Annotated in this window: 25 protein-coding genes and 1 tRNA gene; 16 read left to right on the top strand and 10 right to left on the bottom strand. The window is 37.9% G+C overall.

Annotated features, from left to right (window positions below; translation table 11 throughout):
* From IKK64_01900 to IKK64_01880, 5 genes are all read left to right on the top strand, one after another.
* Nucleotides 1–228: T9SS type A sorting domain-containing protein (locus IKK64_01900; protein ID MBR4118814.1), on the top strand; the 228-nt coding region annotated here is incomplete at its 5' end.
* Nucleotides 229–520: 292 nt separating this feature from the next.
* Nucleotides 521–3,277, top strand: coding sequence for a T9SS type A sorting domain-containing protein (locus tag IKK64_01895; GenBank protein ID MBR4118813.1), 2,757 nt, complete (start codon nt 521–523; stop codon nt 3,275–3,277).
* A gap of 251 nt (nt 3,278–3,528) precedes the next feature.
* The gene (locus IKK64_01890) at nt 3,529–8,037 is read left to right on the top strand and encodes a discoidin domain-containing protein (protein ID MBR4118812.1); all 4,509 of its coding nucleotides are present in this window, start codon (nt 3,529–3,531) and stop codon (nt 8,035–8,037) included.
* 178 nt (nt 8,038–8,215) lie between these two features.
* Nucleotides 8,216–9,508 carry a UDP-N-acetylmuramoyl-tripeptide--D-alanyl-D-alanine ligase gene (locus IKK64_01885; GenBank protein MBR4118811.1) on the top strand — a complete coding sequence of 431 codons (1,293 nt, stop codon included), beginning with the start codon at nt 8,216–8,218 and terminating at the stop codon, nt 9,506–9,508.
* Nucleotides 9,505–10,935 carry an HD domain-containing protein gene (locus tag IKK64_01880; GenBank protein MBR4118810.1) on the top strand — a complete coding sequence of 477 codons (1,431 nt, stop codon included), beginning with the start codon at nt 9,505–9,507 and terminating at the stop codon, nt 10,933–10,935. The genes IKK64_01885 and IKK64_01880 overlap by 4 nt, the downstream gene beginning before the upstream one ends.
* Before the next feature lie 84 nt (nt 10,936–11,019).
* On the opposite strand, the gene IKK64_01875 is transcribed toward IKK64_01880, so the two are convergent.
* The 3 genes from IKK64_01875 to IKK64_01865 form a co-directional block, all read right to left on the bottom strand.
* Nucleotides 11,020–12,588 carry a T9SS type A sorting domain-containing protein gene (locus IKK64_01875; protein MBR4118809.1) on the bottom strand — a complete coding sequence of 523 codons (1,569 nt, stop codon included), beginning with the start codon at nt 12,586–12,588 and terminating at the stop codon, nt 11,020–11,022.
* A gap of 156 nt (nt 12,589–12,744) precedes the next feature.
* Nucleotides 12,745–12,821, bottom strand: a tRNA-Asp gene (locus IKK64_01870).
* A gap of 238 nt (nt 12,822–13,059) precedes the next feature.
* Nucleotides 13,060–13,521 (bottom strand): PepSY-like domain-containing protein, encoded by a 462-nt coding sequence (locus IKK64_01865; protein MBR4118808.1) that lies wholly within the window; start codon nt 13,519–13,521, stop codon nt 13,060–13,062.
* A 102-nt stretch (nt 13,522–13,623) separates the two neighbouring features.
* Here IKK64_01865 and IKK64_01860 point away from each other — a divergent pair, with 102 nt between their 5' ends.
* From IKK64_01860 to pflA, 4 genes are all read left to right on the top strand, one after another.
* Entirely contained in the window at nt 13,624–18,402 is a 4,779-nt protein-coding gene (locus tag IKK64_01860; protein MBR4118807.1) for a translocation/assembly module TamB domain-containing protein, read from the top strand.
* Nucleotides 18,399–20,717 carry a BamA/TamA family outer membrane protein gene (locus IKK64_01855; GenBank protein MBR4118806.1) on the top strand — a complete coding sequence of 773 codons (2,319 nt, stop codon included), beginning with the start codon at nt 18,399–18,401 and terminating at the stop codon, nt 20,715–20,717. The genes IKK64_01860 and IKK64_01855 overlap by 4 nt, the downstream gene beginning before the upstream one ends.
* A gap of 115 nt (nt 20,718–20,832) precedes the next feature.
* Nucleotides 20,833–23,073, top strand: coding sequence for a formate C-acetyltransferase (gene pflB, locus IKK64_01850; GenBank protein ID MBR4118805.1), 2,241 nt, complete (start codon nt 20,833–20,835; stop codon nt 23,071–23,073).
* A 6-nt stretch (nt 23,074–23,079) separates the two neighbouring features.
* The gene (pflA, locus tag IKK64_01845) at nt 23,080–23,805 is read left to right on the top strand and encodes a pyruvate formate lyase-activating protein (protein ID MBR4118804.1); all 726 of its coding nucleotides are present in this window, start codon (nt 23,080–23,082) and stop codon (nt 23,803–23,805) included.
* Here the strand turns inward: pflA and IKK64_01840 are convergent, their stop codons facing one another.
* The 3 genes from IKK64_01840 to IKK64_01830 all read right to left on the bottom strand — a co-directional run bounded on the left by IKK64_01840 (nt 23,806) and on the right by IKK64_01830 (nt 27,176).
* Complete coding sequence (locus tag IKK64_01840) at nt 23,806–25,296, bottom strand: potassium/proton antiporter (GenBank protein MBR4118803.1); 1,491 nt, start codon at nt 25,294–25,296, stop codon at nt 23,806–23,808.
* 115 nt (nt 25,297–25,411) lie between these two features.
* Nucleotides 25,412–26,305: a cation transporter gene (locus IKK64_01835; GenBank protein ID MBR4118802.1), complete on the bottom strand. Its 894-nt coding sequence runs from the start codon at nt 26,303–26,305 to the stop codon at nt 25,412–25,414.
* Nucleotides 26,306–26,327: 22 nt separating this feature from the next.
* Nucleotides 26,328–27,176 (bottom strand): hypothetical protein, encoded by an 849-nt coding sequence (locus tag IKK64_01830; GenBank protein MBR4118801.1) that lies wholly within the window; start codon nt 27,174–27,176, stop codon nt 26,328–26,330.
* 372 nt (nt 27,177–27,548) lie between these two features.
* On the opposite strand from IKK64_01830, the gene IKK64_01825 reads away from it, so the two are divergent.
* From IKK64_01825 to IKK64_01810, 4 genes are all read left to right on the top strand, one after another.
* Entirely contained in the window at nt 27,549–28,031 is a 483-nt protein-coding gene (locus IKK64_01825) for a PASTA domain-containing protein (GenBank protein ID MBR4118800.1), read from the top strand.
* Between the two features lie 13 nt (nt 28,032–28,044).
* The gene (locus tag IKK64_01820; protein ID MBR4118799.1) at nt 28,045–29,097 is read left to right on the top strand and encodes an RluA family pseudouridine synthase; all 1,053 of its coding nucleotides are present in this window, start codon (nt 28,045–28,047) and stop codon (nt 29,095–29,097) included.
* A 102-nt stretch (nt 29,098–29,199) separates the two neighbouring features.
* Nucleotides 29,200–30,186, top strand: a complete 987-nt coding sequence (locus IKK64_01815) for a D-alanine--D-alanine ligase (GenBank protein MBR4118798.1) — start codon at nt 29,200–29,202, stop codon at nt 30,184–30,186.
* Nucleotides 30,187–30,194: 8 nt separating this feature from the next.
* Complete coding sequence (locus IKK64_01810; GenBank protein MBR4118797.1) at nt 30,195–31,331, top strand: 1-acyl-sn-glycerol-3-phosphate acyltransferase; 1,137 nt, start codon at nt 30,195–30,197, stop codon at nt 31,329–31,331.
* Nucleotides 31,332–31,392: 61 nt separating this feature from the next.
* Here IKK64_01810 and IKK64_01805 read toward each other — a convergent pair whose 3' ends face one another.
* From IKK64_01805 to IKK64_01790, 4 genes are all read right to left on the bottom strand, one after another.
* Nucleotides 31,393–32,004, bottom strand: coding sequence for a threonylcarbamoyl-AMP synthase (locus IKK64_01805; protein MBR4118796.1), 612 nt, complete (start codon nt 32,002–32,004; stop codon nt 31,393–31,395).
* Nucleotides 32,005–32,079: 75 nt separating this feature from the next.
* The gene (locus IKK64_01800) at nt 32,080–33,294 is read right to left on the bottom strand and encodes a bifunctional 3,4-dihydroxy-2-butanone-4-phosphate synthase/GTP cyclohydrolase II (GenBank protein MBR4118795.1); all 1,215 of its coding nucleotides are present in this window, start codon (nt 33,292–33,294) and stop codon (nt 32,080–32,082) included.
* A gap of 2 nt (nt 33,295–33,296) precedes the next feature.
* The gene (locus tag IKK64_01795) at nt 33,297–35,204 is read right to left on the bottom strand and encodes an LptF/LptG family permease (protein ID MBR4118794.1); all 1,908 of its coding nucleotides are present in this window, start codon (nt 35,202–35,204) and stop codon (nt 33,297–33,299) included.
* 243 nt (nt 35,205–35,447) lie between these two features.
* Complete coding sequence (locus IKK64_01790) at nt 35,448–35,831, bottom strand: hypothetical protein (GenBank protein MBR4118793.1); 384 nt, start codon at nt 35,829–35,831, stop codon at nt 35,448–35,450.
* A gap of 451 nt (nt 35,832–36,282) precedes the next feature.
* On the opposite strand from IKK64_01790, the gene IKK64_01785 reads away from it, so the two are divergent.
* From IKK64_01785 to IKK64_01775, 3 genes are all read left to right on the top strand, one after another.
* On the top strand, nt 36,283–39,555 hold the full coding sequence (locus IKK64_01785) for a SusC/RagA family TonB-linked outer membrane protein (GenBank protein MBR4118792.1): 3,273 nt from the start codon (nt 36,283–36,285) through the stop codon (nt 39,553–39,555).
* Between the two features lie 30 nt (nt 39,556–39,585).
* Nucleotides 39,586–41,370, top strand: a complete 1,785-nt coding sequence (locus IKK64_01780) for a SusD/RagB family nutrient-binding outer membrane lipoprotein (GenBank protein MBR4118791.1) — start codon at nt 39,586–39,588, stop codon at nt 41,368–41,370.
* A gap of 23 nt (nt 41,371–41,393) precedes the next feature.
* The coding region (locus tag IKK64_01775) for an Ig-like domain-containing protein (protein MBR4118790.1) at nt 41,394–42,818 on the top strand (1,425 nt) is incomplete at its 3' end.

Raw genomic sequence — 42,818 nt, 5'->3', positions numbered from 1 at the left:
GGAATTTGGAATTCAGTTGAGAGTGCAGAGATAGCAGAGAATACAATCTATGCAGTAGCAGGAGGTGTGCAAGTTGAGGTAGCCGAAGCAACAAACGTAGAGGTTTACTCAATAGCAGGAACATTGGTAGCCGAGAAAGTAATTTCAGGTACATCAACAATTGCTCTTGCAAAAGGCGTTTACATTGTAAAAGCAGCAGATAAAGTAACTAAAGTTGTTGTAAAATAATTTAGAAATTAGTTATTAATCATAACCCAACAGGGGTTGCACTGAAAAAGTGTAACCCCTGTTTTTTATCTTTCCAATTAGAACAGATAGTCAATAAATCAATGAATTTCAAAATTGGAACTTCTCTCTCCTTTGTCTAATGATTTAAATCTTCAATGTGTGTCTAAGATTTCCTGATAAAAATTAAGTGTGAAAAATATAAAAAAAAGAACAATGAGGAGGTTTTTTTAATAAAAATAGTTATATTTGCCCCGTTATTGGAATTAATTTATTAACCTAAAATAATTAAAGTATGAAGAAAATTTTACTTTTCACTTTGGTATTATCACTATTAATACCATTTGGTTTGAAGGCACAAGTTGCTGCAGACCAATTACCTACAGGTTATTGTACCATAAATACGAAAAAACCTAACTGGGCAGATGCATGGACACACGCTATTAAAGATTTTAATATCAGCGTTAATGGAGAACAAGTGGCATCGCATGGAGCACCCTCTTCAAAGTTCAATAACCTTACAAGTTCTGTTGTGTTTAATGCTGCACAAGGAGATGAGGTTACTATAACTTTTACAAATGGAGGATGGTCTTACAACGTATGGGCAGGTTTTGACTGGGATAGAGACGGAAACTTTGATGAAGTTATTGCTGCTTATCCCGAAGATACAGGTCGTGGACAACAAGTATTTACAGAGGATCAAGGAACAATAACAGTAACTGTTCCTGATAATGCCGAGGTTGGTAAATCAGTAGTACGTATATTGTCTGATGGAGCATGTGATGAGTCTTTATGGGATCCTATTACAGCACCATTGTGTGGAACTCACGGAGCAGGAGCAATTGGATATGCTGGAGTATATTACGATGTTGCAATCAATGTTGAGGAGGGTGTATTTACAGGAAATGTATTCACTGTTTCAGCAACAAGTGCCGATGCAACAATGGGAACAGCAGAGGCTTCATCAACAGAGGTAAACGAGGGTAGAACAGTAACCTTGACAGCAACACCTGAATATGGTTATGGCTTTGTAAACTGGACAGTTGCTGGCGTTGAGGTTTCAACCGAGAACCCTTACAAACCAACAATTACAGCAAACACTGACTTTGTTGCTAATTTTGAGGCGTTGCCTATGTGTACTGTAACAGTAACATCTTCTGATGCAACAAAAGGAAGTGTGGAGACATCGGCTACAAGTGTACCACAAGGAGAGTATGTAACAATTACAGCAACAGCACAACCGGGTAATATATTTATAAACTGGACAGTAAATGGTTCTCCTGTTTCAACAGAAAATCCATTTAATGTACCTATAAATGCAGATACTGAGTTTGTTGCAAACTTTGAGGAGTCGGCAATAATAATAGGAAAAGAGTATCGTATTAAAGATGTTGCTACAAACCAATACATAACTGCATTTAATACAGATGCCCACACAGGTGGTACTAATGGTGGTGTTGGAACATCTGCCTTTGCCGAAAATGATAATCAAATTATGATTTTTGAGGAGAGCGGAGCAAACTACAAGATAAAAACAAAAAGTGGTTACTATATCTATGCTCAAGCATGGAATGTTGACGCATTATCTTCTCAATCAACAGAGTTCAAATTTATTGATAATGGCTCAGGCTATTATATGCAAGCCTACAACACAAATAAAGGTAATGCTTGGTACCATGTCAAGAATGAGAGTGTAGGTGGAACATATTATCTATTTGCAGATGCTGCTGTTGGTGCTGCGGCAACTTGGGTATTAGAGCCATTGACTCAGATATATACAATATCTCTTAGTGTAACACCTGCTGACGGAGGAGAGGCAACAGCATCATTGTATTCAGTAGAGGAGGGAAGCACTACAACTCTAACAGCAACCCCTGCTGAGGGTTATGAGTTTGTAAACTGGACACTTGGTGGTGTTGAGGTATCAACAGATGCAGTATATACAACAACAGCGGTAACTGAGAATCGTGAGTATGTTGCAAACTTCAAGTTTAAACCAGTAGAGCCTCGTGAGGTAAGAGTTGCATCAAGCAACAATGCAAAAGGTTATGCAACAATAATTTCTCCGGCACCTTCAGGAACAGAGCCTTCAGTAACAACAGGTGAGATGGTAACCGTTAAAGCCTTTGCAAACGGATCAGATAACTTCTTTGTAAATTGGACAATCAATGAAGTGATAGTAGGAACAGAAGAGACATATACATATATTGGTGAAGAGGCCGCAACAATTCAAGCAAACTTTGTGTCAAAATATTTGATAACAATCAATGATGTTTCAGGAGGAAAAATAAATGTAACATCAGGATCTTCTAAAATCTCTTCAGGTGACAGAGTTCAAGAGGGAGAATACATAACAGTTACAGTAAAAGAGGATACCTATAAAGAGTTGAAAAAATTAATAGTAAACGGAGTAGATGTATATGCTCAATATAAATCAACAAAATCATATACAACAGCAGTAAATTCAGCAATGACAATTACTGCCGAGTATGGAACTCCAACATGTACCCTTACTTGGGAACATACAGGAGATGGATATATTGAAGTTTGGACAACAGATACATACGAAACAGAAAGTGCTGATTGGGCAGAACCAGCAGGAGATCAATACTCAATGTTTGATGAGGCTCCATTTGACAGTAATATAGCAATCTTCGTATTCCCAGGAGGAGAACCATTATCATCTGAAAATTCAAATAAATTGTTATCTTTGACAGTCAATGACGAAGAAATTGATTTGAGTGAAGAAGGTGATCTAATGATGTTTGGTGATGTCTTTATAGAGTCAATAAAAGGTCCTCAACACATAGTAGCAGAGTTCACAGGAGAATGGAATTCAGTTGAGAGTGCAGAGATAGCAGAGAATACAATCTATGCAGTAGCAGGAGGTGTACAAGTTGAGGTAGCCGAAGCAACAAACGTAGAGGTTTACTCAATAGCAGGAACATTGGTAGCCGAGAAAGTAATTTCAGGTACATCAACAATTGCTCTTGCAAAAGGCGTTTACATTGTAAAAGCAGAAGATAAAGTAACTAAGGTTGTTGTTAGATAGTCAGCAGTTAATTCATTGCTATGCGATAATTAAATTAGTTACTAACCATAGCCCAACAGGGGTTGCACTGAAAAAGTGTAACCCCTGTTTTTTTACTCAAAATAGTCTGATTAGCCCATTTGGTGCAATTGAACATTAATATCATATAACAAACTGTTAAAACCTTTAATAATTCAATAAAATTGTCTATTTTTGCAAAGCGAATGTTTTATGCATAAACTATTAACCTTATATTAGTCAATTAAATAATTATGAGAAAGATTTTGCTATTTGTAGTTGCATTATTGTTTGTGGCAACAAATATTAATGCAGAGAAGTTGACAGGTACGCTTTCGTCAAATATGAATGCGTATAGCACATGGACAGATGAATATCCTTCATCAAATGCAAATGACGGGAATTATTCAACTAAGTTTTGGTCAGATGCAGCACAAAAAGTTGGAGACTATGTAACAATGTCTTTGAACGCATCTGCAAGTATCGGAGAGATTAAATTATATTTTGCCGATGGTGATAAACCGGCTGCGGCAGAAGTGGAAATCTCTACCGACAATTCAGACTGGCAAAGTGTTGCAACTTTTGTTACTTCTGATATAGTGGATAATCTATATACCTGCAATGCCAATGCTCTTGTAGCACAATATGTAAGATTGAGATTTACACAAGCATCAAGCAATTGGTTTCAATTATGTGAGTTTGAGGTGTATGAGTCGCCAGTAGAACTTGCTCCACGTACAATCAGTGTATCTGTTGCTGATGAAACAATGGGAACTGCATATATAGGAGAAGAGGGAACATTATCAGTATCAGACCAAACAGGTGCTGTTCAAATTACTGCTGTACCAGCAGAAGGATACAAATTTGTAAATTGGACAATAGGTACAGATGAGGTTGCTACAACTGCAACTTTTGTTGATGTAACAGAAGGAGATAAAGCATACGTTGCAAACTTTGCCGCAAAAGAGGTGTATCAGGTAAGTGTATCTGTTAATGATGCAACAATGGGTACAGCATCGGCAACTAAAACAGGAGATGTTTATGAAGGGGAATCTGTTACATTTACAGCAACACCTAAAGAGGGATATGTATTATTTAATTGGACATCTGGAGAAGAGATTGTAAGTAATGACCTATCGTTTACAACAACAATCAGCGAAAGTGTAGAGTATAAGGCTAATTTTATGCTACAACCTACAAAATTGGTGCTTCAAGATGTATTTGCCAGTTTCCCTCCAAGTTCTTATTATCCTCTTTCAAATCTTATAGATGGAAATCTTAACACAGAGATGTATGTATCGGCAGGTTCAGGGGCAACAGTAACTGTTGAAATTGCAGAGGAATCTATTGTGGGAGATATAGTATTGTATTTCTATGGCTATGCATCATTTCAACCAAGCAAAGCCAAAATACAGGTTTCAAGCGACAATGAAACATATATCGATGTTGATGGATGTAGTTTTACAAGAGCAGATATACAAGAAGGTGTAATTACCTTGAAAGCAAATGGAGTTCCAGCAAAATATGTAAGAATCTATTTTGAGGAGACTTCATACGTTGATATGTATGAGATTGAGGTATATGAGGCTCCTATTCAAATTGCACCACGTGCAATCAGTGTATCTGTTGCAGATGAGACAATGGGAACTGCATATATTGGCACAGAAGGAACAACCTCTGTTGAAAATCAAACAGGAGTAGTTAAATTGGTTGCTGTGGCAAATAAAGGATATGAGTTTGTAAACTGGACAGTAGGAACTGAAGTTGTTTCAACAAATGCAACATTTGTTGACAGAACAGAAGGTGATAAAGATTATGTGGCTAATTTCGTAGCATTGCCATTATTCAACATAAGCGTATCAGTAAATGATCCTCTTATGGGAAGTGTTACCGCAACTGAAACAGGTGAAGTGTTTGAAAATACCAATGTAACACTTACTGCAACCCCAACAGATGGATATGAGTTTGTAAATTGGACAGTAGGCGATAGCATAGTAAGTAAAAATAATCCATACGTTATTACAGTAGAGGCATCTGCCGAATATAAAGCAAACTTCAGGATAGTACCAACCAAAATAAATATTGTAAATGCAGAGTCATCAATGGAACATTATAATTCTTTTACAACAGATAATATGTTTGATGGAAATTATAATACTTATTTTGATACATCAGAAGGTCAAAGTACCTATGAAGAGGTAACAGTAACAGTTACTCTTGAAGAGGAGTCTGTTGTAGGAGAGGTTAAAATAAACTTTATACAAAATTATATTCCTAATGCTGCAAAATTACAAGTATCAACAGATGGCGAAACATGGAATGATGTTGAGGGAGCAGAATTTACTTCTGAAGATGTGGAGAATTGTGGAACTATCCCTAATGGTAGCATAATTAACCGCATAACAGTTGACCTAAAAGGTGCAACCGCAAAATATGTGAGAATGTATGCTACTGACAAGGCTGGCACCTATTTGACTATATGTGAGTTTGAGGTATATGAGGCTATTGTTAATGTAGCACCACGTGCAATCAGTGTATCTGTTAATGATGAAACAAAGGGTACAGCATATATTGCTATTGAGGGAGTAACAGAGGTTACTAATCAAACAGCGGCAGTTAAGTTGGTGGCAGTACCCAGTGCTATCGGTTACAAATTTGTAAATTGGACAGTTAATGGCGAAGAGGTGTCAACATCTGCTTCATTTATTGACCGTACTGAGGGAGATAAAGCATACGTTGCAAACTTTATTGATAAACCTCAATTTGCAGTGTCAGCAACATCTGCTAACGAAAGCAAAGGAACTGTTACAGTATCTCAAGAAGGTGATGTATATGAAGGAGAAGAGGTGACATTTACAGCAACCCCAACTGCTGGATATAAATTTGTTGCATGGAAATCTGGCGAAGAGGTTGTAAGCGAGAGTGCATCATATACAGTTACTGTAAGTGAGCCAATATCACTTGTGGCAACATTTGAAAGAGATCCTATGCTTAACCGCTCAGAATGGACAGTTACAGCATCATCGCAAGAGGCATCAGGCGAAGGAGCAGGAAACGGAGTTGCTTCATGTATTATTGATGGAAACAATTCAACACATTGGCACTCACAATGGAGTGGTTCAGAGCCCGGATACCCCCACTGGTTTATGATTGATATGAAAGAGGTAAAATCATTTGATGAGTTTGAATATATTTCAAGAGGAAATGGTACTTCTGATGATGGCTCAAACAATGGTAACATTCTTAACTATGTGTTGTATGTTAGCGATACTGAGATAGATCCTAACAACCTTGATGCTGCAACAAAAGTTACAGAAGGAAGATTTACTTATGATGGAACTTCTAACTCTCATAAGGTTGCAGTAACACCAGCAGAAGGACGCTATGTAATGCTATATGCAACAGGTCAATCGGCAAATGGTAGAAAAAATGCATCTTGTGTTGAATTCTATCTATACTCAAGTTCATACGCAGTAACAGTATCATCTTCAGATCCTGAAATAGGTACTGCATATATTGGAGAAGAGGGTGTAACTACAGTAGGATGTTCAGTAGAGGGAACAGATGTAGTGACAATCACTGCTCAACCAGTAGCAGGTTATCGTTTTGTAAACTGGACATTAGACGGAGAGGTTGTATCAACAGACGCAGTATATACAACAACTGAGGTTACAGAGAGTCGTGAGTATGTGGCAACATTTGAGTTTGCAACTCTTGAACCTCGTACAGTAAAAGTTGCATCAAACGACAAAACAAAAGGATATGCAGTATTTGTATCTCCAGTGCCTGAGGGAACAGCAACAGATGTAACAACAGGCGAGATAGTAACAGTAGAGGCAATAGCACAATCAAGTGACGACTTCTTTGTAAACTGGACAATCAACGGAGTGGCAGTTGGAACAGAACCAACATACGAGTATCTTGGTGCAGAGGCTGCAACAATCCAAGCAAACTTCATCTCTAAATACACTGTAACAATTGATCAAGTTACAGGCGGAACAATCTCTGTTAAATCAGGAGAAACATTTGTGGCATCAGGCGATAGAGTATTGGAAGGAAACTATATCACAATAGATGTAGAAGCAAATCCTCGCAGCGAACTTAAAAAACTATTTGTAAATGGTGAAGATGTATTTAATCAATATAAATACAATCCTAATTACAGCATACAAGTAAATGGCCCAATTACAATTACCGCAGAATATGGCGAGCCAATCTGTTACTTCACATATGAGTGTACAGGAAACGGTTGGATTGAAGCATGGGAAACAGATACATACGATGATGCAGCATTCGAAGAAGGAACATTAGAGTTGCCACTATCTCCTGTAGGAGTACAATATGCTTATGGCGATGCAATTCCATTTGAAGGAACAGTAGCAATATTCCCAGTTGCAGGAGACGGAGATTCATTGGTATCAATAAAAATCAATGATGAGGCTCAGGATATGAGTGAAGAGAGTGATGTAGTGTTATTCGGCGATATCTTTGTTGATCCTGTAGATGCTCCAATCCATGTAGTAGCTGTCTTCACAGGAACATCAACAGGAGTTGAGAGTGCAGAGATAACCGAGACTTCAATCTATGCAGTAGCAAATGGAGTAAAGGTTGAGGTAGCAGAAGCAACATCAGTATCAATTTACTCAATGGCAGGAACATTGGTAGCAGAACAACAAGTGTCAGAGTCAGCGGTAATTGCACTTGAAAAAGGAATTTACATTGTAAAAGCATCTGAGAAAGTTGTTAAAGTTGTTGTAAAATAAGTTGTCAGTTGTTAGACTGATAAAATTAAATAACCTTTCAAAGGAGGAGAGAAGTTTGGATCTCTCCTCTTTTTTTGTTACTCCAATAACTTTAATATTGCTTGATAACTAAAAACTAACAACTAACAACTAACAACTGATATTTTTTTTGTAAATTCGCATATTAAATCGCAATAAAGTGAATATACAAGAGTTACATAAAATATTTGTATCAAACCCTGTAATTAGCACTGATACAAGAAAGATAGAACAGGGCTCGATATTCTTTGCTTTAAAAGGAGCAAATTTTGATGCAAACAAATTTGTGGTAGAGGCACTTGATAAAGGTGCGGCATACGCAGTTGCCGATGACCGGGAACTTGCAAAACTAAACGATAACAGGATAATATTGGTTGAGAATGTTTTGCTAACACTTCAAGCATTGGCGAGGTATCATCGCGATACTATGAATATTCCGGTATTGGCTATAACAGGAACAAACGGAAAGACCACTACCAAAGAACTTATAACTGTGGCGTTATCTCCCATTCATAATGTACTCTCAACAATAGGCAACCTAAACAATAGTATTGGTGTGCCATTAACTCTATTGCGTTTAAGAAAAGAACATACCATAGCGGTAATAGAGATGGGAGCAAGTCACCCGGGAGATATTGAGGAGTTGGTAAATGTGGCAAATCCAACATACGGTATAATAACTAATGTGGGTAGAGCGCATCTTCAAGGCTTTGGCTCATACGAAGGGGTAATATCAACCAAGTGCGAACTATATGATTATATAAAAGCAAAGCAAGGAAAACTATTTGTCCGTAACGAGGATGAAGTGTTGATGCAACGCTCCGAAGGGATTGGCAGGGTTTTATACGGAGCATCACCCTTGTTGGAAATTAACGGAACTATAAAATCTGTATCGCCATTCTTAAAAGCCGAAATAGTTTGCGGTGGCGAGGTTTACGATATAGATACAAATCTTATAGGTAAATACAATTTAGATAATGTTGTGGCAGCATCAACTATTGCATCACACTTTGGTGTGCCAATGAGTGAGATAGTTAAGGCAATATCAGCGTATATCCCTTCAAATAGTCGCTCACAATTTATAAAAGGCGAACGCAATAACATAATACTTGATGCCTATAATGCTAATCCATCGAGTATGAAGGTTGCTATTGAGAATTTTGCCGAGGTGGATGCGACTGATAAAATGCTAATTCTTGGCGATATGTTGGAGCTTGGCGAGGAGAGCAGGCGTGAACACACAGGAATAGTATCATTGTTAGAACAATTAAACTTTACAAATGTAATATTGGTAGGTAAGGAGTTTGGTGCTGTTAAATCGCAATATACAAAGTTTGCAGCTACTCCCGAAATGTTAGAGTTTTTAAAAGAGAGTGATATTAAATCAAAAACCATATTGGTAAAAGGTTCTCGTGGAATTGCTCTTGAACAAGCAGTTGACTATTTGAGATAATGGAGTTTACAGAAAAGATAAAGAAGAGAATAGATACCCCTATATTCAGACAACTTTCTGAGGTTGCCGATGAGGTGGGTGTGCCTTGCTATGTGGTTGGCGGATATGTGAGAGATATAATACTTGAGCGTCCTTCAAAAGATATTGATGTTGTTGTTGTAGGTAGTGGTATAGTGGTTGCAGAACACTATGCAAAGAGACTCGGAAAGGGTGCTCATCTTTCCGTATTTCGTAACTTTGGAACAGCGCAAGTAAAGTATCGCGGAATGGAGGTAGAGTTTGTAGGAGCAAGAAAAGAATCTTACTCGCACAACTCTCGCAAACCTATTGTTGAAGACGGAACTCTTGAAGATGATCAAAATCGTAGAGATTTTACAATAAACGATATTGCAGCAAGTCTGAATGGTGCAAACTTTGGCGAAGTTTTAGATCCTTTTGGAGGTTTTGATGATATACGTAACAAAACTATTAGAACTCCTTTAGATCCCGATATAACATTCAGTGATGATCCCTTGCGAATGATGCGTGCTATACGCTTTGCAACGCAACTGCAATTTGATATTGCCCCAGATACATTCAGAGCAATAGTCCGTAATTGTGAAAGAATATCTATTATCTCAGGTGAACGTATTATAGATGAGATAAATAAAATAATGAAATCGCCCCAGCCATCAATAGGATTTAAGCTATTAGATGAGTCGGGATTGTTGCAGTTGATACTCCCCGAACTCTCAGCTCTTAAAGGTGTTGATAACGTGGAGGGTAAAGGCCATAAAGATAACTTCTATCATACACTTACTGTACTTGATAATGTGGCACTCCGTAGTGATAATATCTGGTTGCGTTGGGCTGCTCTTATGCACGACATCGGAAAACCTGTTGTAAAACGTTACGACAAGAAAACCGGCTGGACTTTCCATAATCACAACTATATGGGGGCCAAAATGATACAACGTATTTTCCGTAAATTAAAACTTCCGTTGGGAGAGGAGATGAAGTATGTTCGTAAGTTGGTTGATTTGCATATGCGACCAATAGTTCTGGCTGAGGAGATTGTAACTGACTCTGCAATTCGCCGACTCCTTTTTGATGCGGGTGTGGATATAGAGGATTTGATGCTCTTGTGCGAGGCTGACATAACCTCTCGCAATCGCGAAAAGGTGGCTCGTTTCAAAGAGAACTTTGGCGTGGTACGTCAAAAACTAAAGGAGATTGAGGAGAAGGATAGGATACGAGAGTTTCAGCCTCCTGTGAGTGGCGAAGAGATAATGGCTCTCTTTGGATTACCTCCCTCACGCCCGGTAGGAGATATAAAAGAGGCAATTAAAGAGGCAATACTCGATGGTGTTATTCCTAACGAATATGAGCCTGCATATAACTATATGCTAAAGGTTGCTGCCGATATGGGTTTAAAACCTGTAAAATAGGAGAGTTATTAGTTAACAAACATTCGTTTGTTGAGCTTGCTCTCGCTCAACAATACACAAATAAATCTGGCGAATTGTGTTTGCTCAATTGCACAAAACTTTGTGGGTGCTTTTGTCGTTTACGATATATACAAAATAGACGCCACTTGCCATATTAAAAGTAAAGGGAGTGTTGCAGGTAACCTCTCTGTCGATGAGGTATTTGCCATTACAATCAAAAACTTTGATTTCAATTTTCTTGTCTCTTCCTTTAATGGTTATATCGCCATTTGTAGGGTTGGGATAAATCTCATATTCTGAATTCTCTTTTAGGCTCTCAATTCCGCTCTCTTCTGTTGTAAGAATATCGGTTTGATACGAAACCTTATCTTGTGCTGTAATAGTCAGTTTAACCAAATCTCCACTGTTTATGCCATTAATATCTAATTCGGCAAAACCTTCGGTAACCCTCTTTGAATCAATAATTTCACCATTACTCCATAGGGTTGCAACAGCATATTCTGTATCGCAATAGATAGTAAAAGAGTTATTGCTTGTCTCTATCTTCTCATTATGGGTTATATCCATAACAGAAGGTGCTTTTGTTCGTAATATTAACGAGGGGTCGCCAAACATAGCCCATTGACAAGCAACGTCAGCACCGCTACCCTTATATTTTCCGATAACGCTCTTATATGCAGCGTTCACAACCTCTCCAAAACTCTTTGTAAACCCAATGGAGTCTGATATTAAAATACGAGCAATTTCATCTTGTCCCAACATCGGGGGATTCCAATATATTTGTGTTGTAAAGGCTAACATACCCACAGCACCAATAGGTTTGTTGTTTGTATCTCTGCCTCTTAAAAATCCCTCAGCAAGGCAAGTAGATAATCTGAAATGTCCGTTTTGGCAACCTGCCGCAATTATAATGGGTAGTTTGTTTGCGTTTGTAAGATTTTTAACATCGCTAACTGCAAAACCTGTTGTTTGCCAACTCTCAGTGTAACCATGCCCAATGTAGTTGATTAATCCGCAGCCACTGTTTAGAGTGTTTTTAAGTGTGTTTTTTGAATTGGTTGTGGCAGTTGTGTATCCGTACTCTTTGAGATTATTGTTAAGGTAGGTAATATGTTCATTATCTGTCTCGCTATTATCTCCTGTTTCGTAAGAGTAGGGGTTGGCAATACCAAGCGAAGAACTTAACCATGTGGCAGAAGTATCAATATCACGCTCGTAATAGATTGTTCTCTCAACTTGAGTTTTAATATCATCAATGCTCTCTCCCGAAAAACGACCAACTAAAACAGCAGGTGGGTAGTCGGTTGAGTATATGTAGCCATACTCGGCATCAGAGTAAGCACTATACTCATTGGGGTCTGTTACTCCATAACTGATATGGGTGGGAACTTTATCTGCATCTCCAACCAAAAGCAAGTATCTGTTGCCATTTGTTTTATGGTAGTTTGAAACAAATGCCTTTATATCGTTTGCGGTAGTGCCTGTCTGGCTCATTTTAACAACCTCGCACCACAATCCCTTTTGTTCTTTCCATTCAACGTAAGGAGTCATTGCTTCAGTATATTCATCTGCCGATATAATAAGAATTTGAGCCTTTGAGGTAAAGGTAAAAAAGAGAAGAGATATAATTGCTATTATTGGTTTAAACTTCATCACTCTATTATTTATATCAGTTTGTTAAATTCCTATCTTAAATACTTTGCAAAACTAAATAATAAAAGGATAAAATGAAACTATATAAATGATAAAAGAAGTGTAAATTTGACAAAAAAAGAAAAGAGTTCTGAAAATTTTCAGAACTCTTTGTGTTGGCGGTGCGGACGGGACTCGAACCCGCGACCCCATGCGTGACAGGCATGTATTCTAACCAACTGAACTACCGCACCAATCCGTTTTGTGCTTTAAAAAGAAACTCGCTTGTTTCTCATTTGCGATGCAAAGGTACACAATATTTTTATATTGGCAATAGTTTTAATGAAAAAAATATCATAAAAAATAAATTAATTTTTGTTCCCGCTCATTATCAGGCAGATAAAATTATGCGTTTAAAGCAAGTCTTTCTCATTTCTGAGAAAAGAACTTGCTTTCGATTATATAAAAATTAAAATTAAGAGATTTCAAAAACTAATAATCGCAATCCTTTTTTACGCTACCGTCACTGTTGAACCATATATCACACTCGTTAGGTGAGGTTTTTAGCTCAACTTTATATCCGTAACTCTTCTTCTCTATCTCTGAAACCGCAACTTTGTTGTAGTTGTTTTTAAGATAGAGAACTGCGGTGTTCGGAAGATGTGCTACAAGATGATCATTTAACCCAGCTTTGTCATTCTCCATCTTAATCCACTCTCCGTTATGGTTAAAGCAAACCTCTGTCCCATCGCTACATTTAACCTCCATTTTGTCATTTTCGTGTTTAAACTTAACAATCTTTCCATCGGGGATATTCTCTGTGACAAAACTCTCTATCTTTGACGGAAAAACCTCTTTTGTTTCACTTTTACTCTTGTCTTCCGATGCAAAAGTGGTTAGGGCAACAATCATTCCGATGCCTACTAAAAGCAGGCTTAAACTTAATCTATTCATAATTTTAAAATATTGATTACAATATTAAAACAACAGAAATGCAAATATTGTTTTTGATAGTATAAATATATCCGCTATTATTATTAAATTTACAACGTTTTTATGAAGCGGACAATATTAAAGTGTATCCTATATACCATAGTGATATTGGTAGTAATTGTGTTGTTACTGCCCGCACTTTTGTATGTCCCTGCCATTCAACAGGGAATAGCACAATATGCTACGCGAGCAGCCTCTGAACAAACGGGTATGCAAATAGAGTTAGAGCGAGTGCGTCTTCGTTTCCCATTGGATATTGAACTTGCAAATGCTTTGGTTGTAACACCTCCTAACGATACTATGTTGCAATGTAAATCGTTAGTGTTGGAGTTGGGATTTAAAAGGATTTTTCAAAAAGAGATTGAGATTGAGAGACTCTCTTTTGAGAAAACCAAATTTCATTATGTTGATTCTCTAAAGACCTTTGATATAAGGGTAAATGTTGATGAACTGGGACTAATGGCTCGCCCGGTTAGTCTGGCAAACGAGATGGCAACCCTTCCGGATATCTCATTAACGGGAGGAGATGTGATACTCAATTTGGTTAGCACTCCCGAAGATACCACTGAGTCAACTCCCTCAACCTTTGCATGGGCATTCAATGTTGCCAATATCCACCTTAAGGATATCAGTTATGTGATGACAACAATGCCTCACCAAACATCACTTCAGAGTGCAATAGATGAAGCATACCTCTCAAATGCCGTAGTAGATATAGGCAAACAACAAGTAACGCTTTCAAGTGCAACAATTGACGGAGCATTGTGCCGATACCTGTCGCTCCCTGTTGCCGAGAATAAAACAGAGTCTCAATCTGCACCAGAAGAGGAGACATTGCCTTGGGTTGTAAATGTTGATACTCTATCTCTTGCAAAGAGTAAAGTAACATACGGTAAATTAGACTATGAACCGGTGAAATATTTTGACCCCTCATACCTTTCGCTCTATGACTTGAATATCAATGCTCAAGATATTTACAACAAAGCAATGGAGGTGGCGGCTAAGATAAATCACCTCTCATTCCACGAGCGTTCTGGTTTTGCTGTTTCACATGCAAATATGTCGCTATTGTTAGACTCTTCATGTGTATTGATAGACAATCTCTATTTGGCAACTCAAAACTCAATAATGCGAGGAGGGGTTAAAGCGGATGCTTCAATATTAAAGCAAGATCCATATGCCAACCTGAGTTTGAATATGGATTTATCTCTCTCAATGTTTGATGCTCCCTATTTTGTGCCATCAATATCAAACTATCTGCCACTATTGCCAACCTCAAAAGTAAATGCAAAGATAGATGTTGGTGGAAATCTCTCATTATTGCATCTAAAAAAAGCAGAGGTGGTACTCCCCGATAATTTAGAGGTGGAGTTGTCGGGAGATGTGGCAAATATCTTGAACAACAGACCATTAAAGGCAAGAGCTAATATCAACGGAAAGTTGATTAATGGAGAACTGCTTCAGGCATTTATCGGAGATAAAGATAGCTCCTCAATAGTAATCCCTGATGATATTGCTCTAAACGGAAGAGTGGAGCTAAAAGGCGACTCTCTACGTCCCACTGTGAATATCTCATTAGCAGAGGGAAATGTTAATGTTGCGGGAGTAGTAAATCTTGCAACGGAAGCGTATGGGGTAGATATCTCTATAAATAGATTTCCGCTTCAAAAATTCTTTAAAGATATACCATTAGGCAATGTAACAACCTCCCTAACAGCAGATGGAGAGAGGTTTAACCCTATGCAAGAGGGTGCAACTTCAAATATATCGCTTATGGTTGATTCGCTCTACTATAATAGGTACGACTATACCGATATAAAACTTCAAATGGCTCTCTCTGATGGCATTTACAATGGTTCAATTGTAAGTAACTGTCGGGATGCAAAAATGTCGTTGACGCTTCAAGGCTTGCTTTCGGAGCAGAAACAGACTGTCAATATCAATGGAGATATACCCAATCTTGATTTGCAAAATCTTAATTTCTTGCAAGATAACTTCTCTTTAGTCTCAAGTGTAAATGTTTCAGCCTCTGCCGACACTATGGGAATATACTCCATAAAAGGAGGTGTTGGCAAAACCGTAGTTCGTATGTATGGAGCAAAACGAACATTGCCGGGATTAAATATGGATATATCTGCCGATACAACACGGATAGATGCAAATGTTGAGGCTCAAGGATTGTATCTAAGTTTCGTTGCACCTCAATCATTAAATAATTTTATATCGGCAGTTGATTCGGTAATTGTTGAGGCAAAGAGTCAAACCGATTCTCTAAGGTTTAATATTGACCATATAAAGAGGAGGATGCCCTCATGTAGTCTCTCTTTCTCACTTTCGGATAACCCAATAGTATCGGCTCTCTTAAAGAGAAACGGAATTACATTAGGCTTGGCACAATTAGATTTCTCATCAAATAGCAAAGATCCTGTATATCTAAAATCGGGTATATATTCGCTCACTCAAGGCGAGGCATCGATTGATAGTATATGCGCAAATCTAAATCAAAATGATGAAACTCTTGAGTATGAACTCTTGGTTGGCGGAATAAAGAGTGGCGAAACAAGAGGCGGCTCAATTAAACTCTTTGGCGGTGCGGTAGATAATAGTTTAACAATAAATTGTTTACAAACAGATAGTAAGTACAACTCTGGATTTGACTTTGGAGGTAAGGTTCTGCTTGATTCCACTTTGCTCTCATTCTCAATGGTAACGCCAAAACCGATACTCGGATATAGAGAGTTCAGGGTTAATGATGGCAACTATATATCTCTATCCAATAAAGGTAGAGTAGATGCCGATTTTCAATTAACCTCAGGCGAAAAACTTGTATCATTAAAATCGGGACAAGATACAACCAAAAATCAACTCTTTGTAAAGTTACAGCAACTCGATATAGCATCAATGTTAAAACTCTATCCTCTATCTCCTAAGGTTGAGGGTGTACTCTCTGCTGATTTAGGTGTAAATCTAAACCCCAAACATTTTGGAGTAAAAGGCGATTTAGCAATTGATTCGTTGATATATGAGGGTGGATGTGTGGGTGATTTAAATTTTAAAGCAGGATATGTAGCATTAGAGGAGGGAGGACAACGTGTAGCTCTATCTCTAAATCTTAATGATAAAGAGGTTGTAAAACTTGGAGGAAAATATAATCCTTCTAATGAAGATGAGATGAAACTTAAACTTACGATTGATGAGTTACCATTCTTGTCGGTAAATCCATTTATTCCAGCCGACCTGATGAAACTCACAGGCGAATTAAACGGAGATTTCTCTCTTGTTGGTTCGCAAGAGGCAATAAATATGAACGGATTCTTGCAATTCCAAGATGTAGATATGACTCTCCCTTCAATAGGAACAACCTTTACCCTCTCGCCCGAAAAGATAACCATGAAGGATAATACCATAACCATGTACAACTTTGGTATGTCGGGACCAAACAAACAACCTATGCTGCTTGAGGGAAGCGTAGCGTTGGGTAATATAAAGGAGACTTTGTCGGACTTTGGTAAGATAAGAAGTGATATATTGATTACTGCAAGTGAGTTTCAACTTATAAACGTAAAGAAGAACAACAAAACACTCGTTTATGGTAAGGCGTTCAGTGATATGTTCTTGGTAATACAAGGATATTTAAATAATCTGACATTAGGCGGTAATGTTGCCCTGCTCAACGGAACAGAACTTACATACACCATGCGTGATGGTGGAATGGCTCAACAAGAAGATGTATCAAGTTTGGTAACATTTACAGCCTTTAACGATACAATAAATCAAGATGAGGTAGAGGTAAAACAAAATGTTCATTGGGGAGTAGATATGTCGGTTGGTATATCAATAGGACAGGCAGTAAAAGTTGCGGTAAATTTAACCCCTGATGCAAAATCGGGAATAGATATACAAGGGGGAGGAGAGTTGCTATATACAATGAATATGTTAGGAGATACCCAGTTTACAGGTAAATATAACATTATGAAAGGAACAGTCCGCTACTCATTGCCTGTTGTAGCCACTAAGGTGTTTACAATAGATGATGGAAGTTATATAGAGTGGAACGGAGATATTGCTGATCCAACAATGAATATAACTGCCCAAAACAAAGTGAGGGCAACAGTAAATCAAGGTGGTGCAAGTAATATGGTAAACTTCTATGTTCAGATAGGAATAAAAAACAGCCTTGAAGATTTAGACCTGACCTTTGATCTTACTGCTCCGGAGGATATGACAATAAGTAACGAGTTGGCATCAATGAGTGAAGACCAACGCTCAGAGCAGGCTCTCTCTATGCTTTTGTATAACACCTATACCGGTGTTTCAGGAACGGAGTCAAACTTTGATGCAAATACTGCATTAGGCTCATTCTTGTCAAAAGAGTTAAATCAGTGGGCAAACAAAACTCTTAAAAACGTTGATTTAACTTTTGGAGTTGATAGTTACACTTCGGCAGCTGGAGAGTCCTCGTTGGACTACTCGTATGAGTTCTCAAAGAGCCTTTTGAATGATAGATTAAAGGTCTCTGTCGGAGGCTCCTATAATCCCGATTTGTCGCCCGATGAGGTTGCACAAAGTATATTGGGAGATGTGTCGTTGGAGTATCAATTAGACTCTCGAGATAATATGCTTCTAAAACTTTTCCGTTCATCAACGAATGATATATTAGAGGGTAATATAAGTGAATATGGAGTAGGTTTTGCCGTTCGCAAACAGGTGGTAAAGTTAAAGGAACTATTCCAAATAACAGGACGCAAAGAGAAGGTGGCTCAAAAACGAACAGAGAGACAAAAAGCAAAAGAGACAAAAGAGAAGAGTGAAGAGGCTTCAAAAACAGAAGAAGAGAAATGAGAAAGTGTAAATATATCATCTATATAGCAGCATTAATAATGATTGCAACATCTTGCTCAACCACATCAAGGTTGGGCGAAGGTGAACAACTCTATGTTGGTGTGAAAAAGATGAATATATTATCAACTCAGGGAGCAGATATAACATCGGATGCCAAAAGCGAGGTAAAAGAGGATTTGAGCGTAAAACCAAACAATCCTCTATTCTCTCCTTACGTGCGTTCGCCATTCCCGTTCGGAATATTGATATACCAATATTGTAAACCAACAAAAGATAAAGGATTTAAGCATTGGTTTTACGAACAGTTTGCAAAAGAGCCTGTATTAATCTCAACAGTAAGTCCGCAAATGCGAATGAAATTAGTTGAGAGTAAACTTCAGAATATGGGATACTTCAACTCCGAAGCAACCTATCAACTGCTGCCAAAAAAACGTGATCCAAAGAAAGTGAAAATATCATATACGGTTGACGTTGCAAAAGGGTGGAAGTATGATGAGATATACTATCCCTCTCCTGAGGATAAACTAACAACAATGATTGATAGTTTAAAAGCCACATCGTTTATACAAAAAGGCAAGCAGTATAATACCGATACCCTTAATATGGAGCGTGATAGAATAACCTCAGTGTTGCGAGATAATGGGTTCTACTTTTTCCGTTCCGACTATCTGCACTTCTTGGTAGATACTACACAAAATCGATATGAGGTGGATATTAAAATGATACTTCAGAAAGATATACCGCCTATGGCACTTCGCCAATATAAAACAGGAAAGATAGATGTCTATATTGAGAGTGTAAAAGGTGTGGGAGAGATAGATACCCTCTACTCAAAACGAGGTAAAACATCACGAAACATAAATATAACATATCAAACTCCAAAGAGGGTAAAGTATGGATTAATCAGACGTAATGTTCAAATGCGAACAGGAAGAATATGTTCATTGCAAGACCAACGACTTACTCAGAGCAATCTAAGTAGAACAGGAGTCTTTAGCAAGGTACAGATATTGCCCATACTAACCGATACCTTAAATTCAGACACCCTTGATTTTAAAATCAATTTAGTGATGGGTAAACCTCTTGAGGCGGAGTTTGGTCTAAACGTAACGTCAAAATCAAATAGTTTCTTAGGTCCCGGTGCCGACTTCTCTATATCTCACAACAATATATTTGGTGGGGCAGAGAAATTAACCGTAAAACTGAATGGTGCATACGAGTGGCAAACAGGTGCAAACCGCGTAGAGAACTCGGCTTTGATGAACTCTTACGAATTTGGAGCAAGGGTATCGTTGCTCTTCCCTCGTTTGTTATTATCCAAGAAATTGACAAAGCAGAGAAAGTATCTCTCAACAACAAAATTTGAGTTGGGAACAAGCATATTGAACAGACCAAAGTATTTTAGAATGTTCTCATTTGATGCAGCCATGGAGTATAACTTCTCAACATCGTTGTCATCAACGCATACATTCAATCCATTTAAGCTGGTATATAACAAACTCCTAAATACAAGTTCATCGTTTGAAACAACCCTAAACGAAAACCCTGCAATAGCACTAAGTTTTCGTGATCAGTTCATTCCAATGATGCGGTACGCCTATACCTATACCAAGTTGTTTGGTAAGGCGGATGCAAATAAAATATACTTAAGATTAGAGGCAACTCAAGCAGGAAACCTAATTGATGGTATAGGGCGTATGTGCGGAATAGAGGGAGAGAAGAAACTCTTTGGAAACCAATTCTCACAATTTGTGAAAGGTCAGTTTGAGTTTAAATATTCGCGCAAATTGTGGGGGGAGAATTGGTTGGTATCACGTTTTCTTATAGGAGCAGGACACGCATATAGTAACTCAACAGTAATGCCATATCGCGAGCAGTTCTATATAGGAGGAGCAAATAGTATCAGAGCCTTTACGGTGCGTTCATTAGGTCCGGGAAGTTATCGCCCCAATACCGATAATCCCAACTACTATTTTGACCAAACAGCAAACTTTAAGTTGGAGGCAAACGTTGAGATGCGATTAAAAATATTTGGAGGATTACAGTTTGCACTATTTCTTGATGCAGGAAACATCTGGTTGTTGCAAGACGATCCACTCAGACCCGGAGGAAAACTTGAGGGAAAAACATTCTTAAAAGATATAGCCTTAGGAACAGGATTCGGTATCCGTTACGACTTGTCAGTGATAGTACTCCGCCTTGACTTGGGAATAGGTCTTCATGCACCATACGATACAGGCAAGAGTGGATATTATAATATGCCCAAATTCAAAGATAGTTTAGGTCTTCACTTTGCAATAGGTTATCCGTTTTAGTTTTTAGTTAAAACATCAGTATAGTTTGTTGCTATGGATAATTTGTAGTAATTTTGCACTTGAAAACAAAAAAAAGAGAAAATATAAACATTTTTCAAGGAAAAATTGAATACTTATGAAGTATAGTAATGACAATTGGACAGGTTTTAAGGGTGATGTTTGGCGCGATGAGATAAATGTTCGCGACTTTATTCAATCAAACTACACTCCTTACGAAGGTGATGAGAGTTTCTTGGTGCCATCATCAGAAAAGACTCGCAAAGTATGGAACAAACTAACAGAGATGTTTAAGGAGGAGCGTGAGCGTGGCGTTTATGATGCCGAGACAAAACTTCCTCAAACAATTACAACATACGGACCTGGATACATTGATAAAGAGAATGAGGTAGTAGTAGGACTTCAAACAGATGCTCCTCTTAAACGCGGAATCTTCCCTAAAGGAGGAATTCGTATGGTGGAGAATAGTTTGAATGCATACGGATATGAACTCGATCCTATGACTAAAGAGATATTTACAAAATATCGTAAAACTCATAACGAAGGAGTATTCTCGGCATACACTGAGGAGATGTTAGAGGCACGTCGTTCGGCAATCATCACAGGACTTCCTGATGCTTATGGTCGTGGACGTATCATTGGTGACTACCGCCGTGTTGCTCTGTACGGAACAGCAATCCTTATAGCAGAGAAAAAACACTTCCAGAAACGCTTGGACATCCAAGAGATTACTGAGGAGACAATCCGTAGTCGTGAGGAGGTAAGTGAGCAAATCAAAGCATTAAAGGATTTTGAGAAGATGTGTGCTGGTTACGGATTTGATGTAACACGTCCGGCAAAAGATGCACGTGAGGCTGTGCAATTCGTATATTTGGCATATTTGGCTGCGGTAAAAGATCAAGACGGAGCAGCAATGTCAATAGGACGTACAGCAACATTCTTGGATATATATATTGAAAAAGATATTCGTGAAGGAAAACTAACCGAAGAGGAGGCTCAAGAGTTGGTTGATCAAATGATTATCAAACTTCGTATAGTACGTTTCTTGCGTACTCCCGAATATAACGACCTATTCTCAGGAGATCCTGTATGGGTAACTGAGTCGTTAGGTGGTATGGGACTTGATGGTAGAACATTGGTAACAAAATCATGTTATCGCTACCTTCACACACTTTACAATCTTGGTCCTGCACCAGAGCCAAACTTAACAGTGCTTTGGGCTGAGAGATTGCCAGAGAACTGGAAGAAATATTGTGCAAAGGTATCAATTGATACATCTGCTATCCAATACGAGAACGATGACTTAATGCGTGTTGAGTATGGTGATGATTACGGAATTGCATGTTGTGTATCTCCTATGAAGATAGGAAAGCAGATGCAATACTTTGGTGCAAGAGCAAACCTTGCAAAATGTCTGTTGTATGCAATCAATGGTGGACGCGATGAGATAAGCGGAGTTCAGGTAGCACCACGTTTTGAGCCAATCACAAGCGAGTATCTTGATTACGATGAGGTAATGCGTAAATACTCACAAATGATGCGTTGGTTGGCAAAAGTATATGTAAACGCATTGAAGATAATTCACTATATGCACGATAAATATGCATACGAGGCATTTGAGATGAGTTTGCATGACGGACGTGTGGAGCGTATTCGTGCAACAGGAATTGCAGGATTGTCAATCGTTGCCGACTCATTGGCAGCAATACGCGATTGCAAAGTAAAAGTAATTCGCGATGAGCGTGGTTTGGCAGTAGGATTTGAGCGTGAAGGCGACTATGTTCCTTTTGGAAACAACTGCGATGCAACAGATAAGATTGCAGTTGATATAACTGAGCGTTTTATGGAGTACTTGCGTCAACACGAAACATATCGCAACGCAACTCCAACACAATCAATCCTTACAATTACAAGTAATGTTGTGTATGGTAAGAAGACAGGTTCAACACCTGACGGACGTCAAGGAGGAACTCCATTTGCACCCGGTGCAAACCCAATGAACGGACGCGACATAAAAGGTGCTGTAGCGGCATTGGCATCGGTGGCAAAACTTCCATTCCAACACGCACACGATGGAATATCATATACATTTGCAATATCTCCTGCTGCATTAGGAAAAGAGAACGAAGTGAGAGTAAACAACCTTGTTGGATTACTTGACGGATACTTCACTCCAACAGGAGGACAACACCTAAATGTAAACGTATTTGATTCATCTCTTTTGATTGATGCAATGGAGCATCCTGAGAAATACCCACAATTAACAATTCGTGTATCAGGATATGCTGTAAACTTTGTAAAACTAACAAAAGAGCAACAATTAGACGTTATTTCAAGAACTATCAACCAATCTATGTAATAGTAGATGAACAAGATAGTTGGCAAAATACATTCAATAGAGAGTTTCGGGACCGTAGATGGTCCCGGAATTCGTTTTGTAACCTTCCTTCAAGGATGCCCCTTGCGTTGTGCATATTGTCATAACCCCGATACGTGGGATGCTCATGCAATAACAAAATATGAATATACTCCAAGTCAACTCTTTGATGAGGCAATGCGATATAAAAACTTTATAAAGAGCGGGGGAGTGACACTGACAGGGGGAGAGCCTTTGATGCAACCTGAATTTGTAAGAGAGTATTTTAGATTGTGTAGGGAGGCAGGAGTACATACGGCTCTCGATACGGCAGGCTCTATAATAACAGGGAAGACTCTATCGGTGTTGGACTATACAGACCTTGTACTTTTAGATATAAAGGCTCTTGATGCTGAGTTGTGTAAAAAAGTATGCGGAAGTGACGGAAGTGCAACACTCCGTTTCTTAGATGAATTACAACGCAGAAATATACCCACATGGATACGCCACGTTGTGGTACCAACCCTCACAGATAATGATAACTCTATAAAAAGTTTAATAGAGTATCTGAAACCATATAGCGTAGTTGAGAAGATAGAGTGGTTGCCCTATCATACATTAGGAGTATTCAAATATAAAGAGTTAGGTATTTCTTATCCATTAGAAGGCGTTGAGCCTCTCAGGAAAGAGCGAATTGCAGAGATAAAAAAGATAGAAGAAACGAATGTTTCTTAATTATTTTCCTCCTTTAAAAAACTTCTTTATTTCAAGAGATTTTAGATACTCGCTATCATCTCTCTCATCCTCTTTGATAAATAGCAGAATATCGTTAATGATAATTTCGGTATCTCCGCGGGGAACAATATATTTATCTCCTCGGCGAATCATCATAACTAAAATATCTTTAGGAAGATTAATATCTTTAAGAGTATTTCCCTTAACCAAAAACTCTTCGGTAACTTTTAGTTCAGTAAGTTTTGCTTTAACTTCATCAGGAAGTGCAATATCAAAACCTTTCTCCACCGCCTTAGTTGATAGCCCTAAAAGATTAGCAACCCATGTTACTGTTGTGCCTTGAGTTAAAAGTGAAACAATGGTTATAAAGAATGCAATATTAAACATAATGTTTGCATTCTCTAAACCTTCAACCATAGGATAGGTGGCAAATATGATAGGAACGGCTCCTCTTAATCCAACCCACGAAACGTATGAACGAGCTTTGAGAGATAGTTTGCGGAATGGAGCAAGAGTTGCAAAAATAGCAAGTGGGCGAGAAATAAAAATCATTACGAAGGCAATGATTAAGCCAAATATTGCAATATCCCATAACTCATGAGGATTTACAAGTAATCCCAATGTCAAGAACATCACTATTTGGAACAACCAAGCAACACCATCAAAGAACGATACAAGAGTTCTTTTGTTGTAAATCTTGTTGTTACCCACAACCAAACCTGCTATGTAAACCGCCAAATAACCGTTACCTCCAATAAAGTCGGTAAAGGCAAATACAAAGAATACTAAGGCTAAAAGCAATATAGAGTATAACGATTTATTTTTAAGGTCTATTCTGTTTATAGAGATTACTGTCAAACGTCCAAGTAGATAACCCGATAAAGCGCCCACAATCATTTGTGTAAAGAACATAAAGACAGCCTCTCCTATATTCATATTTCCTGAACTAATCATACCAATAAGTACAATGGTGAGGATATATGCCATAGGGTCGTTACTTCCGCTCTCCAGCTCAAGGAGAGGACGCAAATTCTCTTTAAGACCTTGTTTCTTTGTACTGAATATTGAGAATACCGAAGCAGAGTCGGTTGAAGACATAATAGAAGCAAGTAGCAAAGACTCAAGAAATGACAGATTTACTCCAATAAATTGTGCAATATAGTATATAAACGTTCCCGTTATGCCTGCGGTTAACAATACCCCTATTGTGGCAAGAGTAATACCCTCTGCTGCAACAGGTTTAATATCATCTGTTCTTGTATCCATACCGCCAGAGAACAATATAATACTTAGGGCAATCATACCAATAAATTGAGTGATAGCGGGAGAGTCAAATTGAATACCCACACCATCACTTCCAAATAGCATACCTACCATAAGGAAAAGCAAAAGAGTAGGGGTGCCAAGTTTGGAACTGAATTTACTTGCAATTATACTTACGAATAATAGTATTGAACCTATAAGTACGATATTTTCGGTGCCTAAAATCATTTGTATTTACGAGTCTCTGAGAGTTTATTTATTACTTACAAAAGTAACCAAATTCTTTGATACTTCAAATAATAAAGTCCCTTGTGAAAATTAAAATTATATATTTTTATGAGCACTATTTTGTTGGTTCCATATGTATTCCAATGTGAGTCTTTTCTCCAAATTCATCCTTTAACATCTTCTCAATCCTGCTTGCCACAGCATGAGTTTCGTTAAGCGAGGTGTTACCATCCATTCTGATGTGTACTTCAATGGCAATATGGTTACCAATTCTTCGGGTGCGTAGGTGGTGTGGAGAACTAACCTCTGGAACAGACAGTATTATCTCTTCTATTCGTTTTTCAACCTCAACAGGTAATGACCTCTCAAGCAGGTCATCAATACAAGGTTTGAGTAACTGAACAGAAACTTTGATTATAAACGCACTGACAATAACGGCGGCAATGGGGTCAAGAATTGCCCATTTCTCCCCAAGACAAACAGCTCCGCAAATACCAACAAAAGTTCCAATTGAAGAGAGAACATCACTGCGGTGGTGCCAAGCATTTGCTATTACTGCCTGAGAGTTAAGTAATTTGCCTTTATGTATTGTGTATCTGAAAAGAATCTCTTTAAGAATGATAGATATTGAGGCGGCAATCAGAGCCAATATGTTTGGAGATTTAATTGCCTCGCCTTTAATGGCATTAACAATAACCTCAATGCCATTAATAAGAATTCCAACTCCAACAAAAAATAGTATAACACCTATTATGGCAGTTGCGAGAGTTTCAAATTTTCCATGTCCGTAGTGGTGCTCTTTGTCTTCGGGTTTGCCTGAAATTTTTACAAACACAACCACAATTATATCGGTGATAAAATCAGAGAGAGAGTGAACGGCATCGGCAATCATAGCACTACTATTGCCCAATATACCCGTCACAAATTTAAAGATAAGGAGAATAAAGTTTACAATACTCCCAATACCTGTTACACGAAATATATCTTTTTCTCTATTCTTCGATTCCATTTAAAAAGAGAGTAGAGGTCTTCTATTTAGTAAGTGAAAATGATTTTTTACCAATCAAATCTCCGTCAGCAAAAATCTCAATTTTGTATGTTCCGGGAGTGAGAAACTCTTCAACTTTCCAATACATATCAACAGCTGTCTCTTCGCTATCGTATGCAATTAGTTTCTTCATAGAGTAGTTGATCTCGCTATCTTCATAACTGAACACGTTATCTATGTTCTTTACCAAAACATCGTTATCGGGTTTTACAATTCTGATATAAACATAGCGTTCACCCGGTTTTGCAGTTATGTTTTTAGCAATCAAGAAATTTATTTGAATATTCTCAATTCTGTCAATTTTAGAGGTCTCTTTGTTTCGTTTGTTAAGGGTTTTGACTGCTATTGCCACAGCATCAAGTTTTGATGCCAAAGTAACCTGATGAGTTAACTCCTCTTTATCCTTCTGGAGAAGCGAAGCGGTTTTTGCGGCCTCTTGATATTTTGTGTTTACAATCTTATTCTCCTTCTCAAGTTTTTGATTAAGAGAGTTTAAAGAGTCTATCTGAATTAAATATCCCTTCATAACACTTCTCAGGGTACTTAACTCTTTCTTTAACTCATTAATACGTTGAGCATTAGAGGCTTTTGTTGTGCGTAGCTCCTCTAAAAGGCGTTGAACTTTAAGTTTCTCGTTTTCAAGTTGTTTAATGAGGGTGTCGTTGTTTATATACATTTTGCTACCCTCAAACTGATCATATTCAAAAGCGAGATTGGCATACTCCGCCTCAAGCGCTCTACGCTCCTCTTCAATGGCAATCTGAGTTTTAAAGTCGTTCATCTCGTTGTGTTGCGAAATTATTAGATATATGGCAACACCCAATATTGCCATAAGTCCAACGCTTACAAAAATCCAGATGCCATATTTGTTCTTTATATTTGAAAAAAACTCTTTCATAATCCAAGTGGTAATTAATATCAATTTATATCTGCAAAGTTAACTAAAAAAGAGACAACAACAAGGTAATTAATTATAAATCTATATAAAAAAAGATTAAGAATATCTTCCATAAATGCAGAGAAGAATGAAAATTCTCTAACCTTTTTGAAATCCCAAACAAAATGGTTAACTTCGCATTTTAAACTAAAGACAAATATGCAAAAGAGAGGTTTAATATCATTTCTTAAAAATCACAGAATATTAACACACTTAATTTTAATGTTTTTTGTGTTGTTAGTAATATTATATTTTGCTGTGAGTTATATGGATGATTATACTCGACATGGAGTTGAGGTTACAGTCCCAGAGATAAAGAACTTGACAGTGGAGGAGGCAATGCCTATATTGGAACGAGAATCTTTAAAGTGTCAAGTAATTGACTCTATATACAATAAAAATCTACGACCGGGAATAATCATAGAGCAGGTGCCTCGTGAAGGTAGTACCATAAAACGCGAGAAAGATATATATGTGGTAATAAATACCGTTATGCCACGTCAGGTGCCATTTCCTGAGATAAAAGATATATCATACCGTCAGGCAATCTCTATGCTTGAAGGAGTGGGATTTCCCAAGCCTGAAATTGAGTTTGTAAAGTCGCAGTATAAAGATTTGGTTGTAGGTGCCAAATATCGCAATAAAGTTGTTCTAGCAGGAGATAAATATCCCTTAACCGCAAAGTTTACTATAATTGTTGGAAAGGGAATGAATTATGAGCCTGCCGATTCTCTTAATATAGAACCCTAATTACTCTTAATCTATGTCACCCGAAGAACAAATCTTTGATGAAGAGCAGTGTGCCGATGAGAACGGAATGTATGAACATTTCCGTTTTGTCGCAGATAAAGGGCAAGGATTATTGAGAGTAGATAAGTTCTTGGTTGCTCGAATGGAGGGAACATCGCGTAACCGAGTACAACAATCTGCTGAGGCAGGGTGTATCTTGGTGAACGGTAAGCCTGTAAAATCAAATTACAGGGTAAAGCCCGATGATGTAGTAACCATTGTAATGGATCGCCCTCGTTATGAGAACGAGATAATCCCTCAAGATATTCCATTAGATATTGTGTATGAAGATGCCGATGTTCTGGTAATAAACAAACCTCCGGGATTTGTAGTACATCCCGGTCATGGTAACAAAGACGGAACATTGGTAAACGCATTGGCATACTACTTTAGGAATAATCCCGATTTTGATGTAAGTGATCCTCGTTTGGGATTGGTGCACCGAATAGACAAAGATACTTCAGGTCTGTTGGTGGTTGCAAAAACTCCCACAGCCAAAACCTCTTTAGGCCGCCAATTTCACGACAAAACAACCTATCGCAGATATTATGCACTTGTGTGGGGAAGAATAGAGGAGGACGAGGGACGAGTTGAAGGAAACATCGGCAGAGATTTGCGAGACAGGTTACAGATGGCAGTATTCCCAGATGGAGATTACGGAAAACATGCAGTAACACACTATAAGGTATTGGAGCGATTTGGATATGTAACTCTTGTGGAGTGCCGATTAGAGACAGGACGTACGCATCAAATAAGGGTGCATATGAAACATATTGGGCATATACTCTTTAACGATGAACGCTACGGAGGTACCCAGATCTTAAAAGGAGTATCAACAGCAAAGTACCGGCAATTTGTACAGAACTGTTTTGAGGTATGTCCACGTCAGGCACTTCATGCCAAAACATTGGGATTTACGCATCCGACAACCGGCGAAGAGTTGCACTTCAATTCAGAGTTGCCAGAGGATATGCAAAACTTGATAGAAAAGTGGAGAGTCTATATGGCGGATAAAAACAAAAGTTAAAAAAATGAGTATAAATCAGTAAAATTATCCGACAGTATATAACTATCTAAACAATAAATTAGTATATTTGAATATTATTTACAATTTTCATAAAGAAAAGGAATGTTTACAAAACGTGTGGCAATAGTAGCAGGAGGGTATTCATCTGAATATCCGGTCTCAATAAAGAGTGCCAATGGAATAAAAACTTTTTTAGAAAACACTTCATACGAAACATATATCGTGAAAATATCGCGAGATGTATGGGAAGTGTTGCTCCCCGATGGAACAACATCGGAGATAGACAAAAACGACTTTACATTTGTTGAAGATGCAAGAATCAAGAAATTTGATTTTGCATATATAACTATACATGGAGTACCGGGAGAGAACGGAGCATTGCAAGGATACTTTGATATGATAGGTATGCCATACTCTTGTTGCGGAGTGTTTGCGGCAGCAGTTACAGCCAACAAATATGCGTGTAACAAATTTCTCTCAACATTTGGTGTAAGAGTATCTCCCTCTGTTGTGATTCGTCCGGGCGACAACTACTCTGTTCAAGAGATAATTGATACTGTAACACTCCCATGTTTTGTAAAACCAAATGAGGGAGGCTCAAGTTTTGCAACCACCAAAGTAAAAGAGGAGGGGGAACTTGCAAAAGCAATTGAAGATGCTTTTAGTGAAGGGGGCAATGTTATAGTTGAAAAATTTATGCAAGGCACCGAAGTAACCTGCGGTTGTTATAAAACTGCAAATAAGCAGGTGGTGTTTCCAATAACAGAGGTTGTAAGTAAAAATGAGTTTTTTGATTACGAAGCAAAATATACAGCCTCAAAAGTTGAGGAGATAACACCTGCAAGAATTCCCGTTGAGGTAGCTAAGGAGGTATCTGAGACAACATCAAAGATTTACGATATAGTAGGTGCTAAGGGAATAATTCGCGTTGATTATATAATAATTGATGGAGAACCATATTTGTTGGAGGTAAATACAACGCCAGGAATGACAGTAACATCGTTTATCCCTCAGCAAATAAGGGCGGCGCAGTTAGAGCCAGGCAAAGTGTTAAGTGAAATTATAGAAGATATATTGCAAAAAAAATAGTTATTCGTATGGATAATTTTGATGACATAAGACCTTTCTTTCCTGAGGAGATGCCAGCGGCTATAGAGGAGTTAATAAAGGAGGAATATTTTAAAAAGGCATTATCGTATGTAATTCCCGATGTGGAATCGTTTTTGAAACGATTATCACAAGTAAAAAGTAACGATGAGTTTCAACAGAATATGCTATTTCCCGTATTAAAATGGTTATTGGGAATAGTCTCTGATGGTATTGATGGAGAGGGGTTCTCTTATATAGAGCAAGATAAAGGATATACCTATATATCAAACCATAGAGATATATTGACTGATGCACTCTTCTTAGCCTATCTCTTATCATCAAAAGGATTAAAAACTCCAGAGATGGCATTGGGAGATAATCTTCTTGTATATCCATGGATGCGAACATTGGTACGACTATGCAAGGGTGTGATTGTTTATCGCAACTTGCCTTTGATGCGAACATTAGAGGAGGCTCGTCGCTTGTCGGGATATATAAATCATACACTGCGTGATAATAAAAACTCGGTATGGATTGCCCAACGCGAGGGCAGAACAAAAGACTCTGATGATAGAACGCAAGAGAGCGTATTAAAGATGCTGTCGTTTGAGGGTGGTGGAGATATGCGAAGCAATATATTGGCACTAAACATTGCACCAGTCTCAATATCTTACGAATATGATGCGTGTGACTATCTTAAAGCGAGAGAGTTTCAACTAAAACGCGATGATGCAGAGTTTAAAAAATCGCCAAAAGATGACTTAAATAGTATGTCGGTAGGTCTGATGTCACGTAAAGGAAAAATAAACTTTGTGATAGCTGAGCCTATTAACTCAAAAGTAGAGGCATTGCCCGAGAATCTGACAAAAGCAGAGTTTTTTACGGCAGTAGCAACAATCATTGATGAATCAATACATCAAGGATATGTATTGTATCCTATAAACTATGCAGCCTATGACTTGCTGAAAGGAACAGATTGTTTTGCTGAAAACTACACACCAGAGGAGAAACAAAAATTCTCAGACTACGTTGATTCGCAAGTTGCAAAGATAACCGATTTGCCATCTCCTGATAAACCATTCTTGCGTTCAAAGATATTGGAGATGTATTCAAATCCGTTGCGTAATAAGCTAAAAGCAGAGTAGAAGAGAGGTCTGTGAAAAGTTACCGGATAAGAGGTTAACTCTGTGGAGTTATCGTAATAAGTTACAGAGAGGGTTCGATAGAGCCTTCTCTTGTTATTTGGGGAGAATCAGTAGTGTAATCAATAATAGCAGAAGGCTCGCTATTACCAATACCTCCATCAATAACAATATCTGCAATACCCTCGTATGCCTCAGCAATAAGTTCGGGGTTGGTGTAGTACTCCTCTTCGCTATCGCTATTTCTTAAGGAGGTGGTGAGTAGTGGGTTGCCTAAGTGTTCTGCAATTTTAACAGGAATAGAGTTTGAAGGAATCCTGATGCCAACACACTTCCTGTTCTTATATATCTTTGGTAGATTGCTGGCGGTAGGGAGAATAAAAGTAAACGGACCGGGCAGATTCTTGCGAAGAATTTTATAACAACTATCACTAATCTTAACATATTTGCTTAGTGAACTCAAATCTGAGCCAATAATTGACAAGTTCGATTTCAAAGGATTTACTCCCTTAATTTCGCAAATCTTTTCAACAGCCCTGACATTCAAAGCATCGCAGCCCATAGCATATACCGAATCGGTAGGGTAGATAATAATATTCCCGTCTTTAAGAGCCGTAGCAATTTCATCCAACAATCTCTCATCAGTATTTTTCTCGTATAGGCGAATAACTCTCATAATTGTGATGCTTTGTAAAAGAAAGAGAAAAACATTTGTAAAAATGTTTTCCCCTTTCGTCTGTTAAACTGGTAATTAAATGCCGTCAAGTTTGTGTCCCATACGCTCCTTTTTGGTCTTCATATAGAACTCATTGTAAGGGTTTGTTTCTACTTCAATAGGAACTATCTCCGCAATCTCAATGCCGTAACCCTCCAACCCAATACGCTTAACAGGATTGTTGGTCATTAATCTGAGTTTCTTTAATCCCAACTCTCTTAGAATACTTGCACCAACGCCATAGTCTCGCTCGTCTGCTTTAAATCCCAAGTGAAGATTGGCATCAACAGTATCCAAACCATTCTCTTGAAGTTTGTAGGCTTTAATCTTGTTCATTAAACCAATTCCTCTACCTTCTTGGCTCATATAAACTATAACACCTTTGCCCTCTTTCTCAATCTGCTCCATAGCGCGATGAAGTTGCTCACCACATTCGCATCTCATAGAGCCAAATATATCGCCTGTCATACATGAAGAGTGAACTCTTGTCAATACAGGCTCATCATTACTCCACTCTCCTTTTATAAGAGCAATATGTTCTGCGTTGTTAGATATTTGTCTAAAAGGAATAAGTTTGAAGTGTCCCCATTTAGTAGGCATATCAACCTCTTCTCCTCTCTCTACTAACGATTCCTTTTGTAGGCGGTATGCAATCAGGTCTTTGATTGAGACAATCTTTAATCCCCACCTGTCGGCAACCTCTTTAAGTTGAGGAAGTCTTGCCATTGTACCATCCTCGTTGATGATTTCAATAAGAGCGGCAGCAGGGAATAGACCTGCCAAACGAGCCAGATCAACAGCTGCTTCGGTGTGTCCTGCTCTGCAAAGAACACCTCTTGAACGAGCTCTTAGTGGTGAAACGTGACCGGGTCTTCCCAAGTCGGAAGGTTTAGTGTCGGGGTTTGCAAGAGCCTTAATAGTCTCTGCTCTGTCAAACATTGAAACACCGGTTGTGCAACCACCACCAATCTTATCTACCATAACGGTAAAAGGAGTCTCGTGAATAGAAGTATTGTTGCTTACCTGCATAGGTAAGTCAAGCTCAATGCAACGCTCTTCGGTAATTGGAGCGCAAAGAACACCTCTTCCGTAGGTCATCATAAAATTGACCTTCTCCGGAGTAATTTTTTCTGCGGCAATAATAAAGTCGCCCTCATTCTCACGATCCTCATCGTCAACCACAATAACAAACTTACCCTCTTTAAAATCAATCAGAGCCTCATCAATAGTGTTCAATATAATATCTTCCATAATTATGCAATTATATTTTCGTTCTTAAATTCTTTTTCGATAATAGCTAAAATATCTTTGTTATTTTTTCTTATAACAGCAATCTCTCTCCTTAAAAGTTTCTGCTCGTAAATACCAATAAAATATATTGGCAACGACAAAGGTAATAATAAAGCAATGAAAAAACCAAGTTTTTTATTTTTACAAGGATAATAAAGCAATAAATCTCTAATAATAGGGTAGTCCATCAACTTTAAAACTACCAATCTCGATTTGGAATATTGGGCATACTCAACAAAACTCTCTAAAGAGTCCCTCAGTTCGCTTAAAAGAGATCTATTATACCCCTTTTGCCAATAAGAGAATAAGCTCTGTATGCGTTTACCATAATCATTTTGAATCTGAATACATAGATTCTCAAGATGATTAACTCTTTCAATAAGTCCGCTCTTATCAACATCTATCATTGCAATCTCTTTCAGCTCCACAACACGAGCGGTATGTCTTCCAAATAATTTTCTGAAGAAGTTCCGATAAGCATCCTTGTTGAATACTGCGGAGTCGTTTACTGCTTTGTAAGTGAAAAATATACCCAAAGGCAATAGAACGGCAGAACTTAACCATAACCCTTGCCAAACCTCCCAAACACCATCGCGGGCAAGTTTGTAGGCTGAGTTGTCGATTATGTAATAGAAAATAAATAATATTACCGATACCACAATAGGAGTTCCCAATCCACCCCTTCCGATAATAGCGCCAAGAGGTGCACCAATAAAGAAGAAGATAAGGCACGCAAATGAGAGTGTAAATTTCTTGTGCATCTCAATCTCGTGTCTTCTGATTACAGTCTTCTGCTCTTTTGCTCTATAACTTTTGAATTCATATTCCTGTTTTATGGTTCTTGCTTTGCTTAAAGCTTTGTTGGTCCAGTTCTCACGTTGTTGAATTGAAGCCGAAGCATAAACATCGTCAATGTTGAACTCTTCAAGCGAAGTCTTGGGGGCAGGTGCTGAAGAAGAGCGTTCAATAATATTATAATACGACGAAGTTTTAAGTTCATTTCCAATATTAACACCAATGCTGTCTACAATATACGACATAGAGTCGATAGAGTGTTTGAGTTCTGTAATATTCTTTCCAACATATTTATTTGCCATAGTGCTTTCATCAATACGATTAAAACCACCATCAAACGGAATAAGTATCTCTTTCAGCGAAAAAACCTCTCGGCGGTAAGGTACAGAAGTGGTTGCTGCCTCTTGCGATTTAAGATTTTCAAAAGACTCACCACTATTAAGTGTTAGAAACAGAAATTGTTTATCATCAGTAAACTTTAAACTGCCCGAGTCGGCAACAATAATCATTGCATTCTCTGCACCCTTTGAAATGTCATATATGGTAATACCATACATCATATTTTTCTTGTTGTCCTTCTTTTTTACAAAAATGTTGTATCCTTCAATTTGGTTATAGAAAACCCCTTCGGGAATATCCAGCGCCGGAGATTTCTGTTTCATTGAGTATAGCAGACTCCACATTTTAACCTGAACAGTTGGCAATACATTATTTTGGAAGAAAAAAGCACCAACAGCAATTATTGAAATAGAGATAATGAGTGGGCTCATTATTCTGAAGAGCGAAACCCCCGATGCCTTGATGGCGAGTAACTCAAACCTTTCGCTAAGGTTGCCAAATGTCATAAGCGAAGCAAGAAGTATTGCTAATGGAAGAGCCAAAGGAACCATCGAGGTTGCGGCATAGAAAAACATTTCTGCCAGAACGCTAATCTCTAAACCTTTACCTACAAAATCTTTAATGTGTTGCCATATAAATTGCATCAACACAATAAACAGACAAATCATAAACGTCATAAGCAGAAGCGGAAGAAAGGTCTTCAGTATAAAAAGATATAGACGTTTAATCTTAAACATGCTAAAAGTCGGTTATGGTAATATTAGTAAAAATATAGTCGTATTGCTTATATCGGTGGCAAAGTTACTAAAAAAATGCAAGTTTTTTGCCTATAATACATTATTTATAATATAATAATAAAAATAAGCACCAATCCTTATATTGAATTAGCGCTGTATTTGGTATGTAATTGAGGAGTGCTTTGGCAAATTACCCCTAATTAATCTGGTATAAGAATTAAAAAAAAGAGTTTGAGGCGAAAGTTAAGCACCCAAATTCTTTCGTAGGATAGCAACCTGCTCATCCCATAAATCAATATAGTCCTTAATCTCCTCTTTGTTGGCAAAGTCCGATATGATAAGAGTAATATTCTTTGTCAGTTCGTTTTGAACAAGTTTGAATTCAAAATAGTTCTTTTTGTTACACTCATCATCCCACCTTAATTTAATATATGCACCACTCTTGATTGCTATTTGAGTAGCAGTTCGTTTCTCGTTGTTCCAATAGAATGAGAAGTGTTTTCCGTCAACCTCAACCCTGTCTGCAAACCACGAGGCAAGACCGTCGGGTGTTACTATATGATTCCATAAAAAAGTTGAAGAAACATTGTTAAAATCGTACTCAATTGAAAAAAGAATCTTATTCATAGCCGTATAATTAAATTAGGGTGTATGTAATAGGTGTTTTTTTAGAATAACAAAAAAGTTAAAACATTGATGTAAAATTTAATACAAATTATTAAAAAATGAGGATGTTTGTAACTCCCTTTGCGAATATATAAATAATTTTTTGTTTTCTTAAAACACTCTAAAAAAAAATAGTGTTTTTTTTATTGTAAAACTTACTACATATAGAAAAAATGTTTATATTTGCAGATGATAATACCTTGTGTGAGAAGTGTCTTTGTTAATAGAAAGAGGGCTTTTGAGTTAATTTTAACAATTGGCAAAATCAAGGATTGAGGTATATAATATTGTAACGTCTTAACTTGTAAAGTGTTGTAGGAATTTGTGCTGAGAAAAAGCAAGGAGTAAAGATGTGCGTTTTTGTGTGAAAGAGAGAGATAATATAATCATATTTAATAACAAAATCATATTTATGAGAAAAGAAAGTCTTTGTATCGTAAGATTGGCAAAACAAGCCTTTGCCAATCTATGTCCTGGTTTTCTTATGAAAGCAGGATTGAGTCTTCTTTTTGCAGCATTATTGCCATTATCGGCAAACGCTGTTCATAAAGCAGATGCCTCTGCCTCAGTTGAGGGTGTAGAGCAAGCATCAGGCTTTGTGGTAAAAGGAAACGTAATTGATGACACCAAAGAACCTCTTATTGGTGTGAGTGTAATGGTTGAAGGTACCTCAATAGGTACAACAACTGACTTTGACGGAAATTATGAACTTAAGATTCCCGATGGAAAAAAGACCTTGGTCTTCTCTTATATCGGTTATTCTGATCAAAAGATTCCCGTAAAAGGAAGAACCCAGATTGATGTAACAATGAGCGAAGATGAGCAAGTGCTTGCTGAGGTTGTTGTAACAGCGATGGGTATCGAGCGTAAAGCAGAGTCACTAACCTATGCAACACAACAAGTAGGAGGTAAAGAGTTAACTCGTGCAAAAGAGTCAAACTTCATCAACTCATTGCAAGGAAAGATGGCTGGTCTTACAATTACACCAAACTCATCAGGAGCAGGAGGTGGATCATCAAAAATCATCCTTCGTGGACAAACATCAATGTTGGGTAACAACCAGCCTCTAATCGTATTAGATGGTATTCCATTGTCAAACGGTTTGTCAGCACAAACTTCAGAGATCGCTCTTGAAGGAGGACGCGATGGTGGAGATATCCTTTCAACAATCAACCCTGATGATATTGCAAGTATGTCAGTCCTAAAAGGTCCCAATGCGGCAGCACTTTATGGATCAGCAGCAAACAATGGTGTAATCATCATCAATACAAAAGGTGGACGTGAAGGTAAGATAAGAATTGACGTATCAAGTAACATTACACTTGAGACACCTCTATTCACATTCGACAAACAAACAGTATTTGGAACAGAGATGGCTACTCAAGGACCACTTTTGAATGGATGGGGAGATTTGGCATCAAACTATACAGACGATCAATTGGCACAATATCCATATTTGACTCGTACTCCTAAGAACCAAATCAACGACTTCTTTAAAGTAGGTCAAACATACAACAACTCAATATCATTAAGTGGAGGTACAGAGCATACAACATCTTACTTCTCTTATGGTAACACAGTACAAAAAGGTTTGTTGGAGCGTAACAAATTCGTTCGTCACAACATTTTGTTCAAAGAGACATTCAACGCATTCAATAACAAATTGAAAATTGACCTTTCTCTTAACTATATTACACAAAGAACACAAAACCGTCCTGTAATTGGTAAAGTATTCAACCCATTAACAGGATTGTATCGTATGCCAACATCTGCTGATTTGCGTTTCTTTAAACAAAACGTAACACACATAGCAACAGCGGAAGATGACATCACTAAAAAAGATGGAAAGAACCTAATAGGATTGCCAATCCAAACATGGCCTGTATCATTCTCAGGATCACCTTGGGTAAACAACCCATACTTTATGCAACAAGCAATTGATGATGACGCAAACCGTGATCGTATCTTGGCTAACGTAACAGCAAAATACGAAATCATCAAAGGTTTAGATTTGCAAGCACGCGTGAGTCTTGACAAAACAATGGACAGAAATTACCAATATCGTCAACCATCAATTTGGGCAGACCCTGTACAATATGCGTTTGCACACTATTATAGTGGAGAGAGTTCATCAAGAGACATCTACTCAGACTATTTGTTGACATATAACAAAGAGTTTAAAAACATCTCTTTCAATGCAACATTAGGAACAAGTTTCAAGAGAACAAAATCTTCTAACACTTCAATCACAAAATGGACCGACTCAACATTCGTATATCCTAACATTGCATGGCCGGGTATGGGTAATATGAGTGGTAACGCTAAAAACATATTATTAGGAGCAACTGCATCAGGAGTAAATACAAACTGGGAGACAGCAATATTTGCAACAGCACAAGTTGGATTCTGGGGTAAAGCATACATCGATGCATCATTCCGTAACGACTGGTCAAAAGCATTCCAACAATTTACAACTGACGGAGGTTATAAATCATTTGCATACTGGTCAGTAGGAGGTAACATCCTTCTTGATCAACTACTACCACGCAAATTGCGTAATGTTAATCAAATGAAAGTTCGTGCATCTTACTCAGTAGTGGGTAACTCAATTCCTTTGTCTGATTACAACGCACAAACAATCGATCCATTATCAGGATCAATTTCACCACGTCCGGCATCATTTGATGATCCTAAACCAGAGACAACTGAGGGTATTGAGGTTGGATTTGATGGAATATTCTTCAAGAACAAATTTGACTTTGATGTTACATACTATCAAAACACCATGTCAAACCAATACTTGAACATTACAACAGCATCAGGGCAATCTAAACCTATTAACTCAGGTAAAGTTCGTAACCGTGGAGTTGAGTTTACTGGAAACTACCATATGAAATTTGGAAAAGATTTCCGTTGGACAACAGGAATCAACTTTGCATACAACGATAACAAAATTCTTGAGACTTACACACCAGCAGACGGTGGACAAGTAGAGATTGTAATTGGTGCATCATCATTCGCAATCCAATCTAAATATAAAGTAGGTGGATCATACGGAGACCTTTACGGAAAAGACTTCTTATACAGACCTGACGGAACAATTCAATTAGATGCTGACGGACGTCCAATGTATGATAATAAATTTACCAAATTCATTGGTAATACAACATCTAAATTTACATACGGATGGAACAACACATTCTCTTGGAAAGGTCTATCAGTATATATGTTGATTGATGGTAAGGTTGGAGGTAAAGTAGTGTCATTGACAGAGGCAGACTTAGACTTCTACGGATTATCACAACGCTCTGCTGATGCACGTCTATCGGGCGAGACAATGATTTGGGATGGAGTTGAGGTTGCTGCAGTAACACTTCCAACAGGACAACAAGTTCCTGCTCGTGCATACTACGAGGCAGTTGGTACAAACCAAACTGAGTGTATCTACGATGCTTCTAATATCCGTTTCCGCGAGATTTCAGTAGGTTATACATTCTATGATCTATTCGGAGTTTCTAAAAACCTTTCAATCTCATTGGTAGGACGTAACCTTGGATTCATTTATAAAAATGCTCCAGTCGATCCAGATATCTCAATGACAGCAGGTAACAACTTCGGTGGTGTTGAATCATACGCATTGCCAACAACACGTAGTTACGGATTTAATATAAAACTTACATTCTAATGTAAATAAACGAGAAAAGATATGAAAATTATGAATAAATCAATTTCAATATTCGCAACTTTGTTTGTAGCGTTGTTTCTCTTCTCTTGTGGCGAAAAGCAAACATTAAAAATGTGGCAAATTGTAGATGATTCACAAGACGTTACAAACCAAGGACAAGGAACAGTTGATATAACTGTCCTAAAAGGAGAGTTGCAAAAGGCAATGACCGATGAGAAATCAAGTGTTATATCAACAAGTCCTCACGGTTATCAATATACTAACTCAAACTCAGTTGACGTATTTGCCGGATATACAACAGTAAGTAAGAGTGACTTCCAATATGGACCAGCGCTATTCCATACATACCAATGGCCTAATGGATATTATGGTTCAGCATGTAGTATGGGACCCACAAGTGCATTGTATAACACTTACACATACGCTGAGTCACTTGGAGTACCTGAGTACAAAGCTTTGGCTCAAATCATCTATGCACAAACAGCACTTCACGCTGTAAATAGTGCAGGTTGTGTACCTTACGAAGACAACCGTAAATTGAAAGTATCACGTCCTCTTAAATATTCTTCACAAGAGGAGACATACAATTTGATACTTGCCGATTTGGACGAAGCAATCAAAACTCTTGAGACAGTACAACCCAAAAAAGAGGCATTCATTGATGTAGAAGGAGATTCTTACGACAAAGGTGATGCTAAATATGCTTTCTCTGAGTATCGTTGGGAAAAATGGGTACAACTTGCAAATACCATTAAATTGCGTATAGCAATGTATTTAGCAAAACCAAATCCAACACTTGCACAACAAGTTGCTTCAGAGGCATTGTCCGATGGAGTACTTACTGAGGATTTTGGTCCTACATACAAAGAGGGTATAACAGCTCACCCATATCATCAGATTTCAGCTCAAAAAGGAGGATGGGGCGATAGCCACATGAGTGCTTCTTTTGAGAACATTATGAAACGTACCGGAAATCCATTGATTGCGAAATTCTTTGACAAAAACTATGGAGATGTAACATGTAAAGTAACTGGTAAAAAAACAAAAGCACTTACAGACTACTACGGAATCCGTCAAGGAACAAACGTAGGAGTTCGTACTCAAGGTGCAGGATACTATAACTTCTCAGGAATCTCACTATCATTCAAATATGAGCGTCAATTATGGGTAACAAAAGAGGAGGTTATCTTCTTGAAAGCAGAGGCTGCTCTACGTTGGGGATTAGGAGGAGATCCTAAAGCATTATACGAAGAGGGAATCCGTTCAGCATTTGCTAAATATGGATATAGTGCAAATGTAGATTCATATCTTGCGCAAAAAGAGGTTATTCGCCAAAAGAAAGGTACAAAATTCTACGATATTCACTATGTTGACATCTATGATGCAAATAACAATATTGACGGACGTTTAGATATTTGTGTAGCATGGGATGATGCAGACTCAGATGAGACTAAATTAGAGAAAATCATTACTCAAAAATGGATAGCAATTTTCCCCAACGGATTTGAGGCATGGGTAGATTATCGCCGAACAGGTTATCCTCGCTTGTTCCCTTCGGTTCAAGCATGGCAAGGAGTGCCATCATTCCCTGTTGAATTGCAACTACGTCGTATTCCACACGATGAGAGTGATGAGAACATCCTACTATATGACCTTCCAAATATTGAGGCTGCATTGACAATCTTTGGACAACCCGGAGAGAACTCAGGAGGTCAACGTCTATACTTTGAGGGAGATCCCGCAGAGTATCCATATGAATTTGAAACAGGAGAGGATAATCCAAGACTTGGATGGCCTATACCAAAAAACTTTTAATAATAAAGTAAATACTTAACAATATGATAGCAAGAAAATTATTATTATCAGCATTTGCTTTACTTACCCTTGTATTTGTGGGTTGTAAAGATGATGAACCAGAATTTGTTGCGCTTAACGTTGAGACTAAAGATATCGTAGAGGGTGAAGAGTATCAATTCTACGTAGAATCTTATCAAGGAACAATAGAGTGGAGCATCGATTCTGAGGAAGTGGCTACTATCGACCAAACTGGTAAGGTTAAAGGTGTGAAGGTAGGAACCACTAATGTACGTGCATTACTTTCTAATGGAACTAAGTTAATGGCAGTTCTTACTGTAAATGGAAGAGCTATGGATACAGACTCTATCTCAGTATCAATTGAGACATTAAATCTTGCTGCTAATGCTACAAGTAAGTTTTCAGTTGATATTACAAAGAAAGAGTATTTAGATCAAGAATTATATCCATTACGCTTAGCTTTAACAGAAGTTAAAACAGCTGCTGAGGCAGAAGGTGAGATTCCAAATCCAGCAACAGTAGAGGGAATTTTCCGTCCAGATAGCACAGGATATGATATAATATTCACTGCCGGTGCTAAAAAAGCAGAGTACCTATGTTTGGTTGCTGTTGGAGAATTTGAGCAAGAGATACCCATTATCGTAGATTATGGTGTATATCTATCTCACAATCTAATTATGCCTGATAACCTAAATGATGGTATAGGATTGTTAACATACAAAACTATCAATTTAGGAGAGACATTGAATTACTCTTTCTTCTGTTATTTAGATGGAGCTTCTGATGAGCAAAAAGCCGCAGTTAAGGAGATTCTTCAAAACAAAGAAAATTATGTAGCTGATGGATTAACCCTTGAAATAGGAGACGTAACAATTGATGACAGCGATGATGTTTGGGTTGTTTCTCTTCCATTAACATCAACTGCAAATGTTTATGAGCAAGGAATTATTGCCATAACAATAGAGGATAAAACATTACAACTTAACCTAACATGTGATGATGGTAAGAAATTTAGCGAACTTTACATCTCATTCAACCAAATTAATACATACAGCGAGGAGGTAAAATTAGGAAGTCGCGAATTAAACAACAGTTACCTAAAATATGTAGGTGGAAATGTTGATGAAAGTGCAGAGCCAGAAAGATTCAAAATCATTGTATGGTACACAATGAGTCCAGATGATCGTGGAGATTATATCAATTGGAACTTATCGTTGCCACAAGGTGCAAGTGCTCCTGTGAAATATCTTGGAATGCAAAAAATCAATACTCAACAATTTGAGTTTGAGTTTGAGGTACAAGCTCCGGGACAAGCAAATATTGGATTTACAATTGAGAACCCCAAAGCAGATGATCCTTCATTATCAGAAGAGGACAAAGCATTATACGAGACATACCGTATTCAAACAGCTACTGCTCTTGTAAATGTGATTGACCGCAATACTGTT

Source organism: Bacteroidales bacterium, assembly GCA_017521245.1.
Lineage (GTDB): Bacteria > Bacteroidota > Bacteroidia > Bacteroidales > G3-4614 > Caccoplasma_A.
The sequence above is the reverse complement of the archived record's forward strand: the minus strand, read 5'-3'. Positions and strand labels throughout refer to the sequence as shown.

Coding starts and splice junctions, on each gene's coding strand:
- IKK64_01895 (MBR4118813.1), top strand. CDS start 521: ATGAAGAAAATTTTACTTTTCACTTTGGTATTATCACTATTAATACCA.
- IKK64_01890 (MBR4118812.1), top strand. CDS start 3,529: ATGAGAAAGATTTTGCTATTTGTAGTTGCATTATTGTTTGTGGCAACA.
- IKK64_01875 (MBR4118809.1), bottom strand. CDS start 12,588: ATGAAGTTTAAACCAATAATAGCAATTATATCTCTTCTCTTTTTTACC.
- IKK64_01865 (MBR4118808.1), bottom strand. CDS start 13,521: ATGAATAGATTAAGTTTAAGCCTGCTTTTAGTAGGCATCGGAATGATT.
- IKK64_01860 (MBR4118807.1), top strand. CDS start 13,624: ATGAAGCGGACAATATTAAAGTGTATCCTATATACCATAGTGATATTG.
- IKK64_01855 (MBR4118806.1), top strand. CDS start 18,399: ATGAGAAAGTGTAAATATATCATCTATATAGCAGCATTAATAATGATT.
- pflB (MBR4118805.1), top strand. CDS start 20,833: ATGAAGTATAGTAATGACAATTGGACAGGTTTTAAGGGTGATGTTTGG.
- pflA (MBR4118804.1), top strand. CDS start 23,080: ATGAACAAGATAGTTGGCAAAATACATTCAATAGAGAGTTTCGGGACC.
- IKK64_01840 (MBR4118803.1), bottom strand. CDS start 25,296: ATGATTTTAGGCACCGAAAATATCGTACTTATAGGTTCAATACTATTA.
- IKK64_01835 (MBR4118802.1), bottom strand. CDS start 26,305: ATGGAATCGAAGAATAGAGAAAAAGATATATTTCGTGTAACAGGTATT.
- IKK64_01830 (MBR4118801.1), bottom strand. CDS start 27,176: ATGGCAATATTGGGTGTTGCCATATATCTAATAATTTCGCAACACAAC.
- IKK64_01825 (MBR4118800.1), top strand. CDS start 27,549: ATGGATGATTATACTCGACATGGAGTTGAGGTTACAGTCCCAGAGATA.
- IKK64_01820 (MBR4118799.1), top strand. CDS start 28,045: ATGTCACCCGAAGAACAAATCTTTGATGAAGAGCAGTGTGCCGATGAG.
- IKK64_01815 (MBR4118798.1), top strand. CDS start 29,200: ATGTTTACAAAACGTGTGGCAATAGTAGCAGGAGGGTATTCATCTGAA.
- IKK64_01810 (MBR4118797.1), top strand. CDS start 30,195: ATGGATAATTTTGATGACATAAGACCTTTCTTTCCTGAGGAGATGCCA.
- IKK64_01805 (MBR4118796.1), bottom strand. CDS start 32,004: ATGAGAGTTATTCGCCTATACGAGAAAAATACTGATGAGAGATTGTTG.
- IKK64_01800 (MBR4118795.1), bottom strand. CDS start 33,294: ATGGAAGATATTATATTGAACACTATTGATGAGGCTCTGATTGATTTT.
- IKK64_01795 (MBR4118794.1), bottom strand. CDS start 35,204: ATGTTTAAGATTAAACGTCTATATCTTTTTATACTGAAGACCTTTCTT.
- IKK64_01790 (MBR4118793.1), bottom strand. CDS start 35,831: ATGAATAAGATTCTTTTTTCAATTGAGTACGATTTTAACAATGTTTCT.
- IKK64_01785 (MBR4118792.1), top strand. CDS start 36,283: ATGAGAAAAGAAAGTCTTTGTATCGTAAGATTGGCAAAACAAGCCTTT.
- IKK64_01780 (MBR4118791.1), top strand. CDS start 39,586: ATGAATAAATCAATTTCAATATTCGCAACTTTGTTTGTAGCGTTGTTT.